Genomic DNA, 57671 nt, shown 5'->3' on the forward strand with positions numbered 1-57671 from the left:
CGTTGCCGAACCAGACGCCGGTCGTCAGGTTGTTGGTGAAGCCGACGAACAGTGCGTCGCGGAAGGACTGGGTGGTGCCGGACTTGCCGGCGGCCTGCCAGCCCTTGAGCTTGGCGTTCTTGCCCGTGCCGCGCTCCACCACGCCCACCATCATCTGGTTCATTTCCGAGACGATCTCGGGATCGAGCACGCGCGGCGGGTTGTCGTAGGTGTTCTCGTAGAGAACCTTGCCCTCCGCCGTCATCACCCGCTTGACGATGTGCGGCGTCGCCTTGAAGCCGCCGTTCATGAAGGGAGCATAGGCAGACGTGAGCTCTAGCAGGCTGACCTCTGAGGTCCCCAGCGCAATGGAGGCATTCGCCTGCAGCTCCGATTCGATGCCGAGACGATGGGCGAGCTTTGCCACCTGCGCCGGACCGACCTCCATGACGAGCTGGGCCGCAATGGTATTCAGCGAATTGGCAAGTGCATCGGCAAGCGACACCTCGCCGCGATATTTCTGATCGTAATTCTCCGGCGTCCACTTGCCGATGCGCACCGGCGCGTCGTTGCGGATCGACATGGGCGTGCGGCCGATCTCCATGGCGGCGGCATAGACGAAGGGCTTGAAGGCCGAGCCCGGCTGGCGCTTGGCCTTGACCGCACGGTCGAACTGGCTTTCGGCATAGTCCCGCCCGCCGACCAGCGCCCGGATGGCGCCCGTCGCATCCACGGACACGAGTGCTGCCTGCGATGCGCGCGATTTCGCGCCGCTCTCCTTCAGCATGTCGGAGAGGGTCTTTTCGGCCTTGGCTTCGAGATCGAGATCGAGCGTGGTTTCCACGACCAGATCCTGCTTGACGGCACCGACGAGACCGGGAAGCTGGTCCATGACCAGATCGGCGGCATAATATTGCGCGCCGGACCAGAAGCTCTTCGCCTTGGTCGGCGGCTGCGACATCGCGGTCTTCACCTCGTCGTCGGTGATCAGCCCCTCTTCGCGCATGGCGCCCAGCACCACCTGCGCCCGCTCCTCGGCCGCCTTCGGATCGCGCGCCGGCGACAGGCGCGACGGCGCCTTCAGGAGGCCGGCGAGAAGGGCGGCCTCGCCGAGGTTCACGTCACGCGCCGATTTGTTGAAATAACGCTGCGAGGCAGCCTCGACGCCGTAGGCATTCGAGCCGAAGAAGACGCGGTTGAGATACATCGCAAGGATCTGGTCCTTGGAATATTTCTGCTCCAGCCAGAAGGCGAGCAGCACTTCCTGCACCTTGCGCTCCAGCGTTCGCTCGGGCGACAGAAACAGGTTCTTCGCCAGCTGCTGCGTCAGCGTGGAGCCGCCCTGCACCATGCGGCCCGTGGTGACGTTGGTGATCATGGCGCGCGCCAGACCCAGCGGATCGACGCCGAAATGCGAATAGAAGCGCCGATCCTCGATGGCGAGGACCGCCTGGGGAATGAAGGGCGACATATCCTCGAGCGCGATCGCCTCGCCGCCGGTCGCCCCGCGATTGGCCAGCGTGTCGCCGTTGACCGCCAGGATCTTCACGTTCGGCGGACGCTCCGGAATGGTCCAGCTGGTCGCGTTCGGCATGCGCGAGCCGTAATAGAGCACGAGCCCGCCGACCCCCATGCCGCCCCAGATGCCGGCGACGATGCACCAGTACACGAAGGACCTGATGAAGCCGAACAGGCCGCCACCACCGCTGCCCCGCCTGCCGCCGCGCCCCTTCAGGGACCGGCGCGCGGGCTTGCCGCTGCTCTTCGACTTCACGGGTTTGGAGCCGGAGGATTTGGAAGCCGTTGGTCGTCCGCTCACGCGGTCACTCGCATCGACACGGAATCCCTCGTCGTCACCGCTCGAAAAGGACGGATCGATACGGGGACGTGAACGCGATTTGCCTGCCATACCGGGATGTGACCGCTCCGTGTGTGCGCTGAAGGAAAGGCGGCCGGCAAGCCGCCCAAGCCGTCGCAGGGTGCGGTGAACTGTAAATGCGGCGATTTAAGGGGGCGTTAACGACATGCTCCGGCACCCTCACGCGTGTTCGCGGCAACGAATGCATCGTTGCGGCAACGAACGGGGATGCGGCTCGCCTCCTGCCGCCGGAGCGTGCAAAATGGAACGAAACCCGGAATCACGCGTTCGTTACATGTCAAACAAGGGAACCCGTCATGAACAATATCATCTATATCGTCGGACTGGTCGTCGTCGTTCTCGCCGTCCTCTCGTTCTTCGGACTGCGCTGAGCCAGTATCGACCCGCCTGAAAGCCTCAAAGCCCCGCTCGTCGGGGCTTTTTGACGTCTACGCCACATCCGGTCCAAGCCGGCAAGGGTGAACGATTTCTTTCGAAGTCCGGTTTCCGTGACAGGGGTTTTGCCCTACAGCGCCGTGCGTCATACATGACGCACTCGGGTTCGCTGTAGAGCTTTATATCTGATGCATAATTCCTTAAATCGATTCCGATTTCAGGAATTATGCAGTAGGGTTTCGCACCAGAGCCGCCTGATGCGGCATGGACCGCGGTAGACCAGTGTGACAGCGACGACATTCCTTTTCATCGACCTTCCGCGCGGCGCGCGACCATGAAAACGCAGGAAGATCTGGCGATCGCCGTCCAGCGCATGCAGCAGCAATATGAGAGGGGCCGCATGGATCGCGACATCCTGCGGGGCTGGGTGCTCGGCCTTCCCTCCTATCCGCAGCCCCACGGCATGGCTATCGACGCCTTGAAAGCCTGGTTCACGATCCGGCAGAGCGACGTCACGCCGGAGATCCGCGCGCGCGATCTCGAGATGCTGGCAGCCGTTGCGGATGCCTCGGTCGCCCGGATACCGAGCGGAATGTGACATTCGCCTGTCTTGAAGGACGTGCGTTGCAGGATATGCTTTTCTCAGCGTTGCGGTGTAGAATGGGCAGAAATTGAGAATGGCGAGGACCGATGTCGAACGATAATGAACCGGAAATGGAGTATTCGGAGCTGTCCGGCGAGTTCACCGAAGACGGCGTGACCGTTCTGGTCGATATCTCGCGACCGGCCGGCACGAATCTCGACTGGCAGATGCTGGTGCTGACGCAGGAGGAGGACGTGACCGAGTGGGAAGACCCGTTCCCGACCGACCGCGAAGCCTTCGACGAGTTTCTCGCAACCGTTGCCCGCGAAGGCATCCGCTCCTTCTTCGGAGACGAAGAGCCGCCGACGCTTCAGTAGGCCTGCACATGGGACACTGACGGAACGGGAACGGCGTCGCTGCGGTTCCCGTTTTGACCAGTGCATTTCCGGTGAAGACCGGTTCACCGGAAATGCACTGGTCAGTTGTTTTTGCCGCATTGTCCGACGCCGAAGCGATCCCGCTTCGGCTGGAAATGCTCCAGACGTCAGCGGACCTCTTCCGCCACGAACCGCCCGACCCCGCAGGCCTCCCGCCAGAAATCGGCATCCTCGTAGAGCGTGGGGTCTGCGATGCCGGCGAGATGGAAGGCTTCGCGTCGCTCCACGCAGGTGCCGCACCGCCCGCAATGTACCTCCCCACCCTTGTAGCAGGACCATGTTCGCGCGAAGGGCGTGCCGTTTTCGGCACCGTCCGTGACGATGTCGGCTTTCGAGCGCTCCACATAGGGTGCGTAGAGCGTCACCGCGGCATAGCCGTCCAGCGCGTGGTTCTGCATGGTCTGGAACGACCGGATGAAATCGGGCCGGCAATCGGGGTAGATGAAGTGATCGCCGCCATGAACGGCGACGGCGACCGCATCCAGTTTCTGCGCGGCCGCAAGCCCGAAGGCGATCGTGAGCATGATGGCATTGCGGTTCGGCACCACCGTCGCCTTCATCGTCTCCTGCGCATAATGCCCGTCCGGCACCGCGATATCGTCCGTCAGCGCCGAACCGGTCAGATGCGCGCCGATCGGCCCGATGTCGATGAGATGATGGGGCACGCCTAGCCTTCCGGCCGCCTCGGCCGCGAAGTCCAGCTCCCGGCGATGGCGCTGGCCATAGTCGAAGGACAGGAGGCCGGCGAGATGATGGTCGCGCGCCACGTGATGGGCGAGCGTGACGGAGTCCAGTCCGCCGGAGCAGACGACGAGCGTTTTCATGGAGAGCGTTCCCTTGTTTTGACCGGGTGGGGCTGCGACCGGCATTGGACGTGGCGCAACCGCGCCGTCCTCGACAAGCGTACACTGCCGCATTTTTCCGCGGGGATAAAGTTCGCACGGCCTACCTTTTTCGCAGGCTTGCGCTTTTTTCAGGATGGCATTCCGGTCGACGAAACGATCCCGCTGCCATCGCCGTTCTCCTCACGCGGCACTGGTCATGCGGTCTCCGGCGATACGGTAGGAGATGGCTTCGGCGATGTGGATGCGGCCGACCGTCGGGCGGGCGTCGAGGTCGGCCAGCGTCCGGGCGACCTTGAGGACGCGGTGGTAGGCGCGTGCGGAAAACGTCATCCGTTCGGCCGCCTCGCGCAGGAGCTGGAGGCCGCCGGCATCGGGTTCGGCCAGCGTCTCGATCATCGATGTGGTGCAGCGCGCGTTCGAGGTAATCTTCGGCATGCCGAAGGCGATGAAGCGGTCGATCTGGAGCGCCCTTGCATTCGCCACGCGGGCCGCGACGACCGCGCTGGTTTCGGCGGTCGCCGGGCGGATGAGGTCGGCCGCAGACACTGCGGGAACATGGATGCGGATGTCGATCCGGTCCATCAGCGGGCCGGAGATGCGCGCCTGATAGTCGCCGGCGCAGCGCGGGCCCCGTGCGCAGCTATGCCCCGGCTCGCCCGCCATGCCGCAGCGGCACGGGTTCATGGCCGCGACCAGCTGGATGGCGGCGGGATAGCTGACGCGGTGATTGGCGCGCGCGATGATGCATTCGCCGGTTTCGAGCGGCTGACGCAGCGCGTCCAGCGCCTGCGGCGTGAACTCCGGGAACTCGTCGAGGAACAGCACGCCGTTATGGGCGAGCGAGGCCTCGCCCGGCCGGGCGCGAAGGCCACCGCCGACGAGGGCCGCCATGGTGGCGGAGTGATGCGGCGTGCGGAAGGGCCGGCGATCCGAGAGCTTGCCGCCCGGCAATTGTCCCGCGATCGAGTGGATCATCGAGACCTCCAAGAGCTCGCCCGGCGACAGCGGCGGCAGAATGGAGGGAAGGCGCGCGGCGAGCATCGATTTGCCAGAGCCGGGCGGGCCGACCATCAACAGATTGTGGTTTCCGGCCGCCGCCACTTCCAGCGCGCGCTTGGCGCTTTCCTGCCCCTTGATATCGGCGAGATCGGCCAAGTTGGCGGCCGTCGCACGGATGGCCGGCTCCGGCCGGGTGAGCACCTGCGTGCCGCGAAAATGGTTGGCGAGCGCGATGAGGCTGCGGGGTGCGAGAATGTCGATCTCGGCACCGGCCCAGGCGGCCTCCGGCCCGCTGTCGGCCGGGCAGATGAGGCCCTTGCCGATGGCGTTCGCGCCTATGGCGGCGGGCAGCGCGCCGGCAACGGCGGCGATCGTGCCGTCGAGGTTCAGTTCGCCGATGACGACGTAGTCTGCCAGCGCATCCGACGGAATGGCGCCGAGCGCCGCCATCAGCCCGAGCGCGATCGCAAGGTCGAAATGGCTGCCTTCCTTCGGCAGGTCGGCGGGCGCGAGATTGATCGTCACGCGTTTGGGCGGCAGGGACAGGCCGGAGGCGTGGAGGGCGGCGTGCACCCGTTCCCGGCTTTCGGCCACCGCCTTGTCCGGCAGGCCGACGATCTGCACACCGACCTTGCCGGGCGCGACCATGACCTGCACATCGACCGGAACGCCCTCGATGCCCTGGAACGCCACCGTGCTGACCCGTGCCACCATATTCCCGCCACTCCAACCGATACGCTTATGAGACTTTCCTCACATTACACGGCAGCTGGAATAAAACAAGAACATTGGCGGAACGATTACAATCGACCATGTCGGCAGGGTTGCAAACATCACAACCCGGCCGGTTTTTCAAGCGCGCTTGCGCTCGATCGCATCCCAAAGCAGGCTGGCGATATCGGCGCCGCCGAAGTTCCTGACCTCGCGGATGCCGGTCGGAGAGGTCACGTTGATCTCGGTCATGACGTCGCCGATGACGTCGATGCCCACGAGGAGAAAGCCGCGTTCGCGCAGAGCCGGGCCGATGCGGGCGCAGATCTCCCTCTCGCGTGCCGTCAGTTCGGTCGGCTCGGGCTTGCCGCCCGCATGCATGTTGGAACGGGCATCGTGCTCGGCCGGCACGCGGTTGATGGCACCGACAGGCTCGCCATCGACGAGGATGATGCGCTTGTCGCCCTTGCGCACGGCCGGCAGGTATTCCTGCGCGATGAAGGGCTCGCGGAACATCTGCCCGAACATTTCCAGCAGCGAGGACATGTTGCGGTCGTCGCGGGTGGAGTGGAACACACCGGCGCCGCCATTGCCGTAGAGCGGCTTCAGGATGATATCGCCCATTTCCTCGCGGAATTTGGCGATTTCGGCCGGGTCGCGGGTGATCAGCGTCTTCGGCATCAGGTCCGGAAATTCGGTAACGAAGATTTTTTCCGGCGAATTGCGCACCCAGGCGGGGTCGTTCACCACCAGCGTCTTCGGGTGGATGCGCTCCAGCAGATGCGTCGAGGTGATATAGGCCATGTCGAAGGGCGGATCCTGGCGCAGGAGCACCACGTCCATGGTGGAGAGATCCAGCCGCTCGGGTTCACCGAGCGTGAAATGATCGCCCTTCACGTCGCGCAGGGTCATGGCTTGCGCCGTGGCGTAAACCTGCCCGTCGCGCAGCGACAGCCGGTCCGGCGTATAGTGAAACAGCCTGTAGCCGCGGTTCTGCGCCTCGAGACTCATCGCAAAGGTCGAATCGCCCGCGATATTGATGGTGGAGACGTGGTCCATCTGAACCGCGACATTCCGGAGTGCCGTCCTGGTGGCTGCCATTGTCTTCCCTCGGTCAACGACCCGCCTTCATCGCAGGCGGGCCTCATCACGTAGGACGGGAAGAGCCCGAACGCAACGGCGGAACGCCGCGCAAACGGGCGAAAGTCACCGGGTCCCTCAGGCGGCGAGCGCCGCCTTGGGGGCTTCGCCGCGCAGCAGGTCGCGCAGGCGATAGGCCAGGACGACGGGTTCTGGGAATTTCTTGCGGCAGAAGGCGATCTTGCGGACATAGGTCTCGATGCGCCAGTTGGCCCAGGTGCCGCCGTTGAAGAAGCCGATGTCACCGGCGCGCAGCACCGTCTCGGTGCCGTCCTCGGCCGTCACATGCACCTCGCCTTCGAGGATGACGACCGTCTCGTCCCAGCCGAAATACCAGTTGAACTCGCCGGCCGTGCAGTCCCACATGGCGGTGACGGCGGCATCGTCGTGGCTGCGCGAATGCTCGGCGAGACGGGCGACCGGCGCACCTGCGACGATCCAGTCCGGATTGATCGGGGCCGGCAGCATGGGCAGGTCCATCGCGGGCGACGCGATCATCGCGTGCCTGCGGGCCGCCTGTTTCCCCTCCTGCTTCGATATGCCGAGCCTCGGCGCGAGCGGTGTCACCCGCACCGCAACCGCCATCAATTCCGCAAAAAGCATCTTCAGCGCCATGTCATCCCCTCGGGCATCGATCCTGTCCTGAAAGGGACATTAGCCAAGAGGCACAAAGACAGCATTGAAGGGATTGCTCGCATTTGAGCGATTGCAGACATTGCCACCATCCAACGACGCAACCGTCGTCAATTTGCCGCATGTCGATGGCCTAAAGATGCGGCATCATCCATTGATGATGCGGCATCATCACGAGGACCCTCCATGCATCACCGCGCCTTCGCCTCCCTCGCCCTTTCCGCCGCCTTGCTCACCGGAACCTTCGCCGTTCCACACGCAGCATTCGCGCAGGACGCGCCCTATGTCGACGATCGTTCGGATGGCGCAAAGCTCGTCCAGTCGCTCTACAATGCGATCGAGCGCAAGGAATATGCGCGCGCCTATGCCTATTTCGGCGACAAGCCGCCGGCCGGCGACTATGCGAGCTTCGTGCTGGGCTACAAAAACACGGTCGATGTCGAGGTAAAGACCGGCGTCGTGACGCAGGAGGGTGCAGCCGGCAGCCTCTACGCGCCGGTGCCCGTTGCCGTCCGCTCGGTGGACAAGGATGGGAAGGAGCGCGTCTTTGCCGGATGCTACGTGACGCGCATCGTCAACGCCGCCATTCAGGAGCCGCCGTTCACGCCGCTGCATATCGAGAGCGCGGAACTCGGCGAGGTGAAGACACCCTTTGCCGAGGCGGTCCCGAAGGTCTGCCATTCACCGTCGTAAGAGCAAATCCAGCAAAAGTGCGAAGCGGTTTTGCGTCCGGAGTTGCGTGAAAAGAGACCAGACCTTCCCGGATCAGGGGCCCGCGCGTCGGCGCTCCAGAAACTGACGGCGCTCGAACAGCACGACCACCACGAGCGCCATCAGGAAGGGGATGACGAGGTAGAACAGCCGGAAGATGACGAGGGCGGCCAGCACCGAGGCCGCATCGATTTCCGGCAAAGCCGCGATGAAGATCAGCTCGAGCACGCCGATGCCGCCCGGCGCGTGTGACAGGAGGGCGGCCGAGAACGAGGCGAGGAACACCCCGAGCACGACCATGTAGCCCGGATTTCCCGCCTCCGGCAGCGCGAAATAGATGATGGCGGCAGCCCCGATCAGCTCCACCGGGGCGATCAGCAATTGCCGTACCGCCAGCGTCGGCCGCGGATATTCCAGATGTAACCACCGCGTGTGGATGGGCCTGAAGCGGATGAGACTTCCCAGAAGATAAAGGCCGATCAGCACGAGGATGGCGATCGCCGTGGAAATCGAGGCTCCGAGCGGAATGACGGCGGAGAAGCGATCGACGATCTCCGGCTCGATCAGAAGCACGATCGCCGACAGCGTCAGCGTGCCCAGCACGAAGGTCAGCGAGCAGAAGGCGACGAGAACGCCGGTTTCGCTGACGCTCAACCCCCTCGACCCGTAGGCCCGGTAGCGCACGACGGCGCCCGAGAACACGGAGGCGCCGATGGTGTGCGACAGCGCATAGGCGGTGAACGAGCAGACGGTGATGAAGGTCAGCGACAGCCGCCGGCCGAGATGTTCGAGCGCCAGATGGTCGTAGGCCGCAAGCGCCGCATAGGCCACCAATGTGGCGCCGGCCGCCAGCAGCCAGCTCTTCAGCGGCACGGCCTCGAAGCTTGCCAGGAACTCGTCGAGCGAAAGCCCGCGCAGCTCGTGATAAAGCCCGTAAAGCGAAAACAGGATGGCCGCCAGCCCGACGGCCGGCCAGATCAGAGCGCGGATCGTCTTCATGCAGGTCTTTTTCGGTCCGGCGGAGGCAGTCTCGACGTCATACGGGTCATGAGACCATCGCCACCCGGCCGGGTCAAGGGCGTCCCGGCCGGCGGCGCCTTCACAATATCTTGAGATTTCAACGTGTCAGCGCCGCGTTTAGCGAGCGGCCGCCAGCGCGTCGAGGATGCGCACCCAGGAGCGGATGCCCTTGTGGAAGGACTGGAGGTCGTATTTCTCGTTGGGCGAGTGGATGCGGTCGTCGGACAGGCCGAAGCCGACCAGCAGCGATTCCATGCCGAGCATCTTCTGGAAATCGCCGACGATCGGAATAGAGCCGCCCATGCCGATGATGACGGCCGCCTTCGGCCATTCGTCCGACAGAGCCGATTTCGCCGTGTTGAGCAGCGACGAATCATACGGCAGCTGGATGGCCGGCGAGCCGCCATGCTCGTGGAACTCTACCGAGCAATCGGCCGGGATGTGCGCGCGGACGTAATCGCGGAAGGCCGTGCGGATGGCATCGGGGTCCTGCTGGCCGACGAGACGGAAGGAGATCTTTGCCGACGCCTTGGAGGCGATCACGGTCTTGAAACCCTCGCCCGTGTAGCCGCCGGTGATGCCGTTGACCTCCGCCGTCGGGCGGGCCCAGATGAGTTCGAGGACCGAGCGGCCCTCTTCGCCCGAGGGGACGGCAAGGCCGATCTCGCCCAGCATCTTCTCCGCCGTCTGGCCGAGTGTTTCCCATGCGGCCTTGATCTGCGTCGGCGTCTCCTCGACGCCGTCATAGAAGCCGTTAAGCGTCACGCGGCCGGTCTCGTCGTGAAGACCGGCGAGGATGCGCGACAGGATGTGGATCGGGTTGGCGGCAGCGCCGCCGAACATGCCGGAATGCAGGTCGCGATCGGCGGCGGTCACCACGACCTCCTCGCCCACGAGGCCGCGCAGGCCGGCGGAGATGGCGGGCGTCTCGCTGTCCCACATGCCGGTGTCGCAGACCAGCGCATAGTCGGCCTTGAGCTCCTTGGCATTGGCGGTCAGGAAGGGTTTCAGCGACGGCGAGCCGGACTCTTCCTCGCCCTCGAACAGCACGGTGACGCGGCACGGCAGGCTGCCATGGGTTTCCTTATAGGCGCGGCAGGCCTCGACGAAGGTCATCAGCTGCCCCTTGTCGTCGGACGTGCCGCGGCCGGTGATGACCTTGCGGCCAGGCGACAGCTCGCGCACGGACGGCGTAAAGGGGTCCGTCTCCCAGAGCGACAGCGGATCGACCGGCTGGACGTCGTAATGGCCGTAGAACAGCACGTGCGGCGCGTCGGTGGTGGCACCCTCATGATGCGCGACGACCATGGGATGACCGGGCGTATCGCGCACGGAGGCCGTGAAGCCGAGGCCCTGAAGGTCCGCCACCAGCCATTCCGCAGCCTTGCGGCAGGCGTCCTTATAGGCCGGATCGGTGGAGATGGAGGGGATGCGCACGAGGTCGAAGAGCCGTTCGAGGCTGGCGTCGAGATTGGTGTCCGCCTTGGCGAGAACGCCGGTGATATCGGTCATGGCAATGCTCCTTGATGTCGGCGCGACCCTACTCAAAAATTCCGGCTTGGGAAGACCCGGACATCATCTCGGGCATTCTGGCGGGCTTTCCGGCGCAGGCTCCGCATCCGGCCCCGGTCGCACCGAGGCGTCGGCTGGAGGCTGCGAAGCCATGGGCGCGGCATTGGCGATGGCCATGCGCATATATTCGAGCATCAGCTCGCGCTCGAAGCGGCGGAAGCCGGCAAACAGCGCGTCGTCAGCCGCCCGGGCAGCGAGCATGGCGTCACTCTTCAGAGCACGGCCGCGATCGGTGAGGAAGACCTGCTGGGCCCTTCGATCCGTCGGGTGGGGGCGGCGCGTGATCAGCGCATCCCGCTCCATGCGCGCCAATGTGTTGGCAATCGTCGCCTGCTCGGCATCCAGCCGGTCGAGCAACTGGCGCTGCGTCAGCCCGTCCTCGTTCCACAATTCGGCCAGCACCGGAAACTGCCCCGGCGCAAAGCCGAGCTTCCGGCCCCTCTCCTGCAGCTGGCGGGAGAAGCCTCGAGCCAGCAGGCTGGCGAGATAGGTGGCGGACTCCATGCGGTCGTAGGCCATAGCAATGGGTACGCCCGGGACAGGGCGGTGACAAGATGATGGCGAACACCGGAAATAGAAAAACCGCCATTGCTAGAACGAAAAAACCGCCATGGCGGAGGCGGGCCATGACGGTTTTTGATAATGGACAAAGGCCCGGAGAGGGGGGTTAGGCCTTTGTCCTTGCATCTGGGTTTGGCGGGGGACAGGCCTTGACCAGATGACGGCGCTTGTCGCTGCCGTTGCTTGAGATTTGTGGGTCCGAATGTGGCTTTTCAAGGGAAGCGCCGGAGAAGCCTGATTACAAATTGGTAAGGTTTGGAATGGGCCCTCATTTTTTTCTGAAGGCCCGCGTCATCAAACGGTGGGAGACCACGCGGACGGCGTCGCGCGGGCGGGTTGCCCGATGGACCTTTCGCGCCTGTCGCGCTATCCGTGTCTCCATGAAAAAAGGCGATCATCTCTTCCTCGTGGACGGCTCCGGCTTCATCTTCCGGGCCTTCCACGCCATTCCCCCGCTGAACCGCAAATCCGACGGCCTGCCCGTCAATGCGGTCTCGGGCTTCTGCAACATGCTGTGGAAGCTTCTGACCGACGCGCGCGATACCTCGGTCGGCGTCACGCCGACGCATTTCGCTGTCATCTTCGACTATTCCTCGAAGACCTTCCGCAACGATCTCTACGACAAGTACAAGGCCAACCGCACGGCCCCGCCGGAAGACCTGATCCCGCAATTCGGCCTGATCCGCCACGCGACGCGCGCCTTCAACCTGCCCTGCATCGAGATGGAGGGGTTCGAGGCCGACGACCTGATCGCCACCTATGCCCGCATGGCGGAGGAGGCCGGCGCCGACGTGACCATCGTGTCGTCCGACAAGGACCTGATGCAGCTGCTCACCCCTTGTGTCTCCATGTATGACAGCATGAAGGACAAGCAGATCGGCATTCCCGAGGTCATCGAGAAATGGGGCGTGCCACCCGCAAAGATGATCGACCTGCAGGCGCTGACCGGCGATTCCACCGACAACGTGCCCGGCATTCCCGGCATCGGCCCGAAGACGGCGGCGCAGCTTCTGGAAGAGTTCGGCGATCTCGACACGCTGCTGGCCCGCGCCGGCGAGATCAAACAGGTCAAGCGCCGCGAGAACATCCTCGCCAACGCCGATCTCGCCCGCCTGTCGCGCGAACTCGTGACGCTGAAGATCGACGTGCCGGTGGAGACCCCGCTCGACGCGCTCGACCTGCATCCGCAGGACGGGCCGAAGCTCGTGGCCTTCCTGAAGGCCATGGAATTCACCTCCCTCACCCGCCGCGTGGCTGCCGCCACCGATACGGATGCCGATGCGGTGGACGCGGCGCATATTCCCGTCGAAGGCGGCGCGCAGGCGCATGGGCCGGATCTCGACAAGGGTGACGCCTCAGGCACGGTCACAACACCCGCTGCACAAGGCTCTCCCGAAACCGCGGAAGAAGCGGCCAAGGTCCTGAGCCAGGCGCCGGTGCTGGCCGTCGAGACCGGCGCGACGCCGCAGGGCCTCGCGCGGTCCCGCGCCGAGGCCTTTGCCACCGCACCCATCGACCGCTCCACCTATGTCACGATCCGCGACATCGCGACGCTCGAAAGCTGGATCGCGGCCGCCCGCGAGGCCGGCCTCGTCGCCTTCGACACGGAAACCAATTCGCTGGATGCGATGCAGGCCGATCTCGTCGGCTTCTCGCTCGCCATCGCCGACAACAGCCGCGACGCCTCCGGCACCTCCATCAAGGCTGCCTATGTGCCGCTGCTCCACAAGAGCGGCGTCGGCGACCTCCTCGGCGGCGGGCTGGTGGAAAACCAGATCCCGGACGGACAGGCGATCGCCCTTCTGAAGACGCTGCTGGAAGACCCCGCCGTTCTCGTGGTCGCCCAGAACATGAAATACGATTATCTCGTCATGAAGCGGCAGGGCGTCGAGATCGCCCGCTTCGACGATACGATGCTGATGTCCTACGTGTCGGATGCCGGCGCCAACACCCATGGCATGGACGCCCTGTCGGAACGCTGGCTCGGTCACCAGCCAATCCCCTTCAAGGACGTGGCCGGCAGCGGCAAGTCGATGGTGACGTTCGACTATGTCGATATCAACAGGGCCACCACCTACGCGGCCGAGGATGCCGACGTGACGCTGCGGCTCTGGCATGTGCTCAAGCCCCGGCTTGCCGCCAAGAAGCTCGTGCGCGTCTACGAGCGGCTGGAGCGGCCGCTGGTGCCCGTGCTCGCGCGCATGGAGGAACGCGGCATCTCCATCGACCGGCAGATCCTGTCGCGGCTCTCCGGCGAGCTTGCACAGGGTGCGGCGCGGCTGGAGGCCGAGATCCACGAGTTGGCGGGCGAAAGCTTCAACATCGGCTCGCCCAAGCAGCTCGGCGACATCCTGTTTGGCAAGATGGGCCTGCCCGGCGCGTCGAAGACCAAGACCGGGCAATGGTCCACCTCGGCGCAGGTGCTGGAAGACCTCGCGCTTTCCGGCCACGACCTGCCGCGGCGCATCGTCGACTGGCGCCAGCTGACCAAGCTGAAGTCCACCTATACCGACGCCCTGCCCGGCTTCGTGCATCCGGAGACGCGGCGCGTCCACACATCCTATGCGCTGGCCGCCACCACCACGGGGCGCCTCTCCTCGTCGGAACCCAACCTGCAGAACATCCCGATCCGCACGACCGAAGGCCGAAAGATCCGCACGGCCTTCATCTCGACGCCGGGCCACAAGCTGATTTCGGCCGACTACAGCCAGATCGAGCTGCGCGTGCTCGCCCATGTCGCCGATATTCCCCAGCTCCGGCAGGCCTTTGCCGACGGGATCGACATCCATGCGATGACGGCGTCGGAAATGTTCGGCGTGCCGGTCGAGGGCATGCCGAGCGAGATCCGCCGGCGGGCGAAAGCCATCAATTTCGGCATCATCTACGGCATCTCCGCCTTCGGCCTCGCCAACCAGCTCTCCATCGAGCGCTCCGAGGCCGGCGACTACATCAAGCGCTATTTCGAACGCTTCCCCGGCATCCGCGACTATATGGACGCGACCAAGGCGTTTGCCCGCGAGAACGGTTACGTCGAAACCATCTTCGGCCGGCGGGCGCATTACCCCGACATCCGCTCCTCCAACCCGTCCGTGCGCGCCTTCAACGAGCGCGCCGCGATCAACGCCCCGATCCAGGGCTCGGCAGCCGACGTCATCCGCCGCGCCATGGTGCAGATGGAGCCCGCGCTCGAAGCGGCAAAGCTTTCCGACCGCTGCCGCATGCTCCTGCAGGTGCATGACGAACTGATCTTCGAGGTGGAAGACGCCGAGATCGACAAGGCCATCCCCCTGATCGTCTCCGTCATGGAAAACGCCACCCTGCCCGCCCTCGCCATGCGCGTGCCGCTCAAGGTCGATGCCCGCGCCGCCCATAATTGGGATGAGGCGCACTGAACCGTCCAGACCTCAGCCGCTTCGAGCAAGCGGAGACAGAGGAGAAACAGCGGCTGGGACGCGAGGTGGATGCGATCTGCAGCCGGAATCAAAGCAGACAGCACGGGCGCCCTTACAAGGGGTTTCCCTACGGCTATCAATGGCGGACCTCTTGCGCATCCCCGACATCATGACAACGACGGGTATCAGACCCAGCCGGAAAGATGTTGAAGCGTTCGGGATCTATCCATCTCAGGCCTGACGGCGTTTGCTCCTAAAACGCCTGCGGCCACTTCTGGGCCGTGTGGAGCACGGTCAATATCTCAATTCCGTTGCCCCCAACCCGATACGGAAGAATATACGAGATATCAGGAAGCACGAGTTCTCGCGTCCCTTTGATGCGTCCTGCACGCCCCATGGCAGGCTGCTCCGTCAGGGCTTCAGCCGCAGAGGTAATGCGAGACACGACGCGGGCGGCGGCAAGCGGATCATCTTTTTCGATATACGCGCCGATTTCATCGAGACGACGCAATGCACGTTGTGTCAAACGAAGCGTTCTTCCGCTCATGATGGGCGGGCAGATTTGACATATTTCCCGACGACGTTCGCCACGTCGGCGGCACTGGCGAAGTCACCACGATCAGCGTCTGCCACTCCAGCCTCGATTTCGGCAAGCTGCCATTCCTCACGGGCGATAAAGTCCTCGATCGCCTGCGCGGCCACGTAAGAGCGGGAGCGGTCAAGCTTTTCGGCCAGTTGGTCAAGCCTTGCAGCCGTTTCGTCCGGTACGCGCACAGTGAACGCAGTCATGGTTTAACCTTTCATTGGTTCACCGTGGTTATTGTTGAACCAGCATGGTTCGTCAAGATTTCCCTTTTTAGGCTCAGACTTGATTTATATCTTTGAATATATATTTCTTGGAGCAGGCAATGTCTTACGATGTGAAATTCCATCTCGACTTCGTTGCCGAGTGGAAGGCGCTGGACATGGGATTGAAAGAACGTGTTGGCGAGGTTTTGGATCACCTTGAAGACGACGGCCCGTTCCTGGGTCGGCCTGACGTGGATACGCTTTCGGGTTCCAGGCACGCCAATATGAAGGAGATCAGAGTGACGGTCGCAAAACAGGTGTGGCGTTTCGCCTTTGCCTTCGACCACAGCCAGGCTGCCATCGTCCTTTGCGGCGGGGAAAAGCAAGGCAGGAACCAGAAGCTCTTCTACAAACAGCTCATCAGCAAGGCTGACCCCCGTTTCGATTCGTGGCTGAAGGAGAAAAAAGATGCGCAATGACTGGAAGACGCTCCGCGCCGAGCTCCCCGAAGACGTTCGTTCGCGCCTCGACGAAAAGCGCGGCGCGCGGCGCTTGGGCAAGGCTCTGGCTGAGGTGCGAAAGGCAATGAACGCGACACAGCAGGACGTTGCGACGCGCGCCGCCATGACGCAGAACACCGTCTCGAAGATCGAGAACGCTGACGATGTCCTCGTTTCCTCGGTGATCCGCTACATGCATTCCATCGGTGGCGGTGTCGAGCTGGTCTTGAAGACGCCTGACGGCAAGGCGACGCGGGTCGACTTCGATCCCGAGATCTCTATCAAGCACTCCGCATAGCCGCACCGTACGTTTCCCGAAAATGCTCATTCCAGCCGCATTCCCGGACGCAAAACCGCTTCACCCTTTTCCCGAAATTGCTCAGATCGCCTGCGCGTCCTCACAGCGGAAGCAGCCGAAGAGGCGGGAGAGGCCTTGGCGGCCTTCGTTGGCGAGGTCGAAGCGGCGGCCGAAGAGGAGCCATTCGCTGCAGAGGCCCTTGATCATCCAGCGCATCGCCCGGGCGGCGCTGGAGGGCGTCCAGGCGCCGCTGAGGGCGCCGCGCGATGCGGCCTTGCCGAAGGCGTCTTCGAGAAACCGGGTGTGCTCGTCGTCGATTTCCTGCTGGCGTCCGAGCACCGGGGCGAGGTCGCTCGTGTAGTCACAGCGCAGGAGGATGGTGAGGATGCGTTGGCGCTGTTCGTCGGAGGCCATGACGTCCAGCCAGTCGCCGGCGACCGCTTCGATATGGGCGAGGATATCGATCCCGACATTTTCGATTTCGTCCCGCAGCAGGTCCTCGTCGGGCAGCGGGACCGCCTTGTAGAGTTCCAGAAAGATGTCGGCCTTGTTCTGGAAGTGCCAGTAGATGGCGCCGCGGGTCACACCCGCTGCCGAGGCGACATCCTCGAGCGTCGCGTTGGAAACGCCCTTTTCGAAGAACACGTGCTCCGCCGCATTCAGGATGCGGTTGCGCGTTTCCTCCGCTTTCGCCTTCGTCCGCCGCATGGTCTCGTGAACCTCCCACAGGGGTCGGCCCGCCTGACGGCGGGCCGGAACCGCGATCACTCGGCCGGTGTGGTGCCAGCGGTGTGGCCGGCGTCGTGGCCAGTACCGCGGCCAGCGGCCGGTGCGGTGGTAGTCTGCTCGTTCTTCTTACCGCGCTGGAAGATCTTCATGACGAAGACGAAGAAGACCGGCACGAAGAAGACCGCGAGGATGGTCGCCGAGATCATGCCGCCGAGAACCCCGGTGCCGATCGCGTTCTGGCTGGCGGCCGAAGCGCCGCTGGCGATCGCGAGCGGCACGACGCCGAGCGTGAAGGCGAGCGAGGTCATGAGGATCGGCCGGAAGCGCAGGTGCGCCGCCTCGATCGTCGCATCCATCAGCGACTTGCCGGCCTCCATCTGCTCCTTGGCGAACTCGATGATCAGGATCGCGTTCTTGGCCGACAGGCCCATGATCGTGATCAGGCCCACCTTGAAGTAGACGTCGTTGGAGAGGTCGCGCAACGTGATGGCGATGACCGCACCGATGATGCCAAGGGGGACGACGAGCATGACCGAAATCGGGATCGACCAGCTTTCGTAGAGCGCGGCGAGGCACAGGAAGATCAGGAGGCAGGAGAGCCCGATGAGAAGCGGAGCCTGCGATCCCGACTGAATTTCCTCGCGCGACTGGCCGGACCACTCATAGGCAAAGCCCGCCGGCAGTTCGCCCATCAGCCGTTCCATTTCCGCAATCGCCTCGCCCGAGGAATGGCCCGGCGTCGCCTGGCCCGAAATGCGGATCGACGGATAGCCGTTATAGCCGACGGTCTGGGCCGGGCCCATCTGCCACTCGATGGACGAGAAGGCAGACAGGGGCACCATGCCGCCATTGGTGTTGCGCACGTTGAGCGTGAGCAGGTCCGACGGCTTGGTGCGCTTGGTCACGTCGGCCTGCACGGTCACGCGCTGCAGACGGCCCGAATTCGGGAAGTCGTTGACGTAGGTGGAGCCGAGATTGGTCGAGATCGTGGCGTTGATATCGGCAAAGGCGACGCCGAAGGTGTTGGCCTTCTCGCGGTCCACGATCAGGTTCAGCTGGGCGACGTCCGGCAGGCCGTCCACGCGGACGCCGGCAAGGATCGGGCTCTGCCCGGCAAGGCCGAGCAGCTGGTCACGGGCGGCGGCGAGCGCCGTATCCCCCTGGCCGGCACGGTCCTGAAGGCGGAACTCGAAGCCGTTGCTGGTGCCGAGCCCCTGGATGGGCGGCGGCGACAGCGCAAAGGCGATCGCGTCGCGGATCTGGCTGAAGGCGATGGAGGCGCGCATGGCGATCGAGGCTGCCGAATCGTCGGCACCGCGATCCGCCCAGTCCTTGAGCGTGATGAAGGCGAGGGCCGCGTTCTGGCCGGAGCCCGAGAAGGAGAAGCCGTTGACGGCGATGATGCGATCGACAGCGCCTTCCTTGCCGAAGAAGCCTTCCACCTGCTGGATGACCTCGGTCGTCCGGTTGGCGGTGGCTTCCGAGGGAAGCTGCATGGAGACGATGATGTAGCCCTGGTCTTCGTTCGGCAGGAAGGCCGAGGGAAGGCGCATGAACAGGTAGCCCATGGCGGCGACGATCACGAGGTAGACGAGCATGAAGCGGCCCGACCGCTTGATCATCCAGGCGACCCAGCCGCTATAGCCGTGCGAGGTCTTGTCGAAGCCGCGGTTGAACATGCCGAAGAAGCCGCGCTTCTTCTGGTGCTGGCCCTTCGGGATCTGTTTCAGGAAGCTGCCGGCGAGCGCGGGGGTGAGCGACAGCGCCAGGAAGGCGGAGAACAGGATCGAGGTCACCATGGTCAGCGAGAACTGCTGGTAGATGACGCCGACCGAGCCGGGGAAGAAGGCCATGGGAATGAACACGGCGGAGAGAACCAGCGTGATGCCGATGACGGCGCCAGTGATCTGGCCCATCGCCTTGCGCGTCGCCTCCTTCGGCGTCAGCCCCTCTTCCGTCATGATGCGCTCGACGTTCTCGACCACGATGATGGCGTCGTCGACGAGAATGCCGATTGCCAGCACCATGGCGAACATGGTCAGCACGTTGATGGAGAAGCCCGCGGCATAGATGATGGCGCAGGTGCCGAGCAGCGCGACCGGCACGACGATGGTCGGGATGAGCGTGTAGCGGATGTTCTGCAGGAACAGGAACATCACGAGGAAGACGAGTGCGACGGCTTCGAGCAGCGTGTGCAGCACCTTTTCGATCGAGACCTCGACGAAGGGCGCGGTATTGTAGGGAATGGAATATTCGACGCCTGCGGGGAAGTACCCTTTCAGCTCTTCCATCCGCGCCTCGATCAGCGTCGCGGTGTTGAGCGCGTTGCCGGTCGGGGTGAGCTGGACGGCAATGGCGGCCGAAGGCTTGCCGTTGAGGCGGGTCGAGGTGTCGTAGCTCTGGCCACCGACCTCGAGCCGCGCGACGTCGCGCAGGCGCACGGCCGACCCGTCGGGATTGGCGCGCAGCACGATCGCGCCGAACTCTTCCGGCGAGGACAGCTGGCCCTTGACGAGAACGGGGGCTGAGACCTGCTGGGTGATCGGGTTCGGCTGGGCGCCGATGGAGCCGGCGGCGATCTGGGCGTTCTGCGCCTGGATGGCGCTGGTCACGTCGCCGGCCGTCAGGTTCAGGCCGACCATCTTGTCGGGGTCGATCCAGACGCGCATGGAGCGCTCGGAGGAGAACAGCTGCGCCTGTCCGACGCCCTCGATGCGCTGGACTTCGTTCAGCACGTTGCGGCTGAGATAGTCACCCAGACCGATGGCGTCCATCGAACCGTCGGTCGAGGTCAGCGAGATGATCAGGAGGAAGCCCGAGCCGGCTTCATCGACCTGGATGCCCTGCTGCGTGACCGCGTCCGGCAGCCGCGGTTCGACGCGGCGAACGCGGTTCTGCACGTCCACGGCCGCATCGCCCGGATCGGTGCCCGGCGCGAAGGTGACGTTGATGGAGACGGAGCCGGCAGCGTTCGACGTGGACTCGAAATACTGGAGACCGTCGATGCCGTTCAGCTCGTTCTCGATCAGCTGCGTCACGCCCTGATACGTCTCGGTAGAAGACGCACCGGGATAATTGGCGGAGATGCTGATCTGCGGCGGCGCGACGCTCGGATATTGCGCGATCGGCAGGAAGGGGATCGCGATGATCCCGGCGATCATGATGAAGAGGGCGACGACCCAGGCGAAAATGGGCCGGTCGATAAAGAAACTGGGCATGGACCGTCCTTAATTCGCTTGTGCAGGTGCCGCTTGTGCAGGCTTGGCGCCGCCTTCGGGAGCGGCAGGCTTTGCGTCGGCAGCGGGCTGGCCTGCCGGATCATTGCCGGCAGGCTCGCCTTCCGGCTTGGTCGTCGCAGGCGGTGCCGCTTCGCCTTCCGGCTTGGGCGGCTCGGGGTTCCAGTCGACGGCCTTCACCGGCGCGCCGGGGCCGACCTTCTGGAAGCCCTCGACGATGATCTTCTCGTCCGCCTTGAGGCCGCTTGAGATGACCCAGCGATCGCCGACGACGCGGCTCGTCATGACGGGGCGGATCTCGACCTTGCTCTCGCCGTTGACGACATAGACCAGCGCCTTGCCGGCGGTGTCGCGCTGGATGGCCTGCTGCGGCACGGCGATCGCATTGCGCTCGATGCCCTGCTGGATCTGGCCGCGGACATACATGCCGGGCAGGAGATCGCCGTTCGGATTGGCGAATTCGCCGCGCAGCGTGATCTGGCCGGTGGTTTCATCGACGGCCGCTTCCGAGAAGAGCAGACGGCCCTTTTCCGGATAGGGCGTGCCGTCGTCCAGCACCAGCTGAGCGGCCGCCTCGTTGGCATCGGTCATCAGCTGGCCGTCCTGCAGCGCCTTGCGCAGGCGGATGACGTCGGTCGCCGTCTGGGTGAAGTCGGCATAGACGGGGTCGAGCTGCTGGATGGTGGCGAGGTTTTCCGTGCCGCTCTGGCTGACCAGGGCGCCTTCGGTGATCAGCGCGCGGCCGATCCGGCCGCTGATCGGCGCGGTCACGTTGGTATATTCGAGGTTCAGACGGGCGGAAGCGACGCCGGCCTCGGCGATCGCCACATCCGCATCGGCCTGCGCCAGCAGCGCGACGGCATCGTCGAAGTTCTGCTGGGTCGCGACGTTCGAGCGGCGCAGCTGCTCCTGCCGATCCGACGTGTTGCGGGCCTGCGTCTGGGCGGCACGCGCCCGGGCGAGCGTCGCCTCGGCGCTATCGACCTGCACTTGGAAGGGCTTCGGATCGATGCGGTAGAGCACGTCGCCCTGCTGGACCGTGGTGCCCTGCTCGAACACGCGCTCGACCACGATGCCGGAGACGCGCGGGCGGACTTCCGCAGTGCGGGTCGCAGCGATTCGGCCCGGAAGCTCGTTGGTGATCGGCAGTTCCTCGGTCTTCGTCGTGACGACGGCGACTTCGGACGGCGGGGGCGCAGGCTGACCTTGCGCCTGGCTCTCCTCCTGCTGGCAGGCACTCAGAAAAGCCGCACTGATGACGACAGCGGCGAGCGTCAGACGATTGGTCCGCATAGATAGGTCCCACGAAAAAGACCGGCGAGCGCATGAGATCTCATGGCGTCGGCCGGAGGAAACGAAAATCAGACAGTTGCCCGAAGACGGATTCAAGGGCAGGTCGTGCGCTATACAAACACGAGTGTATGTTTTCGAGTCAAGCAGATCCTGCCGATGATGCAGCGCACAATTTTGTGATGACTTACCAAATCGACGCCTTGCCCTGACGTCAGACCCCGGTCGAACCGAAGCCGCCGGCGCCACGCACCGTTTCCGAAAAAGCGGTTGCCTCGACCACGCGGGCCTGCGTCACCGGCGCGATGACCATCTGGGCGATGCGCATGTCGCGGGTGATGGTGAAGGAATCAGCACCGTGGTTGATCAGCAACACCTTCACCTCGCCGCGATAATCGCTGTCGATCGTCCCCGGCGTGTTGAGGCAGGTAATGCCGTTCTTGAAGGCGAGACCCGAGCGCGGGCGAACCTGCCCCTCGAACCCGTCAGGGAGCTCGAAGACGAAGCCGGTCGGCACCAGCGCACGCTCGCCCGGCGCCAGGACCAGCGGTTCGTCCGCGGCCACGGCCGCACGCAGGTCCATGCCCGCGGCCCCATGCGTCTCATATGCCGGCAGCGCCAGCCCCTCTCCATGCGGGAGACGGACGAGGGCGAGGACGGGAATTTCGATGGAACCGGGGGTGTCCGTCATGCGCGGCGCCTTCACGAGAGAGGTTTAAACGGCGTCAATTGCATATCGGCCGTCATATCGCTAGATAAGCCCCAGAAAACAGGACATTCCCGATGGCTGAAACGCTTGCCGATGCGGTCTCCCGCCGCCGAACCTTTGCGATCATCGCGCACCCCGACGCGGGCAAGACCACGCTGACCGAAAAGCTGCTGCTGTTCGGCGGCGCGATCCAGCTGGCCGGCGAGGTCAAGGCGAAGAAGGACCGCATCCAGACGCGGTCCGACTGGATGAAGATCGAGCGGGAGCGCGGCATCTCGGTCGTCACCTCGGTGATGACGTTCGAATATGGCGGCAACGTCTTCAACATTCTCGATACGCCCGGCCACGAGGACTTCGCCGACGACACCTATCGGACGCTGACGGCGGTGGACGCCGCCGTGATGGTGATCGACGCCGCCAAGGGCATCGAGCCGCGAACGCTGAAGCTGTTCGAGGTCTGCCGCATGCGCGACATACCGATCATCACCTTCATCAACAAGATGGACCGGGAAAGCCGCGATCCGTTCGAGATCCTGGACGAGGTCGAGGAGAAGCTGGCGCTCGACACGGCGCCGATCACCTGGCCGATCGGCCGGTCGAAGACCTTCTGCGGCTCCTATTATCTCGCCGAAAACACGGTGCGCGGCGCCGATACGCAGGTCGAGGCGCTGAAGGTCAACGGCCCGCAGGCGGTCGCCGACCGGCTGCCGGAAAACGAACGCGCCGCCTTCATCGAGGAAACGGAGCTTGCCATCGAGGCCTGCCGGCCGTTCGACAGGCAGGCCTTCCTCGAAGGTCACATGACGCCCGTCTTCTTCGGCTCGGCGCTGCGCAATTACGGCGTGCGCGACCTCATCGATGCGCTGGGTGCCGTCGCACCGCCGCCGCGCGACCAGGTGGCCGACATCCGCACGGTCCATGCGAGCGAGGACAAGATGACGGCCTTCGTCTTCAAGATCCAGGCCAATATGGACCCGAACCACCGCGACCGCATCGCCTTCGCCCGCATCTGCTCGGGCAAGCTGGAGCGCGGCATGAAGGCGCGGCTCGCCCGCACCGGCAAGCAGCTCGGCCTCACCGCACCGCAATTCTTCTTCGCCTCGCAGCGCCAGCTGGCCGATACGGCCTATGCCGGCGACGTGGTCGGCATTCCCAACCACGGAACCCTGCGCATCGGCGACACGCTGACAGAAGGCGAGCAGCTGGTCTTCCAGGGCGTGCCGAACTTCTCGCCGGAAATCCTGCGCCGCGTGCGGCTGGAGGATGCCATGAAGGCGAAGAAGCTGAAGGAAGCGCTGCAACAGATGGCCGAGGAAGGCGTCGTGCAGCTGTTTTCGCCCGAAGACGGCTCACCGGCCATCGTCGGCGTCGTCGGGGCGCTGCAGCTCGACGTGTTGAAGGAGCGGCTGCAGGGCGAATACGGCCTGCCCGTCTCGTTCGAAATGGCCCGATTCTCGATCTGCCGCTGGGTCTCCGCCGACGAACCCGCCGAACTCGACCGCTTCATCACAGCCCGCCGCGGCGACATCGCCCGCGACCTCGACGGCGACCCGGTGTTCCTGGCGCAGGACGGCTTCTCGCTCAACTACGAGGCCGATCGCTGGAAGGCGATCAAGATGGTCGCGATCAAGGAATATCACGTCGCCAAGGCGGCGTGATATTCACCGGACGGCGGACAGACGCCTCCTCCCGCCAAACGTCATCCCGGCTCACGAGGCGTCATCCTCGGCCTTGTGCCGAGGATCTGCTGTCGTCCCCGCAAACACCACGGTCCTTCAGCTCGCGAGCCGTGCAGCAGATGCTCGGGACAAGCCCGAGCATGACGACGTCGAGCCTTCCCTCACGCCACCAAGTCCTTGAGGAAATCGTCGCACCAGCGCACCACGTCGTGCTCGTTCAGATAATCCATCATCTTGCCCCACCGCTCCTGCCGCTCGGGCAGCGGCATGGACAGCGCGCGTGCAATGGCGTTTGCCGTGCCTTCGATGTCGTAGGGGTTGACGAGCAGCGCGCTATCCAGCTCGCGGGCCGCCCCCGCAAAGCGCGACAGAACCAGCACGCCCGGGTTTTCCGGGTCCTGCGCGGCGACATATTCCTTGGCGACGAGGTTCATGCCGTCGCGCAGCGGCGTCACCAGGCCCACCTTCGCCATCCGGTAGAGACCGGCAAGGATCGGCCGTGAAATCGAGCGGTTGATATAGCGGATCGGCACCCAGTCGACCGTGCCGAGCGCGCCGTTGACGCGTCCCGCCTGTTCGGCGACCGTCCGCTGCATCGCCTCGTATTCCGGCACCTCGGAGCGGGATTTGGGCGTGACCTGCAAATAGGTCACCTTGCCCTGCTGGCCGGGATTGCCCTCGATGAAGCGCTCGAAGGCGTCGATGCGCTGGGTGATGCCCTTGGAATAGTCCAGCCGGTCCACACCGATGATCAGGTCGCGCCCCTCGATGCTGGCGGCGGCCTTGCGCACCATCACATGCGACGCGCTCTTTCGGGCAAAATTCGCAAACGCCGCGGTCTCGATGCCGATGCCATAGGTGCCGCCCTTGAAGATGCGGCCGTGGGCGCTGTAGCGGCCCGGCTTGATCTCGTTGCCGATGCCCTCGCGGCGGAGCCCGCCTGCAAAGTTCTCGAGGTCATGATCCGTCTGGAAGCCGATGAGGTCGTAATGCGACAGACCGCGCATGATCTCCTCATGCACCGGCATGGCGAAGAGCACGTCGGCGGGCGGCCAGGGGATGTGCAGGAAGAACCCGATGCGGTTCTTCACGCCCATCTGGCGCAGTTCGGCGGCCAGCGGAATCAGGTGATAGTCATGGATCCAGATGACGTCGTCCGGCTGCAGCATCGGCGCCAGGCGATGCGCGAAGAAGCGGTTCACGCGGAAATAGCCGGCCATTTCCTTGCGGCCGTATTCGGCGAGATCCAGCCGGTAATGGCAGATCGGCCAGAGCACGCGATTGGCAAAGCCGAAGTAATACTCCTCGACATCCTTGTCGGTCAGGTCGGTCAGGGCATAGGTGATCTTGCCCCGGTCCTTGAGGTCGAGCGCTTCCGGCTCCCGCGTCCCGCTGGATTTGCCGGACCAGCCCATCCAGATGCCGCCATGCTCCTCGAGCGCGGCCTGCAAAGCGACGGCAAGACCGCCGGCCGGGGCATCGCCCGATTTTTCCGGCACCGGCACCCGGTTGGACACGACGATAAGACGACTCAAGATTTCTTCCTTTCGAATGTCTGGCAGCAGACCAGCGGGCAAACCGCCCAGTCCGTGGGCAAGTCGGCCGGCATGCCCGCAGGCATATCGCCGATCACGCCTTGCCCGCGCGGGCCAGCGCCGTCAGGGCGCTGCGCACCGCTTCCGCCGAGCCGATCGTGGCCTGCGCCTGCGTCTCGGAACCGGGCTGCCCGACCCGCAGCGACATGCCGCCGGCGGCGTTCGCCACCTTGAACATGGCCTCGTCGGTCACGTCGTCGCCGATGGCCAGCGGCTTGCGCCCTTCGAAAGGCGGCTGCGACAGGAAGGTCATGACCGCGCCCCCCTTGCTCGCCGTGGAAGGGCGGAGTTCCACGACCATCTTGCCGAATTGCAGGCCCCAGTCGCCGCCGATGGCGACCGAAGCACGCCGCATGATGTGCTCGACATCGGCGCAGCGTTCCGGCGCCTGCCGATAGTGCAGCGCGACGGCCGCACCCTTGTCCTCGAACAGCACGCCGTCCCAGTCCTTCACCGTCTTTGCGAGGTCGTTCTTCAGCGTCACGAAGCCGGGCGTGATCTCCGGCCGTGTGATCGCGCCCGTCTGGTCGCGCAGTTCCGCCCCGTGCAGACCGGCGATCGGGAAGGTCGCGGGATCGAACAGCACATCGGCATAATGCAGCGCTCGGCCCGTGACGAGCGCGAGCGCACCGCCGAGACGGTGGGAGAGCGACATGAGCGTGGCGGGCAGGTCCGGGGGAACGACGATCGCGTCCGGCGTCTCCGCGAGATCGACCAGCGTGCCGTCGATATCGAGGAACAGCGCCCAGTCGTCGGGCGCTGCGGCAATGTGCCTGAACACGTCGGGGTACACGTCTGGCAGCGGCTCTTGCGCGCTGATCGTGACGTCCGGATCCGGTATGAAAAGGGTGTGGCTATCGTTTGGCATGGGGGTCTAGTTAGGTCGCCGCGTGCCCGCGACAACCCTTGGAGACGGTCGTGTCCGCTTAAGCGCCGGACTTTTCAACCAGCATGAGACGTCCGTCGGCCGCGATCTCAACCGCAAGTCCCTCATAGCCCGAGATCTTGAGATGCGTCGTGTCCATCGGGTGTTCATGCGTCGTGGTGACCACTGCGACATCGGCGCCCGCAGCTTCCCCGGCCTTGACGCCGGCGGGAACGTCCTCGAACACGAGGCAGTCGGCAGCATCGAAGCCGACGCGCTCGGCACCGAGCCGGTAGCAATCCGGTGCCGGCTTGCCCTGCGTCACGTCTTCCGCCGTCACCAGAAATTTCGGCGCGGTGATGCCGGCCTTGGCAAGGCGGGCTCTCGCCAGCGGCAGCGGAGAGGAGGTGACGATCGCCCAGCGATCGCTCGGCAGCGTCTTCAGGAATTCGAGCGCACCGGGGATCGGCTTGACGCCTTCGACATCGTCGATCTCGGCCTGCGTGATATAGGCTGCTTCCTTCGCCGGATCGACGCCAGGCAGGTTCAGCTGCGTGATCGTGTCGATGCCGCGCTTGCCATGCATGAAGGGCAGGAAGGTCGCAAGGTCCAGCCCGTGCGCCAGGGCCCACTTGCCCCAGACGCGCTCGGCCGCCGCGATGGAATTGAGGAGCGTGCCATCCATGTCGAACAGGAAGGCGGAAAAGGGCTTGCCGAGCGTGGGATGCGAAGAGGTGGTCTCGGTCGAAGAAGAAGCGGGAACAGGCGAAGCGGACGTGGGAGAAGACAAGGCAGGCATTCCTTTCGGTCTCGGATAGGACGCGGCCCGATGATGCCGGGCGTGGCGGGCCGCTTTGCAAGGTCTCCTCGGCTTAAGGATATCGCAGACAGAATGCAAACGGCGAACGCCCGAAGGGTTCGAATCGCCGTACGCGAGCCCCCTCTCACCGGCTTTCGACAGCAAGGCGCAGCCCTATTACCGCGCTGAACCGTCTCAATCTCCCGGCTTTCCCGGCAGATCCGTGACCGTGTCCAGCCATGGCATAGCGGAAGCGCACCAGATCTGGCGTTTCGGGGCGAGATCGCCGCGCTGGCGGATGTTGCCCCAGCGGATGCCGATCTCCCCGGCTTCGTCGCCCTCCCCCGTCGTGAAGATCGGGGAGCCGCAATCGGGACAGAACATCTGGAAACGGCGGTGCCCGTTATCGGCCGTTTTCACATAGGTCTTCGGCGCGCCCTTCGTCAGCGCGAAGCGGTCGCGCGGGACGGAGACGGTGACCCGGTAGGCCGTCCCCGTCAATATCTGACAATCGGTGCAGTGGCAGACCGAGACGGCATCGGGATCGATCTCCGCCTCGAAGGCGATCTGTCCGCAGTGGCATGCACCATCGATCTTCATGTCGGCCTCTTGTCCTTTGGGGTTAGAGCATCATTCCCCAAATCGGAACCGGTTTCAGCATAAAAATATGCGTTGCCGCGAGCGGGGATACCGACACAATGGCACAGCTGTATTATCAATGCCTTGCGAGAATTTTCGGCCTCATCCATCCCCGCTCTGTCCGTTGCATGCCATCATCCTTCCGTTCCGTCGCGGATACACCGGAAGGCGTTCCGGCGAGGCGGGGCCGGCTCCGGGAGGCAAGGGATCGACGCACGCCCTGCCGCTCGGGGTCCGCAGAAAATGGTTTCCCTCCGGGACGGCGGTTCCGGCGCAGCTCTGCGCCGGATCGGATGGGCCCGGACGTGCCTGTGCGGCACACAGCTTCGGTTCCGCCTTTCACGGTTTCGACCGCGCGAGGGCAAACCGGGGTCAGAGAGACCGGAGTTGCGGGCATAAACCGCCGAACGGGGCACCGGAAGGTGTCATACTAAAACTAACTTACGCGGCAACTTTCGGTGCCCCGTCCGATACCTCATCGTCAAGCCTCCGGCGTTTTCACGCGCGGGGTCGTCTTCACACGCCGGTGAAAAGCCAGGCGTGCTCCTTGGCATTGTTGAACTTCCAGGCCCGCGATGGCCCGGCCATGACGTTGAGATAGTAGAGGTCGTAGCCATGGATGGCGGCGACCGGGTGGTAGCCTTTGGGCACCAGCACGACATCGCCATTCTCCACCGCCATGGTCTCGTCCAGCGAGCGGTCGTCGGTATAGACGCGCTGCATGGCGAAGCCCTGCGACGGGTTGAGGCGGTGATAATAGGTTTCCTCGAGGAAGCTTTCGGCCGGCAGGTTGTCCTCGTCATGCTTGTGCGGCGGATAGGACGAGGTGTGGCCGCCCGGCGTGATGACCTCGACCACCAGCAGCGACTGCGCCGCCCCGTCATCCTCCGGCATGATATTGGTGACGTAGCGGGTGTTGGTGCCCTTGCCACGCGTCATCTGCGGGTGCCGCTCCGGCCGGATGACCTGCGCCTCGAACCCCTTGCCCCCCGGCGCCGAGCAGACGCCGAGCTCGAGATCCGTCGTCGCCGTCACCGTGTAAGTGGCGCCGCGGGGCACGTAGACCGAGAAAGGCGCGCCCTCGAACGGCGTCATCCGCTCACCCAGCTCGCCGAAATCCTCGCTATTCACCGTCACCCGCGCCTTGCCGGCGACGAGAACGAGGCAGACCTCCCGCTCGCCCGTTTCACCGGACGTCGCTTCCCCGGCAGCCAGCCGGTGCAGCGCAAAGCCGACATAGGTCCAGCCGGCGCTCTCCGGCGTGATGTCATGGACGAGACCGTGAGTGCCCTGCGGCTTGACGAGGAGGTTCGGCATAGTGATGTCCTATGATTGCACGAAGGATCGTGATGCGTGTGGAGACCGGCTCTGCCCCTCACCCTAACCCTCTCCCCGCTGGGCGGGGCGAGGGGACGTGCCCCAAGTCCCTTCGCCCCGCCAAGCGGGGAGAAGGTGCCGGCAGGCGGATGAGGGGCCATCGCCAACGTCAGATCAGCGCTGATCCAGCCCCGCCTCTTTCGCAAAGGCCTTGAGCGATTTGAACCCGAGCGACTGGTATTCGAAGGGAATGCGGATGGCGCTGTCCTGTTCCGCCTCGATCACCAGCCAGCCATCATAGCCATGCTCGGCAGCAATCTTCAGGACGGGCACGAAATCGACGCCGCCCTCCTCGTCGCCCGGCACGGTGAAGACGCCGCGGCGCACGCCTTCGAGGAAGGACAGGCCGTTCTCCTCCACATCCTTCCGGACTTCGCGGCGGACGTTTTTCGCGTGGATGTGGCGGACGCGGTGCATGTATTTGGCCGCGAGCTCCGCCGGGTCCGAGCCGCCGAACCAGGCGTGGCCGGTGTCGAGCAGCAGCTTGGTCGCCGGCCCCGTCGTCTCCATCAGCCGGTCGATCTCGGGCCCGGTCTGGACGATCGTGCCCATGTGGTGGTGGTAGACGAGATCGATGCCCTGATCGGCGCAATATTGCGCGATCGCCTCGATATCGGCGCCGAATTTTTCCCACTGGTCGTCGGGCAGCACCGGCTTGTCGGCCACCAGCGAGGTCGCATCATTGCCGTGGATGGCGTTCGACGTCTCGCAGACGATGCAGACCTTGCAGCCGTTGGCCTTGAGCAGATCGAGATGCGACTGGATCGCGCGTTTCTCGGTCTCGACGTCATGGGTCAGAAGATGGGTCGAGTGCCAGCCGGAGACGAAGACGAGGTCGTATTCGGCAAGCTTCGCCTTCAGCGCCTCAGGGTCTGTCGGCATCTTGTGTCCCTTCTCGATGCCGTCGAAGCCGATCTTCTGGCAATCGGACAGGCAGTCTTCGAGCGAGAGATGGGCGCCGATCGTCTGATCGTCGTCATTGCTCCAGGCGATCGGGTTGGTTCCGTAGCGGATCATGATCTTGTCTCTGTGAGGGGTGGAACGATGAAGATGGATCAGCCGACGCGCTGGGCGGCAAGCGCCCGCTCGTAAGCCCGGCGCGCCTCGCCGACGGCATCGCGCTCGGAGACCTCGGGCACCGCGACATCCCACCAGTGGCCACCGGCATCGGTGGTGATCAGCGGATCTGTGTCGATGACGATGACGGTCGTGCGGATTTCCCCGGCCGTTTCGACGAGCGCCGTTTCGAGTTCAGTGAGCGAGGCGACCTTGCGCGTCACCGCACCCATGGCGGCGGCGTGGGCCGCGAAATCGATCGTGGGCAGCTCGACGTGGTGGGTGTCGCGCAGCAGATTGTTGAAGTTCGCCCCGCCGGTCGCCATCTGCAGCCGGTTGATGCAGCCATAGCCGGCATTGTCGAGAAGCACGATGGTGATCTTGGCGCCGAGCATGATGGAGGAGGCGATCTCGGCGTTCAGCATCATGTAGCTACCGTCGCCGACCATCACGATGACATCGCTGTCAGGCTTTGCCAGCTTCACGCCAAGGCCACCGGCGATCTCGTAGCCCATGGTCGAGAAGCCGTATTCCATGTGGTAGCTGCCGGGCTTTTCCGCCCGCCAGAGCTTGTGCAGTTCGCCGGGAAGACCGCCCGCCGCGCAGACCAGCGTGGTGTCTCCCTTGCGAGCCCGCATCACCGCGCCGATGACCTGCGCATCGGAGGGAAGCGCCACATTGGTGGCGGCAAGCACTGTCTCGGCTGCCGCCTGCCATTCGCTCTTCAGCGTGCCGGCCTTGTCTCCCCAGGCGCTGTCCGCGTGATAGGATCCGAGGTCTGCCGACAGTTCGGCAAGCCCGGTTGCGGCATCGCAGACGAGAGGCAGGGATTCATGCTTGGCAGCGTCGAAGGACTGCACGTTGAGGCCGACGATCTTCAAGCCGTCATTCTTGAACAGCGACCAGGAGCCGGTGGTGAAATCCTGCAGGCGGGTGCCGACCGCGAGCACGAGATCCGCCTCTTCGGCCAGCGTATTGGCCGCCGATGTGCCGGTGACGCCGACCGAGCCCATGTTGAGCGGGTGGCTGTCGGGCAGCGAGGACTTGCCGGCCTGCGTCTCGACCACGGGGATGCCGTGCTTTTCGGCAAAGGCGGCCAGCGCCGCACTCGCCTCGCTATAGAGCACGCCGCCGCCGGCGATGATGATCGGCTTCTTCGCCGCGGCTATTGCCGTGGAAGCGGCCAGACGCTCTTGCGTATCGGGACGGGCTTTCCGCGGCAGCCAGACCTTTTCGGCAAAGAAGCTCTCGGGATAATCATAGGCCTCGGCCTGCACGTCCTGGCAGAGCGCCAGCGTCACCGGGCCGCAATCGGCGGGGTCGGTCAGCACCTGCATGGCGCGGCGCAGCGCCGGGATGATCTGCTCGGGCCGCGTGATGCGGTCGAAATAGCGCGAGACCGGGCGGAAGCAGTCGTTGACGGTCATGCTGCCGTCGCCGAAGTCCTCGATCTGCTGCAGCACCGGGTCCGGCCGGCGATTGGCGAAGACATCGCCGGGCAGGAGCAGAACCGGAAGCCGGTTGACATGGGCGAGTGCTGCCGACGTCACCATGTTCAGTGCGCCGGGGCCGATGGAGGTGGTGCAGGCCATGAAGCGGCGGCGGAAGCTCGCCTTGGCAAAGGCGATCGCCGCATTGGCCATGCCCTGTTCGTTCTGGGCGCGGTAGGTCGGCAGCGTGTCCTTGATGCCGTGCAACGCCTCGCCCATGCCGGCGACATTGCCGTGGCCGAAGATCGCGAAGACGCCGCCGAAGATCGGCACGGTCTCGCCGTCGATCACCGTCATCTGCCGCGTCATGAAGCGCGCCACGGCCTGCGCCATGGTCAGCCGCACGGTTCCGGCTTTCCCGGCGTTGTCCGATGCGATGGGGGCTTGCTGGTTCATGATCTCAAGGTCTCCTCACGCCGCAGGTTTTGCGCCTGCCTGTCCTTGCCGCCCGTCCGGACGGTGCTTGTCTTCATCGTCATCGGCCAGAACGGCCGCAACCGCTCAGGCCGCCTTGGTATCGGCGAGGCCGACCCAGAGATCGACCAGTTGCTTGAAACGCCGCGCCATGTCGTCGATCGCCGTGGCATCGTCGATCTCGCCCGCCAGCCAGCGGCGCGCGGCATCCACGAAGATCGTCCGTCCCACGGCAAAGCCGCGGACCTGACGCGAGGTGCGGGCGGCGGCAAAGCCGTCCTTCAGCGCCTCGTAGGAGGCTTCGAGACCGAGCAGAACCACACCGCGGCAAAGCGGATCGCGCGTCTCGATGACATCGTCGATGGCGCTCCAGGCGCTGCGGCTTGCCTGCGGCTCAAGCTTCCACCAGTCGGGCTTCAGCCCGGCGTCGTAAAGTTCGTTCAGCGCCCGCGGAATGGTCGTGTCGTCCAGCGTGCCATGCTTGCCGGCGATGATCTCGATCAGGATTTCGCGACCGACCTTGCGGGCCGCCTCGAAGGCGCTGCGCAGCTTGGCAATCTGGGTCGCCTTCATCTCGGCCGGATCGTCCGGATGGTAGAAGCTCAGCACCTTGATGCAATGGTCGACCGGCCAGTCGATGAGACGGCTGCCGAGATCCTGGCTGAACTCGAACTGCAGCGGGCGCGAACCCGGCAGCTCGATCGGCTTTGCCACCCAGAAATCCTTGAGCGCGCCGGCCGCGTACAGCGCGTCGCGACCGTATTTATCGTCGATCAGCATGCCGAAGCCCGGTCGGCCATCGGCGATCTTTGCCGCGGCCTTGACGGCGAGGACCTTGAAGGCGGGGATGCGGGCAAGCTTCTCCGTGTCGTCGCCGGCCATATCCTCCAGCTGGCTGCGGTGATCGATGGCAAGCGCCATCAGGCTCGGGATCTCGCGGCGGCGGGTGGTCGCCCAGTGCACGTGGTTGATCGCCTCGTCCTTGCGCAGCGCATGTTCCTTGCTGCCGTTCTCCAGAAAGAACTGAAGCTCCGTCCAGGTCGGAATTTCCGGCGCACAGAGCAGCCGCGAGACGGCGAAGGCGCCGCAGGCATTGGCCCAGGTCGCCGACGTCGCATGCGGCTCACCGGCCAGCCAGCCGCGCAGAAAGCCGGACATGAAGGCATCGCCCGCTCCCAGAACATTGTAGACCTCGATCGGGAAGCCTTTCCCGATGATGCCGTCTTCCAGATCGTTCGAAATCTCGCCGTCATAGACGATGCAGCCCATGGGGCCGCGCTTAAGCACGATCGTCGCTGTGGACTGCGCGCGAATGGTTTTCAGGGCGGCGAGAAGGTCGCTTTCGCCGGACGCGATCAGCACTTCCTCTTCCGTGCCGACGATCAGGTCGCAATCGGCAAGCACCGTCTTCAGATGCGCCGAGACATGGGCGGAAGCGATATAGCGGTTGTCGCCGGCGTCATGCCCGGCCAAGCCCCACAGGTTCGGCCGGTAGTCGATGTCGAAGGCGATCTTGACGCCGGCAGCCTTGGCAATGCGGATCGCCTTGCGCTGCGCAGCATCGGTATTCGGCCGGGAAAAATGCGTGCCCGAGACGAGGATCGCGCGGGAAGACCGAATGAACGCTTCGTCGATATCGTCTTCGCAGAGCGCGTTATCGGCACAGTTGTCGCGGTAGAACAGCAGCGGAAACGAGTGATCGTTTTCGACGGCGAGGATCGCAAGGGCGGTCAGACGCTCGGGGTCCGTGACGATGCCCTTCGTTTCCACGCCTTCGCGGGTCAGCTGCTCCACGATGAAACGGCCCATCTGCTCCTTGCCGACGCGGGTGAGCAGTGCCGACTTCAGCCCGAGCCTGGCGGTGCCGACCGCGATATTGGTGGGGCAGCCGCCGACGGACTTGGCAAAGCTTGCCACGTCCTCCAGCCGCGTTCCGATCTGCTGGCCGTAGAGATCGACCGAGGCGCGACCGATGGTGATGATGTCGAGCGGCCGTGCCGCATCCCTCTGGCTGATCCCGGTCAACGTTCCTATCCTCCCGACATGCGGCGTGTGGTCTTTTTCGTTTTCGAATGGAGCCCCATGAAACATAAATTCCGCCGCTCCGTCAATATAGAATTTTCATTCCATATCTGTAACAGCCATATTCGAAGCAAGGGGGCCACGACGTCGCTTTTCGGCAACGGCGACCGTCAGGGCCATGGCGAAGGCCATGCTGGCCGACAGCGAGCGAAAGCCCGCATGATCAGCCTCGACGATCTCGAACCAGACCTTGGAGGATTCGACCAGCGGCGAAAACGCGCTGTCGGTCAGCGACACCACCGGCACCTTGCGGTTTGCCAGAAGGCGGGCCTGATGGATGCTTTCGGACGTATAGGGCGAGAAGCTGACGGCGAAGGCTGCATCCCGCCGCCCGGCAAGTGCCAGAATATCGTCATCGATGCCGGCGGCCGTGCCGACCATCTGGTAGCGGATCTTCAGCTTGCCGAAGGCATAGGCCATGTAGCCGGAGATCGGATAGGACCGGCGCTTGGCGATGAGGAAGATGGTGTCGGCCTTGGCCAGGATATCGACCGCCTGCTCGAAGGCTACGGGATCGACCGAGCCGGCGATATTGTCGAGCGAGCGGTGGGCGGCGGCGACGAAACCGTTGAAGATCGCGCCGCTTTCCAGCCGGCTGTGACCATTGTCACCCAGCGCGCGCAGGCGCTCCTCATAGCCCGGATTGCGCTCCCGCAGCCGGGCCCGAAAGATCTGCTGCAGGCTCGAAAAACCCTCGAAGCCGAAATGCTGGGCGAAGCGAACGAGCGTCGAGGGCTGCACGTCGGCAGCGGCAGCGATGCTTGCGGCCGTGCCGAAGGCGATCTCGTCGGGCTGATCGAGCGCATAGGCCGCCACCTGGCGCAGGCGCTTGGGCAGTTGCGCCTTGCGCTCCAGAATGACCGCCTTCAGCGCATCGAAATCCTGCGGCACGGCGGCGAGCGTCGCGGCTGCGTCCTCCTCACCTTCGACATCCCGCGCGCTCTCGGCATCCGGCATCATGCAGTCATCCTCGTGTCCCGCGCTCCCATCGTAACGCATCGGGATCGTAACGCCTCGGAGACGAGAATGATAGAACACCCGTTCCAAATGCCGACTGTCGCCCAAAGAGCACAGACGAATGTTAACGCATTTTTACCATCTTCCGCCGGAAGATCGCCAAGGCTTATGGTTAACGACGTCCAGGCATCCGATTCGCGACCGCCGATCGATCCGGCACAGACATCTGGCCCGGCACATACATCTGGCAAGGAGTTTCAGCAGCATGTGCCGATGGGCAGCCTATCGCGGAGAGCCGATCTATCTGGAGGACCTCGTGTCCTCGCCGGCGCATTCGCTGATCGAGCAGTCGCACTGCGCCACGCGGGCAAAGACCGCCACCAACGGCGACGGGTTCGGCATCGCCTGGTACGGCGACCATCCCGAGCCCGGCCGCTACCGCGACATCCTGCCGGCCTGGTCGGACTGCAATCTGAAGAGCATCGCCCGCCAGATCCGCTCGCCCCTGTTTCTCGCCCATGTCCGGGCCGCGACCGGCGGCGGCACGCGCCGCGACAATTGCCACCCCTTCGTCCATGGCCGTTGGTCGTTCATGCACAACGGCCAGATCGGCGGCTTCGAGCATCTACGCCGGCCGATGGAGGCCATGCTGGACGATGCGCTCTACACGGCGCGCACCGGCACGACCGACAGCGAGTTGCTGTTCCTGATGGCCTTGCAGTTCGGCCTCGACCGCGACCCCTTGGGCGCGATGGCGGAGACACTGTCCTTCGTCGAGCGGTTGGCGGAGCATATGAAGCACGAGGTTCTGGTGCGGTTCACCGCTGCCTTTTCCGACGGGATCGACCTCTATGCCGTGCGCTATGCGTCCGACCGGTTCGCGCCCACGCTCTACGCCGCGCCGATGGGGCCGCAGGGCGGATACTGCCTCGTCTCCGAACCGCTCAACGACGACGACGATGCCTGGGTGGAGATCCCCGAGGGAACGGCCGTCGTGCTTGGCGAGAACGGCATCGACATGCGGATCTTCCACCTCGATCCGGAGATCGAGGCGAAGCGGGCGCTCCGCTAGTCCAATCTCGAGGCGATCAGGCCCGCGAGCCTTTCGGCGACCATGTCCTTGTCGAGTTCCGGCCAGCTTTCCTCGCTGTCGCGTCCGATGACGGTGACGCGGTTGCGCGTGCCCCCCATGACGCCGCCCTCGACGCCGCTACCGGCGGAAACATCGTTCGCAACGATGAAATCGGCGCCCTTGCGGGCGAGCTTCAAGCGGCCGTTATCAACCGTATCATCCGTTTCCGCCGCAAAGCCGACGACGAGGCGCGGGCGCTGCGGATGATGACCGACCGTCTTCAGGATATCCGGGTTCTCCGTCAGCTGCAGCGGCGGCGGGCCCTCGCCCGGCACCTTCTTGATCTTGGCCCCGGAGACATCGGCGACCCGCCAGTCGGCCACCGCTGCGACCATCACGGCGATATCGGCGGGCAAGGCGGCCAGTACCGCATCCCGCATTTCCACCGCCGTCTGCACGCGAACGACCGTGACGCCCTTGGGATCGGCCAGCGTCACCGGGCCGGAGACGAGCGTGACCTCCGCCCCGAGACGCGAAAGCGCCGCCGCGATGGCGTGGCCCTGCCGGCCGGAAGAGCGGTTGGCGATGTAGCGCACCGGGTCGATCGGCTCGTGGGTCGGGCCCGAGGTGACGATGGCACGGCGTCCGGAGAGCGGGCCGCTCGGCCCCGATGTCGGCCGTGTTGCCGAAAGGCGCGCTTCCACGGCGGCGACGATCTCGAGCGGCTCGGCCATGCGGCCCTCGCCGCGCTCGCCGCTCTCCGCCATTTCGCCAAGGCCCGGACCGACGAAGGCGATGCCGTCGCCGGCAAGGGTTTGGCGATTGCGGCGGGTGGCGGGATGCGACCACATCTTCGGGTTCATGGCGGGTGCCAGAAGCACCGGCCGGTCGGTGGCGAGCAGAATGGTGGAGGCGAGATCGTCCGTCAGCCCCTGCGCCATCTTCGCCATGATGTTGGCGGTCGCCGGCGCGACCAGAACGAGATCGCATTCCCGCGCCAGGCGGATATGCCCGACATCCTGCTCGTCCTCGCGGGAGAAAAGCTCGGTAAAGACCTTGTCGGCCGCCAACGCACCCACGGCAAGCGGGGTGATGAAGGCCTGCGCGCCTGCCGTCATGACCGGGCGGACGCTTGCGCCACGCTCCCTGAGCCGGCGGATCAGGTCGAGGCTCTTATAGGCCGCGATGCCGCCGGAGATGATGAGGAGAATGCGCTTGCCGGACAGGCTGTCGGGCAATTTCTCGGGCTGGGACTGGGATACAGGCATGAAACCACCGCTGCGGCATGATCGATGCACGACCCTAGCCCATGCGACGCGGAACCGGAATGCAGCGGTGGCGAATTCCCGATCGACGCGGCACGGCGATTTACGACTTCAGCAAGGTGCTCATCGTGTGCACCAGCGCCTCGCGCTCATAGGGCTTTCGCACCACCGGCACATCGGCAAAGCCGCTGGGGATGGGCGACATGTTGCCGTAGCCGGTGGCAAACAGGAACGGAATATCCCGGCGCGTCAGCTCGGCTGCGACTTCGATGGAGGTGCCGGTGCCGAGGTTGACGTCGAGGATCGCCACGTCCGGCTTGAAGGTGGCAAGCTTGGCCAGCGCCTCGTCGGCCGAGGCCGCCGTCAGGACCTTCTGGATGCCATGATCGGACAGCATGCCCTCGACATCCATGGCGATCAGCATCTGGTCTTCCACGAGCAGCACGCGGAGGTCCGGATCGAGATCGGCACCCGCTGTGGACGCATCCGGTCCGGCCGCAATGCTGCGGTCCTCGCCCTGATCCGACAGGGAAACGTGCTTGGCCGGCAGCATGAAATCCGCCTCCACCCCGCCGGGGGCGTAGGTCACGGTGCTGCGGCCGTCGAGATCGAAGGGAACGCTGCGGTCGATCAGCGCGCTGCCGAAGCCGGTGCGTGTGGGCGGGAGGACGGCCGGGCCGCCGCTTTCGCGCCAGGCGATCTCGCAATCGCCGGCCTGCGTCAGGCGCCAGCTGACCGACAGAGCGCCCCCCGGCCGGGACAGGGCGCCGTACTTGGCCGCATTGGTCGACAGCTCGTGCAGCACCAGCGCCATGACGGAGAAGGCGCGCGAGTTGAGCAGCACGGGCGGTCCCGTGAGGTCGATGGCATTGGCCGTGTTGCGATAGGGGCTCAGCTCCGCATCGAGCAGATCCGACAGCATGCCGCCGCCATCGCCGCGCACGACCTGATCATGGGCGAAGGAGAGCGCCTGAATGCGGCCCTTCAGGGAGGTCACGTATTCGGTGAGACTGCGGCCGTCGCCGACCGGCTGGCTGACGAGCGACTTGATCAGAGCGAGAATGTTCTTGACCCGGTGGTTCAACTCCTCGTTCAGCATGCGCTGGCGCACGTCGGCGCGACTGCGCTCCTCGGCCATCAACTCGCTGTGTCGCAGGCCGATTTCCACGAGGGCCGCGCGTGTCACCTCGGCGATCTCGCGATCGCCTTCCGTCCAGGGCTGGGCCTGGAGCTGCACGGTTTCCTTCCAGATCGCAAAGCTCTTGCGCGGGGTCAGGCGCTCGCCCAAGGGGCCGCTCTCATAGGACTTGTTGGGGTCGCCGCCCCAGTTCAGCGTCTGTACGAATTCCTTGCGGAAGAAGAACAAATAGTCGCGATGCAGCTGGGTCAGCGGCACGGCCAGCACGCCCGCGGCCTGCTCGCGGAAGGTCTCGGCCTCCGGCAGGCGCTGCGCCATGGCATGCGTCGCCCAGACCTGGCCGGCAACGACGGACCCCATGAGCCGAAGGATCGCCGGCACAGCGCTGGCCGGCGGCGCCGACCCGAAGGTCGTCCACGTCCCGTTCATCCAGAGCCCGATGCCGTCACAGGCCATGAGCGAGGTGAAGTGCGAGAGATGATCGCGCAGCAGCTCGCCCATGTCGGCGTGGTGCGAGGCCATGCGCAGGAAGCGATCGAGCGAGGCGCGGGCGCGGTTGGTGGTGACGAGCTTCTGCTTCTGCTTCAGCGCATGCAGATGGAGGGAGAAGAACTCGCCGAACATTTCGGCCGCCACGCGCTGCGCCATGGGCAGGATTCGCGGCTGGTAGTGATGGCAGGCGATGAGGCCCCAAAGCTTGCCATCGACGATGATGGAGATCGACATGGAGGCGGCGACGCCCATGTTGCGCAGATACTCGCAATGGATCGGTGAGACGCTGCGCAGATGCGCGAGCGACATGTCGAGCGCTTCGCCGGAGACGTCGATTTCCGGAACCAGCGGAATACGGGTGCCGCTGGCGTCGCCGATGATGCGGATGGTGTTCTGCAGGTAAAGCGTGCGCGCCTGCTGCGGAATATCGCTTGCCGGGAAATACTGCCCGAGGAAGCTTTCAAGATCGCCGCGCTTGGCTTCGGTCACCACCTTGCCGGCACCGTCCTGCTCGAACGCGTAGATCATCACACGGTCGTAGCCGAGCATGCCGCGGATGAGGCGGGCCGACTGGCGCAGGAGCTGATCGACGTCGTCGATATCGGTGATGCGGCCGATCAGCGTGCGCGCCAGCTGCAACGGCTGCCCGTCCGTCGCCGGCTCGAACTCGATGATGACGGTGGCCTTGTTGAGATGGATGGAAACGTCGTAAGCGCCGTTCGCAAGCGTCAGGGCCGACAGCAGCGCCGGTCGGCTACCGTCGCGCAGGGCCGCCACGGCATTGCGCAGGGTATGCGTCGCCTCGTAGCCGATCAGCGCTTCCAGCGGCTGGCCGTTGACCTCGCCCTCCAGACCCAGAACATCCGGCGCATTGGCGGAATGGCGCAGCACCATGCCGGCACGCGCGTCGCAGGCGAGCAGGCAGCCATGCGACTGGATGCTGCCGGGGATATGGATCGGCTCGCGGTCGCAATTGGTCAGGTCGATCGGCTCGCCCGGCTTCACCATGCGGCCTGCCGCCGGCGTGTTCTGGACAGTCGTCAGATCATTCGGCAGCATGGAAAGCTCTCCGGAAGGCCGTTTCCGCGACCGTGAACGTGGCTCTGGAGGCGCTTGCAACGCGATCGATCTCGATGGCGTCGTCCGATTCCAGGAGGTGCAGGAAGCGCGACCAACGGTCGCTCTTTTCCGCCTGTGCCGCAAGATGGCGAGCACCGAAGTCTGCCCGCAGCCCCAGTGCCTGGGCGCGGCGGTAGAGAAGCCGGGCACCCAGCGCCGAACCCTCGAGCACATAGAGCATGCCGAGCATGTCCTCCCGTGCACCACCGATCGGCGGCACGGGCACCGCCTCGTCGGGGTGGATGTCGAGATCGGCGAGATCGGCCCGGATGAGCGCGCCGAAAGCCTGCTCCGACCAGAGGGAGAGATCGTCCGGCCAGATCCGTCCGGCGAGCATCGCCTCGACGGGAATGCGGAAGGCGCTCATGCCACGCAGATATGTCTTGTAGGAGGACAGACTGTCGAAAGCGCCGATCATGTCATCGAGCGCCGCGTGGGCATCAGCAGTGCTCTCGCGGAGAAAGACTCGGCGCGACCGGTCGGGCATAGAGGAATTCCGGAAGTTCAATAAAAAGATCAGACAGGGTGAAAGTATCGGAATGGCGTTCGGTTCCATCCCGAACGAGATTTTCTTGCAGAAGCCCTGCCTTAAGGCGCCGAGAGGGCAACGGCCGGCTGAAGGCGCGACGCGTTATGCGCCGGGAGATAGCCAAACACAAGACCGGTGACAAAGGCACTGGCAAAGGCCAGGAGAACCGGCCCGGCGGAGAAACTGACGGGCACGCCGAAGGCCTGCGCGATCGCCCCGATCGACAGGCCGAGACCGACGCCGATGAGGCCGCCCAGCGCCGAGACCACCAGCGCCTCGACGATGAACTGGGTGAGGATATCGCGGCCACGCGCGCCGGTCGCCATGCGGATGCCGATCTCCCGCGTGCGTTCGGTCACGCTGACCAGCATGATGTTCATGACGCCGATGCCGCCGACCAGCAGCGAGATCGCAGCGATCGAGCCGAGAAACACTTTCAGGATATTGGAGGTCTCGGTGAAGGTCTCCCGGATGGCGGCGAGATTGGCGATCTGGGTATCCTGGCGCTGGTGGCGCTCGTCGAGCAGGGCCTGGATCTGGTCCTGCGTGATGTTGATGGCGCTGTCGTCCTTCACCTGCACGGTGATGGAGCGGACGTTGCGGGCGCCGAAAAGACGGAGATTGCCGGTCGAGAGTGGCACCAGCACCGTATCGTCCTGATCGTTGCCGCCGGCGGTCGCGCCCTTGGCCGCCATGATGCCGATGACCTGAAAAGGGATGTTCTTGATGAGGATGTACTGCCCGAGCGGATCGGCGCCATCGGGAAACAGCGTATCGGCGACCGTCTTGCCCAGCACGGCGACGGCGGCATAGCTCTGCATATCGGCCGGCGCGATGAAGGCGCCTTCGGCGAGCGCCCAGGTCTTTGCCTCGGGAAACTGCGGCACCGTGCCGTTGACCGTCGTCTGCGTGTCCAGATTGCCGGCGCGAACGGTCAGCGAACTCGACATTTCCGGCACGGCAAACGAGATGTTCGGCAGCTCCAGGATCGCATCCGCATCGGCCGGCACGAGCGAGACGATGCTGCCGCCCTCCCCGCCGCGGAAGTTCGCCATATTGGGCCGGATGACGAGCAGGTCCGAGCCCATGGCGGCGATGCGGCTCAGAACCTGATCCTGCGCGCCTGTGCCGATGGCGAGCATGGCGACGACGGAGCTAACGCCGATGACGATGCCGAGAAGCGTCAGCACCGTGCGGAAGAAGTTCGCCCGAAGCGCCCGGAACGACATGCGCACGGCTTCCGCCACATCGGAAAACAAGGCGGCGTTGCCGGCCTGGGTCGCAAAGACGCGGGACGCGGGGCGAACAGGCCGCGTGATGCGGCGCGGCAGGCGATCGGCGACGATCAGGCCATCGCGGATCTCGATGACGCGGTCGGCCGATTCGGCGAGATCGGGCGCATGGGTGATGATGATGACGGTATGGCCGTCCTCGTTCATGCGCCGCAACGTCGCCATGACGTCCTTGCCGCTCTGGCTGTCGAGCGCGCCGGTAGGCTCGTCGGCCAGAATGATCTGGCCGCCGTTCATGAGGGCGCGGGCGATGGAGACGCGCTGCTGCTGGCCGCCCGAAAGCTGGCTCGGCAGGTGGTCCATGCGATCCCCGAGCCGCAGCGCCTCCAGAAGCTCGCGTGACCGCGCCTCGCGCAGTTTCGCGGAGACACCGGCATAGATCGCAGGGATCTCGACGTTTTCGCGCGCCGTCGACGTCGCCACGAGGTTGTAGCTCTGGAACACGAAGCCGAACATCTGGCGGCGGCGCTCTGCCAGCTGGTCGGCATCAAAACCCGCGACGTCCTCGCCATCCAGATGGTAGGCACCGCCCGTCGGCTGGTCGAGGCAGCCGAGAATGTTCATCAACGTCGACTTGCCGGACCCGGACTGGCCGACGATCGCGACGAATTCACCCGGCTCGATGTCGAGCGAGACGCCGCGCAGGGCGTCCACGGGAACATCGCCAGTCATGAAGGTCTTGCGGATGTCCTTGAGCGAGATCAGGGGGGTCATGGCGATTGACCTCAGAACATCGGCGGCGGTCCGCCGCGTGTCCGGGTTGCAGCGCGCTGGGCATTGGAGGCGCGGCCGTCCGTGCCGGAGCCGACCACGACCTTGTCGCCTTCGGAGAGGCCGCTGCGGATCTCCACGCGGACCCGGTTGCGGATGCCGGGCTCGACCGTGCGCACCTCTTGGCCGCCATCGCCCGACACGACGGCAACTTCCGACCGCTTGCCGCCCTCGCGCAGGCGCAGCGCTGCGACCGGGATGGTCAGCACCTTGGTTGCCCGGGACTGCACGAAGAAGACCTGCGCCGTCATGTTCATCATCAGGCGGCGATCGGGATTGGGCACGTCGAAGAGGGCGTAATAGAGGACGACGTTGTTTTCGGTCGAGGGGGTCGGCTTGATCTGCCGGAGCGTGCCGGCATAGCGCTCGCCCGGCTGGCCGAGAAGCGTGAAGTATGCCTCCATGCCGATCGTCAGCTTGCCGATATCGGCCTCCGAGACCTCGGCCTCGACCGTCATCGTATCGAGATCCGCCACCGTGACGATGGTGGGCGCCGACTGGTTGGCGTTCAACGTCTGGCCTTCCTTGGCGACGACCTCGACGATGGTGCCGGCGAGCGGCGCGTAGATCTTGGTATAGCCAAGGCTGATGCGCGCATCCTTGAGCGTCGCCTGCTGTTTGCGGACCTGCGCTTCAAGGGCGGCGACATTAGCCTCGGCCGTGGCGAGGGCCGCGACCGCCTCGTCGAGGGCGGACTGGGCGGCGCTGTTGCCGGCAACGAGGCTGCGCTGGCGGGTGAGATTGGCGGCGGCCAGCACCACCTGCGCCTTCTTGTCGGTCATCTGGGCATCGAGATTGGCAAGCTCGGCCTCGGCGATCTCGATCTGGGTCTCGATGGAGGCGCTGTCGATCTCGGCGATCAGCTGGCCCTGCGTCACCATATCGCCGACATCGACCTTGAGGCTTTTCAGCTGGCCCGACACCTGCGCACCGACATCCACATCGCGGATGGGGCTGAGGAGCCCGGAGGCGGTGACGCTGTTTTCGATATCGCCGCGCGTAACGGCTTCAGTCACCACGGCTTGCGTGACGCCGGCCGCATTGTAGGTCTTCCACCCGTACCAGCCACCGATGCCGAGGATCGCCAGCAGCCCTGCGAGCAGGAAAACGCGGCCCTTGCGACGACGCGGCTTTGCCTTCGCTGTCGGAGCTTGCGGCGGTGTCTTCTCCGGCTGCCCCTGTGGCAGGCTTTCGGGCGAGCGGGGCTCGACGATCTTGGGATAGGCTTCCGCCATTCAGGCCGGTCTCCGGAACATGTCTTCACTCCCCAGTTAAGCCGTGACTGCGGTGAATTGAAGTCGTGCCGGATTACATCTCTGTCATGTCGGCGAATTCCGCGTTCCCGGACATGCCCTTGCAACGCGGGAATATCCGGAAACGTCGTATCGTCAGAGGATCTTGATGACGATGATGGCCAGCAGCGCGGCAATCACCCAGAGGGCGGCGCGGCCGGAGCGGGTGTGGCGGGCTTCGGCACGACCGATGGCTTCCGCCGTCTGCGCATCGAATTTCAGGCCGTGCTCGGCCATTTCGGTCAGATCGCGCGAGAAGCGTTCGGTCTTGGCGACGATCTCCGGGGCGGCTTCCGCAAGGCGCAAAGCGGCATGCAAGCCGTCCTTGAGGTCAGTCACCACGCGTTTCGGGCCCAGATTGTCGCGAATCCAAGCGCCGACCACGGGTTCGGAGGCCTTCCACATGTTGAAGCGCGGGTTGAGCGAGCGGGACACACCCTCGACGACGACCATCGTCTTTTGCAGCATCACCAGCTCGGGGCGCGTCTCCATGTCGAAGAGTTCGGTGACCTCGAACAGAAGGGTGAGAAGCTTTGCCATGGAGATGGTTTCTGCCGGCTGGCCGTGGATCGGCTCGCCGATGGCGCGGATGGCCTGGGCGAAACTCGCGACATCGTGATGCGAGGGCACGTAACCGGCCTCGAAATGCACGTCCGCCACGCGGCGGTAATCGCGGGTGATGAAGCCGAAGAGAATTTCGGCCAGGAACCGCCGCTCCTTCTTGCCAAGGCGCCCGACGATGCCGAAATCGACGGCGACGATCATGCCCGCGGGATCGACCAGCAAATTGCCCTGGTGCATGTCGGCATGGAAGAAGCCATCGCGCAGCGTGTGGCGGAGGAAGGACTGGATCAGCGTTTCCGCCAGCTTGTTGAGGTCGTGGCCGGCGGCGCGCAGCGCGTCCACATCGGCCATGCGGGTGCCGTCGATCCACTCCATGGTGACGACGTCGCGGCCCGTGCGCTCCCAATCGACGCGGGGCACGCGAAAGCCTTCGTCGTTGGCGGTGTTCTCGGCGATTTCGGAGAGGGCTGCGGCTTCGAGCCGCAGATCCATCTCGACCTTGGTCGTCTGCTCCAGCGTCTTCGTCACCTCCACCGGGCGCAGGCGCCGCGTGTGGGGCAGGAAGCGCTCCTGCAGGCGGGCGACGAGATACATGGCTTCGAGATCATGGGCGAAGCGCTGGCGGATGCCGGGCCGGATTACCTTGATCGCGACCTTTTCCTCCCGCCCGTCGCGTATCACCCAGCCCGGATGGACCTGCGCGATGGAGGCGGCGGCGATCGGATCGTCGATGCGGCTGTAGAGATCCGCGACCGACCGGCCGAGTGACCCCTCGACGGCGGCATAGGCCTCGGTGACCGGGAAGGTCGCCATGCGATCCTGAAGAAAGGCGAGGTCGGCCGCGAATTCCGCGCCCACCACATCCGGACGGGTGGCGAGGAACTGCCCGATCTTCACATAGGACGGCCCGAGCCGGCCGATGGCCCGCGACAGGCGGTCGCTGCGCTCCTCGAACTGGGCGCGGCGGCGCTCCACAAGGCCCGCGAGCTTCTGGGCGAACCGGGCGAAGGGCGGCAGGTTCTCCGGCGGTATGGCCGTGACGACGCCCTCGCGCACGAGAACCCAGCCGATCCTGACGATGCGGAGGTAGGTGGCGGGCGTGCTCATCGGTGCCGGGTGCTCCCCTGGAGACACGGCGGGAACAGGAGGCTGATCATGTGCTTCAGATCTTCCATCCGGAATGCAGCGCCGCGATGCCGCCGGTATAATTGGTGTAGGTGACGCGCGAGAAGCCGGCCTTCTCGATCATGCGGGCGAAATCCTTCTGGTCGGGGAACTTGCGGATGGATTCGACCAGATACTGATAGGGTTCGGCCTCGCCGGTGATCATCTTGCCGAAGCGCGGAATGGCGTTGAACGACCAGGCGTCATAGACCTTGTCGAGGAGGGGCATCTCGACGTCGGAGAATTCGAGCACCAGCAGACGGCCGCCGCGCTTCAGCACGCGATAGGCCTCCGACAGCGCGACATCGATGCGCGGCACGTTGCGGATGCCGAAGGCGATCGTATAGGCATCGAAACGACCATCCTCGAACGGCAGGCTTTCGGCATTGGCCTCGACGAATTCGAGATTGCCGGACAAGCCTTTCTTGCGCGCGCGCTCGGCACCGACGCCGAGCATGGAGCCGTTGATGTCGAGCACGGTCGCCTGCGCCAACCGGTCCGACGCCTCGACGATGCGGAAGGCGATGTCGCCCGTGCCGCCGGCGACGTCGAGAACCCTGTAGTCGGCGCTGCGACGGGGATGGAGTGCTGCCACCATCGCATCCTTCCAGGCCCGGTGCAGGCCCATCGACATCACGTCGTTCATGATGTCGTAGCGCTTGGCGACTTTATGAAACACATCGTTGACGAGGCCCTGCTTCTCGCCTTCGTTCACGCGGCGGAAGCCGTAAGACGTCTCCATGCCGCCCTCGGCGGAAACCCGTTCGTCCGTCATACCGTCAATCCCTTGTCCATTCCAAAGCCGAGAGCCGGACCTCGGCAACGACCAAACGCCGTCATGCTGGGCCGTCGTATTTTTCCGTCAACCGGCACATAGGACGTTTGCGTCCGTCCTGCCAGCCACCGACATAGCAAGACCATAGCGAATCCGATCCGGCGACGCTATCTCTTGCGGGACGCCCGCCGACGCGCCTGCCTTGAGAAAAGGACTGTCCATGCCCGAACTGCCCGAGGTCGAAACGGTCCGTCGCGGCCTTGCGCCCGTGATGGAGGGCGCGCTGATCACCCGTGCGGAGGTGCGCCGGGCGGACCTGCGTTTTCCGTTTCCGCCCGATTTCGCCCACCGCATCGAGAACCGGCGGATTCTCGCTCTGTCGCGCCGGGCAAAATATCTCTTGATCGAACTCGACAATGACGACGTCGTCATCGCGCATCTCGGCATGTCCGGCTCGTTCCGCGTGGTCGAGGCGGCGTCCACGGATGGCGACACGCCGGGTGACTTTCATCATCCCCGCGGCAAGGACGAGCGGCACGACCATGTCGTCTTTCATCTTCTCTCGGACCGCGGGCCCGTGCAGGTGATCTACAACGATCCGCGCCGGTTCGGCTTCATGGACATCGGACCGCGCGAGACGCTGGCGGCCCATGCCTTCTTCCGCCAACTCGGCGAGGAGCCGACCGGCAACCGGCTCGATGCCGCCTATCTCGCCGGCCGCTTTGTCGGCAAGGCGCAGCCGTTGAAATCGACGCTGCTCGACCAGCGGGTCATTGCCGGGCTCGGCAATATCTATGTCTGCGAGGCCCTCTGGCGGGCGCGACTGTCGCCGCTGAAAGCCTCGGGAAAGCTGGTGGACGCCAAGGGGCGGCCGCGCGCGCCGCTGGTCGTGCTGACGGAGGCGATCCGCGCCGTCATTGCCGACGCGATCGCAGCCGGCGGGTCGTCGTTGCGCGACCATATCCAGACCGACGGCTCGCTCGGCTACTTCCAGCACACCTTCGCCGTCTACGACCGGGAGGGCAAACCCTGTGCACGACCGGGCTGCGGCGGCACCATTGCCCGGATCACGCAGGCGGGACGCTCGACATTCCACTGCGCTTCGTGTCAGGTGTAGCGGCAACCTCGCATATCCGCTGTCGATGCCGCTTGAAATAGCGCGTTGACGAAATGGGCGTTTGCGTCTATACGGCGCCCACAGTTTGGGAAGCCACGTTGCAGGTTTCTCGCTATTGCCTCCGAAGAGCTTGGATGACAGGTCGCAGTGACCCGACACGGCGAGGCGGAGGTGCTTGTCAGAATCTGAAGAGAGAAACCCATGGCCAATACAACTTCGGCGAAAAAAGCGACCCGCAAGATCGCCCGTCGCACCGAGATCAACAAGTCGCGCCGCTCGCGCGTTCGCAACTTCCTCCGCAAGGTCGAAGAAGCCATCGCTTCCGGCGACCAGACCGTTGCCCAGGAAGCCCTGCGCGTTGCACAGCCCGAGCTGATGCGCGCTGCCAGCAAGGGCGTCGTGCATGCCAACACGGCATCGCGCAAGGTTTCGCGCCTGGCCAGCCGCGTCAACGCACTGTCGGCTTGAAGCTTCATCATTTCATCTATTGAGAGAGCGGCCCGGTCATCGACCGGGCCCTTTCGATTCGTACGCCGGCTTTTTCGGCCGATCGTGCCCCATGACGACTTCATGTCATGCGTATGAACAAATATTCCCCACATTAACAACAGCTTGCGAAGGTTTGTGACAGGCCGGCCTCATATTGGCCGCCGCCTTTGCAGGGAATCTGAGTCAAGCGATTTTTTATTTTTCTTGCTTTTTGGGGCGGCCTTGGAGCCTTCAAAAACAAAGCCTTTGATTCGACTGCGATTCTCAAAAGGCGGCTTCGGGCAGTTGCAAAACGCTGCCTGAGAGTCAACGGGCAAGGCCTCGCGACCCGTAAAAATGGCGATTGATCTTGGGTCATGATCCTGCCTAAATGCTTTCAGCAAGAGACGTGGGACAGCGAGTTTTCGATGTCGGCAGCAGACCCTGACAAGGGCCCGTTAAGCCTCCGCAACTCTTGAACTGGGGTGGACATCACAATTTTCCATCAGCTTAAAGCTTGCCTCACCCTGTCCGGTTCGCCGTACGGGAACGAGAAACTGCATCTTAAGGTTGAGGGCAATATTGAACCTCGGACGGCCCTTCCAGGCCGTTGGCCGGCTGCGACAGCCGTGGTGGGAGATCACGCCCGGCGGATGCGCCGGAGGAAAGTGCTGATGCAGGACGCCTCGAACCTTCACATGTTTCGAGAAAAGATTGCAGCAGTCGAGACGGCAGCGATGTCTGGCATGGCGGAAACGACATGCGGCGCGCTGGAACGGTCCCACGGCAAGCGGGGACCTGGATGGCGGAAGGTCGAACAGGCCGATGCCGGACGGGTTTGACGGGGGACCTGAGCGAGCGGGAAACGAGGGTCCCGGCCGTTCGAACGAGACCATGGTGATGCCGCGTTTCCGCGGCACATCCGACAACAGACTGCCGGCGACGATAGCCGGCATCGGGACAGACATTGGAAGGCGGCACATGCTTGGAAATTCGGTGACCTCGGGGCGCACATTCGCTGGCGGCGAACATGCTCGGCCGATCAAGAGCGGGCAGATCGAACAGACGACAGGAGAGCAGGCCATTATGACCCAGAGCGCACTTTTCGATCGGGTCAGCGCTCTTCTCAAGGCCCAGGTCGGGCCTGACGTCTTTGCAAGCTGGTTCGGCCGGCTGAAGCTGCACTCGATGTCCAAGAGCGTCGTGCGCCTCTCCGTGCCCACCACCTTTCTCAAATCCTGGATCAACAACCGTTACCTCGACCAGATCACCACGCTCTTTCAGCAGGAAGACGCCGAGATCCTCAAGGTCGAGATCGTGGTGCGCAGCGCCATGCGCGGCACCCGTGCGCCGATCGAAGCCGACATCACCGTCGGCGATGCCGCGACATCCGCGCCGGCCGCCGCCACCGCTCGCAGAAACGCTGCACAGAGCCTTGGACACCATGCGACGGCAGCCCTGCCGGCTGCCGCAAAGCTTCCCGTCGCCACGCCGCTCTTCGGTTCGCCGCTCGATCCGCGCTACAGCTTTGCAAGCTTCGTCGAGGGCTCTTCCAACCGCGTCGCACTCGCGGCCGCCAAGACGATCGCGGAAGCCGGTGCGGGTGCCGTGCGGTTCAATCCGCTCTTCATCCACTCGTCCGTCGGCCTCGGCAAGACGCACCTTCTGCAGGCCATCGCCATCGCTGCGATCCAGAGCCCGCGCGCCTCGCGCGTCGTCTATCTCACGGCCGAATATTTCATGTGGCGCTTTGCCACCGCCATCCGCGACAACGACGCCCTGTCGCTGAAGGAGACGCTGCGCAATATCGACCTGCTCGTCATCGACGACATGCAGTTCCTGCAGGGCAAGTCGATCCAGCACGAGTTCTGCCATCTGCTCAACATGCTGCTCGACAGCGCCAAGCAGGTCGTCGTCGCGGCCGACCGTGCGCCGTGGGAGCTGGAATCGCTCGATCCGCGCGTCCGCTCGCGCCTGCAGGGCGGCGTCGCCATCGAGATGGACGGCCCGGATTACGAGATGCGTCTGGAAATCCTGAAGCGCCGCCTGGATGTGGCGCGCGAGGAAGACCCGTCGCTCAACATTCCCGCCGATATTCTGAGCCACGTCGCCCGCAGCATCACCGCCAGCGGCCGTGAGCTGGAAGGCGCGTTCAACCAGCTCCTGTTCCGCATGTCCTTCGAGCCGCAGCTCTCGATCGAGCGCGTCGACGAACTGCTCGGCCACCTCGTCAATGCCGGCGAGCCGCGCCGCGTGCGGATCGAGGACATCCAGCGCGTCGTCGCCAAGCATTACAACGTCTCGCGCCAGGAACTGGTCTCCAACCGGCGCACCCGCGTCATCGTCAAGCCGCGCCAGATCGCCATGTATCTGGCCAAGACGCTGACGCCCCGCTCCTTCCCGGAAATCGGCCGCCGTTTTGGCGGACGCGATCACACGACGGTGCTGCATGCGGTGCGCAAGATCGAGGACCTGATTTCGGGCGATACCAAGCTCAGCCACGAGATCGAGCTTCTGAAGCGCCTGATCAACGAATAGGCCGCCTTTCGCGGCAGCACTTCAAGGCGCCGGAGCGATCCGGCGCCTTTTCTCGTTGTCCGGAGAGGCTTTTCAGAGATCCCGCGCGATGATGTCGTAGAGCGCGCGGATGCCCTGCGCCTCGCCGCCGACCGGGGCATGCGGACGCTCAGTCGGGTTCCAGCCATAGACGTCGAGATGGACCCAGCCGCTCGTGTCGGCCACGAAACGCTTGAGAAACAAAGCGGCGGTGATCGCGCCGGCCATGCCGCCGGAGGGGGCGTTGGTGAGGTCGGCGATGCGGGTCGTCACATCTTTTTCGTATCCCTTGAACAGCGGCAGCCGCCAGAGCGGATCATGGGTGGAGACGCTGGCGCGAGACAGGTCTGCGGCGAGCGCCTCGTCATCGGTGAAGAACGGCGGCAGATCGGGACCGAGCGCGACACGTGCAGCGCCGGTGAGCGTCGCCATGTCGATCAGCAAATCGCTCTTGCTTTCGCTGGCATAGGCGAGCGCATCGGCGAGGATCAGCCGCCCTTCCGCATCCGTATTGTCGATCTGCACGGTCAGACCCTTGCGGGACCGGTAGATATCACCCGGGCGGAAAGCATTGCCGGCTATGGAGTTCTCGACGACCGGAACCAGCACGCGCAGCGAGACGTCGAGACCGGCATCCATGATCATCAAGGCGAGACCCATGACGTTGGCGGCACCGCCCATATCCTTCTTCATCAGCAGCATGGAGGCGGCCGGCTTGATATCGAGGCCGCCGGTGTCGAAGCAGACGCCCTTGCCGACGAGGGTGATCCGTTTGGCGCCCGAGCCCCAGCGCATCTCCAGAAGGCGCGGCGCCTGCTCGGCCGCCCGGCCGACCGTGTGGATCAGCGGGAAATTCTGCTTGAGCAGGTCCTCGCCGAGGATCGTCGTCACCGTCGCGCCGTAATGCCTGCCGAGCGCCTGGAAGGCCGCTTCCAGCGCGTCCGGCCCGAGATCGTTGGTGGGTGTGTTGATGAGGTCGCGGACGAGCGTGATGCCTGCCACGGTGCGCTCGAGCGCGGCGCGGTCGATGCCATCGTCGAGATGGAGCAGCGGACGTTCGCCCGTTTTCGGCTTGTAGCGGTCGAACCGATAGGCGCCGAGCGCAAAGCCTAGGGCCGCCTGTTCGGCGGGCAGGCTCTCGGAGACGATCCGCCAGCGACCAGGCGGCAGGGAGCGGGCGAGCTTGCCGGTGGCAAACGGTGCATCGAGCGGCTGGGTGCCGAGACCGAAGAGGGCGCCGCCGAGCCCATCTGCCGCACCGGCGCCGCCGGGGCTGGACGGCACGAGGAGGAGCGCGCCGCTCTCGGCGGTAAAGCCGGCCTGCCGCGCCCAGTTCCGCAGGAAGGGATCGAGCGTCTCGTTCAGGAGATCGCCGGGCGTCAGAGCATAAACCGGCAAGGACGATCCCGAGGACGTCGACCCCTCCCCCGGCGTGAAGGGTGACGGACGGTGATCAAGGGAAAAGGGCGGCATGGGATCTCCTGAAGGCAAGGAACGGCAGCGGCTTCCGGCCATCTTGCGCCGATGGGGGCGGGTCGGCCGGATGACGTGATTAACACTCTGTTAGGGTTAACAGATTATTGATGATCGCACGATTTGCGCCGTGAAAGTTGATGCGTGCCGGTGCTTCCCCCTTCTGTCCGGGAGCTTTGCCATGGTGGCACCACGTTACCAGCCTCATCCGCGGCGCGCGTTCCGCGCATCCGTCCATCTGTCCCTGTCCGCTATCATCATTTCAGGCCTTCTCGCCGGCTGCGCCTCCCCGCGCAAGGAACTCACCACCGGTTCGATCCCAACGACCGCCTCGGCCGGTTCGGCTTCCATGAATGCCGGGCAGTTGAACGCCGCCGCGCAGAGCCTGGGGAAAGCCTATGAGAAGAACCCTAAGGATCGCACGGTCGGCCTGAACTACGCCAATGTGCTGCGCATGACCGGGCGCAACGATCAGGCCCTTGCCGTCATGCAGCAGGTGGCGATCCAGTATCCCGCAGACCGGGAAGTGCTGGCCGCCTACGGCAAGTCGCAGGCGGCGGCCGGCCAGCTCGACCAGGCGCTTGTGACCGTCGGCCGCGCGCAGACGCCCGACCGGCCGGACTGGAAACTGAAATCGGCGGAAGGTGCCATTCTCGACCAGCTCGGCCGTTCGCCGGAAGCCCGCCAGCGCTACCGCGAGGCTCTGGACATCCAGCCGAACGAGCCGTCCGTCCTGTCCAATCTCGGCATGTCCTATCTCCTGTCGAAGGACCTGAAGACGGCGGAGACCTATCTGCGCAAGGCGAGCGAACAGCCGGGCGCCGACAGCGGCGTCCGCCAGAACCTGGCGCTCGCTATCGGCCTGCAGGGCCGCTTTGCCGAAGCCGAGGCCATCGCCCGCCAGGAGCTGTCGCCCCAGCAGGCCGAGGCGAACGTCGCCTATCTCCGCTCGATCCTGTCGCAGCAGAACGCCTGGCAGAAGCTTACGAAAGACGGCAAGCCGGCCAAGGCGACGGATACCGGAACGAACTGAGCCTTTTCAACGCAAATGCCCCGCATCCTGGCTGGATGCGGGGCATTTCTCGTTTGGAGCATCGGCCGGGGAAACCCCCGTCTACATGCGATCGGCCACCTGAATACCGGCGGGGCCGAGGATGACGGCGATCAGGACCGGCAGGAAGAACAGGATCATCGGAACGGTCAGCTTCGGCGGCAGGGCGGCAGCCTTCTTCTCCGCCTGGTTCATGCGCTGGTCGCGGCTTTCCTGCGCCAGAACACGCAGCGCCTGGGCGATCGGCGTTCCGTAGCGATCCGCCTGGATCAGCGCCTGCGTCACCGCCTTCACATCTTCGATGCCGGTTCGCAGGCCGAGATTTTCGAGCGCGATGCGGCGATCGGGCAGGAAGGACAGTTCGGCCGTCGTCAGCACCATCTCCTCGGCAAGGGCCGGCGACTGCCCGGCGATCTCGTCGGCGACGCGGCGCATGCCGAGTTCCATGGAGATACCGGATTCCACGCAGATGAGCAGAAGGTCCAGCGCATCGGGCCAGGCGCGGCGGATGGAGGACTGCCGCTTGCCGATCGCATTGCTGATGATGATGTTGGGCAGGTAGAAGCCGACATAAGCCGCCACGATGACGCCGAAAAGGCGCATCGTAAACGGCCTGTCGGCAAAGGCGCCGATGCCGAAGACATAGATGGCAGCCAGACCGAGGAAGATGAACGGCAGGACGAAGCGCGCGAAGAGGAAGATGTTGAGCGCGTTCTGCGACCGGTAGCCGGCCATCTTCAGCCGGTTGACGGTCTTGTCGTCCACCAGCGCCTTGCGCAGGTTCAACCGCTCGACGACCTGCAGCACGGAGGTGTTGTTCTTCGCCCGCAGCGACGCGCGTCCGATGATCTCGTTGTTCAGCCGCGCCCGTTCGCGCGCGCGGATCTGCTCGCGCTCGGACGCGACGGACTTCATGCGCTTCTGCAGATTGTCGCCTTCGAGGAAGGGGGCTGCCAGCGTGTAGATCGTGGCCATGACGGCGATGGAGACGAGGACCGCCACGATGGTCGCCGGGGTTAACAAGTCCAGCATGACGCCAAATCCCTACATATCGAAGTTGATCATCTGCCGCATGACGAAGATGCCCATGCTCATCCAGATGGCGGAAATCCCCATGATCAGGTGACCGCGCGGATCGGTGAACAGCACCATTATGTAGTCGGGCGAACTGAGGTAGACGAGCAGCGTGACGATGAAGGGCAGCGCCCCGATGATGCAGGCCGATGCCTTGGCTTCCATCGACAGGGCCTGGACCTTCGCCTTCATCTTGCGGCGCTCGCGCAGCACCTTGGCAAGGTTGCTCAAGGCTTCCGACAGATTGCCGCCCGCCTGCCCCTGGATGGTGATGACGACCGAGAAGAAGTTGACCTCCTGCAGCGGCACCGTCTGGATCATCCGCGTGCAGGCCTCCGGCACGGTCATGCCAACGCCCTGCGCATCGATGACCCGGCGGAACTCGGTTTTTACCGGCTCCTGCCCGTCGCTGGCGATAAGGCGAATCGCGTCGCTGAGCGGCAGGCCCGACTTGATGGAGCGCACCATAACCTCGAGCGAATTGGGAAACTCCTCGATGAATTTCTTGCAGCGCCGGTTGACCAGGAAGCCGACGATCCAACGGGGCAGACCGAGCGAGGCGAAGATCATGATGCCCAAGGCGATCAGGAACGACCCACCGACGATCAGCGCCACGAGAAACGCGACGAAGCCGAGAATGCCGCTGAAGACGTAGAACTGCGTGATCGAGATCGACAGGCCTGCCTGGGTCAGGCGCACCTTGATGGGTGGCTTGGCGCGCGCCGATTTTTCCTTCTGCTTCTTCTGCAGGTCTTTCAGCGAGTCCTGAACCGATTTCCGGCGCTTGGAAAGCTCGTTCATGCGGTCGCGGGCGGCCTTGATGTTGACCCGGTCCGTCTCGGCGGCCTTGATCTTGCGAAAGCGGGCATTCGCATTCTTTTCGTCCTGAATGCGCGAGAACAGGAAGCCGTAGCCGAGGCCCGCCGTCGAGATGGCGGCGAGAACGGCGATGGCGATGATCAAGGGATCGAGACCGAACATCGCCCTACTCCTTGTTCATGGTGTCGAGCGTGGCAGCGAGACGCTTGTCCTCGTTGAAATAGCGGGCGCGATCCCAGAAATGCGGGCGGCCGATGCCCGAACCCTTGTGACGGCCGACGATCTTGCCGACGGCGTCCTCGCCCTCGATGTCGTAGCGCATCAGGTCCTGCGTGATGATGACGTCGCCTTCCATGCCGACCACTTCGGTGATGTGGGTGATGCGGCGCGAGCCGTCGCGCAGGCGGGCGGCCTGGATGATGATGTCGATCGAGCCTGAGATGATCTCGCGCACGGTCTTGGCAGGCAGCGTGTAGCCGCCCATGGCGATCATCGATTCCATGCGGGCGAGGCATTCGCGCGGCGTGTTGGCGTGGATCGTGCCCATGGAACCGTCATGGCCGGTGTTCATGGCCTGCAGGAGGTCGAACACTTCGGCACCGCGGACTTCGCCGACGATGATGCGTTCGGGCCGCATGCGCAGGCAGTTCTTGATGAGATCGCGCATGGTGATCTCGCCTTCGCCCTCGATATTGGGCGGGCGGGTTTCGAGACGCACGACGTGCGGCTGCTGCAGCTGGAGTTCGGCCGTGTCTTCGCAGGTGATGACGCGTTCGTTGGCATCGATATAGGCGGTCAGGCAATTGAGGAGCGTCGTCTTGCCCGAGCCCGTTCCGCCGGAGATGACGACGTTGCAGCGGACCCGGCCGATGATCTGGAGCAGGACGGCGCCTTCCGGCGTGATCGCCCCGAAGCGCACGAGCTGGTCGAGCTTCAGCTTGTCCTTCTTGAACTTGCGGATCGTCAGCGCGGCGCCATCGATGGCGAGCGGCGGCGCGATGACGTTGACGCGCGAGCCGTCCGGCAGGCGCGCGTCGCAGATGGGCGAGCTTTCATCGACGCGCCGGCCGACCTGGGACACGATGCGCTGGCAGATCGACAGGAGCTGGGCATTGTCGCGGAAGCGGACGTCGCTCTCGATCGTCTTGCCATCGACTTCGATGAAGGTCTGCCCGGCGCCGTTGACCATGATGTCGGCGATGTCGTCGCGGGCCAAGAGCGGCTCCAGCGGCCCGTAGCCGAGAACGTCGTTGCAGATATCCTCGAGCAGTTCCTCCTGCTCGGAGATCGACATGGCGAAGTTCTTGATCGTGATGATATCGTTGACGATATCGCGGATCTCTTCGCGCGCGCTTTCCCCATCGAGCTTGGCGAGCTGCGACAGGTCGATCGTATCGATCAGCGCCGAGAAGACCTGCGCCTTGGTGTCGTAATAGTCTTCCGTGCGGGGTGCGCGCTTGCGCGCTGCCGGTGGTGCCGGCTGGCGAACGAGGGCCGCCGCATCGCGGGTGCTTTCCGCAATCAGAGGAGCCGTGGGCCGCTCCATCACGGCCACGGCAGGCGAGGCCATAACAGGCGGCGGACTGGCTATCCGGCCGGTGCTATCGTTTCCGCGTTTACCAAACATGGCTGTCCACCTGATCCCGTCTCATCGTCGCGTTCCCTCCCCGGCTCAACTGCGGCCGAGAAGACCGAGCACCATGCCGAGACCCGCCTTCTTGGGCTTCTTGGCCGTCACTCGGCCCGTCAGCAGATGTGCCAGCTGGGAGAAGATTTCGGCTGTCGGGGCCTTCTTGTCGGTCTCGCCGATCATGCGCCCGCTGTTTGCCGCCGTGCCGAACAGTGCCGCATCGAAGGGAATGATCGCCGCCGCCTCGATTTCCAGCGACTCGCAGAAGTCGGCGACGGAAATCTCGGGGCGCTTCGGCATGCCGACCTGGTTGAGAACGAGATGCGGCGCCTTGTCGTTGGGGCGCAGCTTGCGGATGCTGTCGAACAGGTTCTTGGCGTTGCGAAGATTGGCAAGGTCGGGAACGGCGGTGATGACGAGCTCGTCCGCCTCGCCGACGATGTTGCGCGTCCACTCGTTCCACGTATGCGGCACGTCGAGGACGGAGACCGGCGCATTGCGCTGGAGGATTTCGGCCAGCGCCTGAAAGGCGTTTCCGTCGAAATCATAGGCGCGGTCGAGCATGGACGGGGCGGCCAGCAGCGAGAGATGCTCGGAGCATTTTGTCAGAAGCCGGTCGAGGAAGACCTCGTCGAGGCGTTCCGGCGAGAAGACGGCCTCGGCCACGCC

General features: G+C 64.7%; 47 protein-coding genes and 1 pseudogene (2 of these 48 only partly in view). 13 read left to right on the plus strand and 35 right to left on the minus strand.

Annotation, left to right across the window (positions count from 1 at the left end; genetic code table 11):
• Nucleotides 1-1888: the 5' portion of a transglycosylase domain-containing protein gene (locus tag C8J33_RS11800; RefSeq protein ID WP_132664316.1), read on the minus strand. Its footprint begins 386 nt before the window's first position; 1888 of the gene's 2274 nt are visible here — the first part of the coding sequence; it begins with the start codon at nucleotides 1886-1888; its stop codon lies beyond the left edge, outside the window.
• A gap of 679 nt (nucleotides 1889-2567) precedes the next feature.
• On the opposite strand from C8J33_RS11800, the gene C8J33_RS11810 reads away from it, so the two are divergent.
• Both C8J33_RS11810 and C8J33_RS11815 read left to right on the plus strand, forming a co-directional pair.
• Nucleotides 2568-2831, plus strand: a complete 264-nt coding sequence (locus C8J33_RS11810; protein ID WP_110800466.1) for a hypothetical protein — start codon at nucleotides 2568-2570, stop codon at nucleotides 2829-2831.
• A gap of 92 nt (nucleotides 2832-2923) precedes the next feature.
• Nucleotides 2924-3193 (plus strand): hypothetical protein, encoded by a 270-nt coding sequence (locus C8J33_RS11815; protein ID WP_110727608.1) that lies wholly within the window; start codon nucleotides 2924-2926, stop codon nucleotides 3191-3193.
• A gap of 167 nt (nucleotides 3194-3360) precedes the next feature.
• Here C8J33_RS11815 and queC read toward each other — a convergent pair whose 3' ends face one another.
• From queC to C8J33_RS11835, 4 genes are all read right to left on the minus strand, one after another.
• Nucleotides 3361-4077 (minus strand): 7-cyano-7-deazaguanine synthase QueC, encoded by a 717-nt coding sequence (gene queC, locus C8J33_RS11820; RefSeq protein WP_132664318.1) that lies wholly within the window; start codon nucleotides 4075-4077, stop codon nucleotides 3361-3363.
• A gap of 201 nt (nucleotides 4078-4278) precedes the next feature.
• Nucleotides 4279-5811 (minus strand): YifB family Mg chelatase-like AAA ATPase, encoded by a 1533-nt coding sequence (locus tag C8J33_RS11825; RefSeq protein WP_132445475.1) that lies wholly within the window; start codon nucleotides 5809-5811, stop codon nucleotides 4279-4281.
• A 138-nt stretch (nucleotides 5812-5949) separates the two neighbouring features.
• A complete protein-coding gene (gene gshB / locus C8J33_RS11830) occupies nucleotides 5950-6909 on the minus strand; it encodes a glutathione synthase (RefSeq protein WP_132664319.1) in 960 nt (319 codons plus the stop codon).
• Nucleotides 6910-7026: 117 nt separating this feature from the next.
• Complete coding sequence (locus C8J33_RS11835) at nucleotides 7027-7563, minus strand: cupin domain-containing protein (protein ID WP_132664320.1); 537 nt, start codon at nucleotides 7561-7563, stop codon at nucleotides 7027-7029.
• A gap of 204 nt (nucleotides 7564-7767) precedes the next feature.
• On the opposite strand from C8J33_RS11835, the gene C8J33_RS11840 reads away from it, so the two are divergent.
• Complete coding sequence (locus tag C8J33_RS11840; RefSeq protein ID WP_132664321.1) at nucleotides 7768-8274, plus strand: hypothetical protein; 507 nt, start codon at nucleotides 7768-7770, stop codon at nucleotides 8272-8274.
• Nucleotides 8275-8346: 72 nt separating this feature from the next.
• Here C8J33_RS11840 and C8J33_RS11845 read toward each other — a convergent pair whose 3' ends face one another.
• From C8J33_RS11845 to C8J33_RS11855, 3 genes and pseudogenes are all read right to left on the minus strand, one after another.
• Nucleotides 8347-9291 carry a lysylphosphatidylglycerol synthase domain-containing protein gene (locus tag C8J33_RS11845; RefSeq protein WP_132664322.1) on the minus strand — a complete coding sequence of 315 codons (945 nt, stop codon included), beginning with the start codon at nucleotides 9289-9291 and terminating at the stop codon, nucleotides 8347-8349.
• A 138-nt stretch (nucleotides 9292-9429) separates the two neighbouring features.
• Complete coding sequence (locus tag C8J33_RS11850) at nucleotides 9430-10824, minus strand: dipeptidase (protein WP_132664323.1); 1395 nt, start codon at nucleotides 10822-10824, stop codon at nucleotides 9430-9432.
• Nucleotides 10825-10980: 156 nt separating this feature from the next.
• A pseudogene (locus tag C8J33_RS11855) lies at nucleotides 10981-11403 on the minus strand (MarR family winged helix-turn-helix transcriptional regulator); the annotation flags it as partial.
• A gap of 422 nt (nucleotides 11404-11825) precedes the next feature.
• Here C8J33_RS11855 and polA point away from each other — a divergent pair.
• Nucleotides 11826-14837 carry a DNA polymerase I gene (gene polA, locus C8J33_RS11860; protein ID WP_132664325.1) on the plus strand — a complete coding sequence of 1004 codons (3012 nt, stop codon included), beginning with the start codon at nucleotides 11826-11828 and terminating at the stop codon, nucleotides 14835-14837.
• Nucleotides 14838-15090: 253 nt separating this feature from the next.
• Here polA and C8J33_RS11865 read toward each other — a convergent pair whose 3' ends face one another.
• Complete coding sequence (locus C8J33_RS11865) at nucleotides 15091-15384, minus strand: type II toxin-antitoxin system RelE/ParE family toxin (protein WP_132664326.1); 294 nt, start codon at nucleotides 15382-15384, stop codon at nucleotides 15091-15093.
• The gene (locus tag C8J33_RS11870) at nucleotides 15381-15626 is read right to left on the minus strand and encodes a CopG family ribbon-helix-helix protein (protein ID WP_132445459.1); all 246 of its coding nucleotides are present in this window, start codon (nucleotides 15624-15626) and stop codon (nucleotides 15381-15383) included. The genes C8J33_RS11865 and C8J33_RS11870 overlap by 4 nt, the downstream gene beginning before the upstream one ends.
• 119 nt (nucleotides 15627-15745) lie before the next feature.
• On the opposite strand from C8J33_RS11870, the gene C8J33_RS11875 reads away from it, so the two are divergent.
• Nucleotides 15746-16105 (plus strand): type II toxin-antitoxin system RelE/ParE family toxin, encoded by a 360-nt coding sequence (locus tag C8J33_RS11875; protein WP_132664327.1) that lies wholly within the window; start codon nucleotides 15746-15748, stop codon nucleotides 16103-16105.
• Nucleotides 16095-16424, plus strand: a complete 330-nt coding sequence (locus tag C8J33_RS11880; protein ID WP_132664328.1) for a helix-turn-helix domain-containing protein — start codon at nucleotides 16095-16097, stop codon at nucleotides 16422-16424. Before C8J33_RS11875 ends, C8J33_RS11880 begins: the two co-directional genes overlap by 11 nt.
• Before the next feature lie 81 nt (nucleotides 16425-16505).
• On the opposite strand, the gene C8J33_RS11885 is transcribed toward C8J33_RS11880, so the two are convergent.
• The 4 genes from C8J33_RS11885 to dut form a co-directional block, all read right to left on the minus strand.
• Nucleotides 16506-17132, minus strand: coding sequence for a TetR family transcriptional regulator (locus C8J33_RS11885; protein ID WP_110800481.1), 627 nt, complete (start codon nucleotides 17130-17132; stop codon nucleotides 16506-16508).
• A gap of 56 nt (nucleotides 17133-17188) precedes the next feature.
• A complete protein-coding gene (locus tag C8J33_RS11890; RefSeq protein ID WP_132664329.1) occupies nucleotides 17189-20371 on the minus strand; it encodes an efflux RND transporter permease subunit in 3183 nt (1060 codons plus the stop codon).
• 9 nt (nucleotides 20372-20380) lie between these two features.
• On the minus strand, nucleotides 20381-21682 hold the full coding sequence (locus C8J33_RS11895) for an efflux RND transporter periplasmic adaptor subunit (protein WP_132664330.1): 1302 nt from the start codon (nucleotides 21680-21682) through the stop codon (nucleotides 20381-20383).
• 211 nt (nucleotides 21683-21893) lie between these two features.
• Entirely contained in the window at nucleotides 21894-22370 is a 477-nt protein-coding gene (gene dut, locus C8J33_RS11900; RefSeq protein ID WP_132664331.1) for a dUTP diphosphatase, read from the minus strand.
• Between the two features lie 92 nt (nucleotides 22371-22462).
• On the opposite strand from dut, the gene C8J33_RS11905 reads away from it, so the two are divergent.
• Complete coding sequence (locus C8J33_RS11905) at nucleotides 22463-24046, plus strand: peptide chain release factor 3 (protein ID WP_110800484.1); 1584 nt, start codon at nucleotides 22463-22465, stop codon at nucleotides 24044-24046.
• Nucleotides 24047-24228: 182 nt separating this feature from the next.
• Here the strand turns inward: C8J33_RS11905 and otsA are convergent, their stop codons facing one another.
• The 9 genes from otsA to C8J33_RS11950 form a co-directional block, all read right to left on the minus strand.
• Nucleotides 24229-25602 carry an alpha,alpha-trehalose-phosphate synthase (UDP-forming) gene (otsA, locus tag C8J33_RS11910; RefSeq protein ID WP_132445441.1) on the minus strand — a complete coding sequence of 458 codons (1374 nt, stop codon included), beginning with the start codon at nucleotides 25600-25602 and terminating at the stop codon, nucleotides 24229-24231.
• A 94-nt stretch (nucleotides 25603-25696) separates the two neighbouring features.
• A complete protein-coding gene (gene otsB, locus C8J33_RS11915; protein WP_245507115.1) occupies nucleotides 25697-26443 on the minus strand; it encodes a trehalose-phosphatase in 747 nt (248 codons plus the stop codon).
• Between the two features lie 145 nt (nucleotides 26444-26588).
• On the minus strand, nucleotides 26589-27212 hold the full coding sequence (locus tag C8J33_RS11920) for an HAD-IA family hydrolase (RefSeq protein WP_245420066.1): 624 nt from the start codon (nucleotides 27210-27212) through the stop codon (nucleotides 26589-26591).
• A 309-nt stretch (nucleotides 27213-27521) separates the two neighbouring features.
• Nucleotides 27522-27926 carry a GFA family protein gene (locus tag C8J33_RS11925; protein WP_132664333.1) on the minus strand — a complete coding sequence of 135 codons (405 nt, stop codon included), beginning with the start codon at nucleotides 27924-27926 and terminating at the stop codon, nucleotides 27522-27524.
• 555 nt (nucleotides 27927-28481) lie between these two features.
• Complete coding sequence (gene iolB / locus C8J33_RS11930; RefSeq protein WP_132664334.1) at nucleotides 28482-29282, minus strand: 5-deoxy-glucuronate isomerase; 801 nt, start codon at nucleotides 29280-29282, stop codon at nucleotides 28482-28484.
• Between the two features lie 174 nt (nucleotides 29283-29456).
• A complete protein-coding gene (iolE, locus tag C8J33_RS11935) occupies nucleotides 29457-30359 on the minus strand; it encodes a myo-inosose-2 dehydratase (RefSeq protein WP_132664335.1) in 903 nt (300 codons plus the stop codon).
• A gap of 38 nt (nucleotides 30360-30397) precedes the next feature.
• On the minus strand, nucleotides 30398-32284 hold the full coding sequence (gene iolD, locus C8J33_RS11940; RefSeq protein WP_132664336.1) for a 3D-(3,5/4)-trihydroxycyclohexane-1,2-dione acylhydrolase (decyclizing): 1887 nt from the start codon (nucleotides 32282-32284) through the stop codon (nucleotides 30398-30400).
• Between the two features lie 105 nt (nucleotides 32285-32389).
• A complete protein-coding gene (locus tag C8J33_RS11945) occupies nucleotides 32390-34318 on the minus strand; it encodes a bifunctional 5-dehydro-2-deoxygluconokinase/5-dehydro-2-deoxyphosphogluconate aldolase (RefSeq protein ID WP_245507160.1) in 1929 nt (642 codons plus the stop codon).
• A gap of 105 nt (nucleotides 34319-34423) precedes the next feature.
• The gene (locus C8J33_RS11950) at nucleotides 34424-35341 is read right to left on the minus strand and encodes a MurR/RpiR family transcriptional regulator (RefSeq protein ID WP_110800638.1); all 918 of its coding nucleotides are present in this window, start codon (nucleotides 35339-35341) and stop codon (nucleotides 34424-34426) included.
• A 265-nt stretch (nucleotides 35342-35606) separates the two neighbouring features.
• On the opposite strand from C8J33_RS11950, the gene C8J33_RS11955 reads away from it, so the two are divergent.
• Complete coding sequence (locus tag C8J33_RS11955) at nucleotides 35607-36413, plus strand: class II glutamine amidotransferase (protein ID WP_132664338.1); 807 nt, start codon at nucleotides 35607-35609, stop codon at nucleotides 36411-36413.
• Here C8J33_RS11955 and coaBC read toward each other — a convergent pair.
• The 7 genes from coaBC to ubiE all read right to left on the minus strand — a co-directional run bounded on the left by coaBC (nucleotide 36410) and on the right by ubiE (nucleotide 46814).
• Entirely contained in the window at nucleotides 36410-37681 is a 1272-nt protein-coding gene (coaBC, locus tag C8J33_RS11960; RefSeq protein WP_132664339.1) for a bifunctional phosphopantothenoylcysteine decarboxylase/phosphopantothenate--cysteine ligase CoaBC, read from the minus strand. The genes C8J33_RS11955 and coaBC overlap by 4 nt on opposite strands.
• A 100-nt stretch (nucleotides 37682-37781) precedes the next feature.
• Entirely contained in the window at nucleotides 37782-40316 is a 2535-nt protein-coding gene (locus C8J33_RS11965) for an HWE histidine kinase domain-containing protein (RefSeq protein ID WP_132664545.1), read from the minus strand.
• A gap of 37 nt (nucleotides 40317-40353) precedes the next feature.
• On the minus strand, nucleotides 40354-40914 hold the full coding sequence (locus C8J33_RS11970) for a biliverdin-producing heme oxygenase (RefSeq protein ID WP_132664340.1): 561 nt from the start codon (nucleotides 40912-40914) through the stop codon (nucleotides 40354-40356).
• Between the two features lie 101 nt (nucleotides 40915-41015).
• The gene (locus C8J33_RS11975; RefSeq protein ID WP_132664341.1) at nucleotides 41016-42962 is read right to left on the minus strand and encodes a MacB family efflux pump subunit; all 1947 of its coding nucleotides are present in this window, start codon (nucleotides 42960-42962) and stop codon (nucleotides 41016-41018) included.
• Nucleotides 42963-42973: 11 nt separating this feature from the next.
• Nucleotides 42974-44254, minus strand: coding sequence for an efflux RND transporter periplasmic adaptor subunit (locus C8J33_RS11980; RefSeq protein WP_132664342.1), 1281 nt, complete (start codon nucleotides 44252-44254; stop codon nucleotides 42974-42976).
• 153 nt (nucleotides 44255-44407) lie between these two features.
• The gene (gene ubiB, locus C8J33_RS11985; RefSeq protein WP_132664343.1) at nucleotides 44408-45982 is read right to left on the minus strand and encodes a 2-polyprenylphenol 6-hydroxylase; all 1575 of its coding nucleotides are present in this window, start codon (nucleotides 45980-45982) and stop codon (nucleotides 44408-44410) included.
• A gap of 55 nt (nucleotides 45983-46037) precedes the next feature.
• Nucleotides 46038-46814: a bifunctional demethylmenaquinone methyltransferase/2-methoxy-6-polyprenyl-1,4-benzoquinol methylase UbiE gene (gene ubiE, locus C8J33_RS11990; protein WP_132664344.1), complete on the minus strand. Its 777-nt coding sequence runs from the start codon at nucleotides 46812-46814 to the stop codon at nucleotides 46038-46040.
• A 220-nt stretch (nucleotides 46815-47034) separates the two neighbouring features.
• Here ubiE and mutM point away from each other — a divergent pair, with 220 nt between their 5' ends.
• The 4 genes from mutM (at nucleotide 47035) to dnaA (ending at nucleotide 50937) form a co-directional block, all read left to right on the plus strand.
• Complete coding sequence (mutM, locus tag C8J33_RS11995) at nucleotides 47035-47931, plus strand: bifunctional DNA-formamidopyrimidine glycosylase/DNA-(apurinic or apyrimidinic site) lyase (protein ID WP_132664345.1); 897 nt, start codon at nucleotides 47035-47037, stop codon at nucleotides 47929-47931.
• A gap of 201 nt (nucleotides 47932-48132) precedes the next feature.
• Complete coding sequence (gene rpsT, locus C8J33_RS12000) at nucleotides 48133-48399, plus strand: 30S ribosomal protein S20 (RefSeq protein ID WP_092931296.1); 267 nt, start codon at nucleotides 48133-48135, stop codon at nucleotides 48397-48399.
• A 485-nt stretch (nucleotides 48400-48884) separates the two neighbouring features.
• Nucleotides 48885-49241: a hypothetical protein gene (locus C8J33_RS12005; RefSeq protein WP_132664346.1), complete on the plus strand. Its 357-nt coding sequence runs from the start codon at nucleotides 48885-48887 to the stop codon at nucleotides 49239-49241.
• A 244-nt stretch (nucleotides 49242-49485) separates the two neighbouring features.
• Nucleotides 49486-50937 carry a chromosomal replication initiator protein DnaA gene (gene dnaA / locus C8J33_RS12010; RefSeq protein WP_245507161.1) on the plus strand — a complete coding sequence of 484 codons (1452 nt, stop codon included), beginning with the start codon at nucleotides 49486-49488 and terminating at the stop codon, nucleotides 50935-50937.
• Nucleotides 50938-51009: 72 nt separating this feature from the next.
• On the opposite strand, the gene C8J33_RS12015 is transcribed toward dnaA, so the two are convergent.
• Complete coding sequence (locus tag C8J33_RS12015) at nucleotides 51010-52428, minus strand: leucyl aminopeptidase family protein (RefSeq protein WP_132664348.1); 1419 nt, start codon at nucleotides 52426-52428, stop codon at nucleotides 51010-51012.
• A gap of 181 nt (nucleotides 52429-52609) precedes the next feature.
• Between C8J33_RS12015 and C8J33_RS12020 the strand changes: the two genes are divergently transcribed.
• A complete protein-coding gene (locus C8J33_RS12020) occupies nucleotides 52610-53461 on the plus strand; it encodes a tetratricopeptide repeat protein (protein WP_132664349.1) in 852 nt (283 codons plus the stop codon).
• Between the two features lie 81 nt (nucleotides 53462-53542).
• Here C8J33_RS12020 and C8J33_RS12025 read toward each other — a convergent pair whose 3' ends face one another.
• The 4 genes in view from C8J33_RS12025 to C8J33_RS12040 are tightly spaced (at most 45 nt apart) and all read right to left on the minus strand, a layout consistent with a single transcriptional unit that may run on beyond the window.
• Complete coding sequence (locus C8J33_RS12025) at nucleotides 53543-54511, minus strand: type II secretion system F family protein (RefSeq protein WP_110800501.1); 969 nt, start codon at nucleotides 54509-54511, stop codon at nucleotides 53543-53545.
• Between the two features lie 12 nt (nucleotides 54512-54523).
• Entirely contained in the window at nucleotides 54524-55534 is a 1011-nt protein-coding gene (locus C8J33_RS12030; protein WP_110800502.1) for a type II secretion system F family protein, read from the minus strand.
• A gap of 4 nt (nucleotides 55535-55538) precedes the next feature.
• Nucleotides 55539-56999, minus strand: coding sequence for a CpaF family protein (locus C8J33_RS12035; RefSeq protein ID WP_110800503.1), 1461 nt, complete (start codon nucleotides 56997-56999; stop codon nucleotides 55539-55541).
• 45 nt (nucleotides 57000-57044) lie between these two features.
• Nucleotides 57045-57671: the end of an AAA family ATPase gene (locus C8J33_RS12040; protein ID WP_132664350.1), read on the minus strand. Its footprint extends 663 nt past the window's final position; the window shows 627 of its 1290 coding nt (coding positions 664-1290); its start codon lies off the right edge, out of view — the gene reads right to left on this strand; the stop codon is at nucleotides 57045-57047.

Source organism: Rhizobium sp. PP-CC-3G-465, from assembly GCF_004343445.1.
Taxonomy (GTDB): Bacteria; Pseudomonadota; Alphaproteobacteria; order Rhizobiales; family Rhizobiaceae; genus Ferranicluibacter; species Ferranicluibacter rubi.

What these genes read in the sequence shown, in the direction of transcription:
- C8J33_RS11810 (WP_110800466.1), top strand. Translation starts at nt 2,568, where the DNA reads ATGAAAACGCAGGAAGATCTGGCGATCGCCGTCCAGCGCATGCAGCAG.
- C8J33_RS11815 (WP_110727608.1), top strand. Translation starts at nt 2,924, where the DNA reads ATGTCGAACGATAATGAACCGGAAATGGAGTATTCGGAGCTGTCCGGC.
- queC (WP_132664318.1), bottom strand. Translation starts at nt 4,077, where the DNA reads ATGAAAACGCTCGTCGTCTGCTCCGGCGGACTGGACTCCGTCACGCTC.
- C8J33_RS11825 (WP_132445475.1), bottom strand. Translation starts at nt 5,811, where the DNA reads ATGGTGGCACGGGTCAGCACGGTGGCGTTCCAGGGCATCGAGGGCGTT.
- gshB (WP_132664319.1), bottom strand. Translation starts at nt 6,909, where the DNA reads ATGGCAGCCACCAGGACGGCACTCCGGAATGTCGCGGTTCAGATGGAC.
- C8J33_RS11835 (WP_132664320.1), bottom strand. Translation starts at nt 7,563, where the DNA reads ATGGCGCTGAAGATGCTTTTTGCGGAATTGATGGCGGTTGCGGTGCGG.
- C8J33_RS11840 (WP_132664321.1), top strand. Translation starts at nt 7,768, where the DNA reads ATGCATCACCGCGCCTTCGCCTCCCTCGCCCTTTCCGCCGCCTTGCTC.
- C8J33_RS11845 (WP_132664322.1), bottom strand. Translation starts at nt 9,291, where the DNA reads ATGAAGACGATCCGCGCTCTGATCTGGCCGGCCGTCGGGCTGGCGGCC.
- C8J33_RS11850 (WP_132664323.1), bottom strand. Translation starts at nt 10,824, where the DNA reads ATGACCGATATCACCGGCGTTCTCGCCAAGGCGGACACCAATCTCGAC.
- polA (WP_132664325.1), top strand. Translation starts at nt 11,826, where the DNA reads ATGAAAAAAGGCGATCATCTCTTCCTCGTGGACGGCTCCGGCTTCATC.
- C8J33_RS11865 (WP_132664326.1), bottom strand. Translation starts at nt 15,384, where the DNA reads ATGAGCGGAAGAACGCTTCGTTTGACACAACGTGCATTGCGTCGTCTC.
- C8J33_RS11870 (WP_132445459.1), bottom strand. Translation starts at nt 15,626, where the DNA reads ATGACTGCGTTCACTGTGCGCGTACCGGACGAAACGGCTGCAAGGCTT.
- C8J33_RS11875 (WP_132664327.1), top strand. Translation starts at nt 15,746, where the DNA reads ATGTCTTACGATGTGAAATTCCATCTCGACTTCGTTGCCGAGTGGAAG.
- C8J33_RS11880 (WP_132664328.1), top strand. Translation starts at nt 16,095, where the DNA reads ATGCGCAATGACTGGAAGACGCTCCGCGCCGAGCTCCCCGAAGACGTT.
- C8J33_RS11885 (WP_110800481.1), bottom strand. Translation starts at nt 17,132, where the DNA reads ATGCGGCGGACGAAGGCGAAAGCGGAGGAAACGCGCAACCGCATCCTG.
- C8J33_RS11890 (WP_132664329.1), bottom strand. Translation starts at nt 20,371, where the DNA reads ATGCCCAGTTTCTTTATCGACCGGCCCATTTTCGCCTGGGTCGTCGCC.
- C8J33_RS11895 (WP_132664330.1), bottom strand. Translation starts at nt 21,682, where the DNA reads ATGCGGACCAATCGTCTGACGCTCGCCGCTGTCGTCATCAGTGCGGCT.
- dut (WP_132664331.1), bottom strand. Translation starts at nt 22,370, where the DNA reads ATGACGGACACCCCCGGTTCCATCGAAATTCCCGTCCTCGCCCTCGTC.
- C8J33_RS11905 (WP_110800484.1), top strand. Translation starts at nt 22,463, where the DNA reads ATGGCTGAAACGCTTGCCGATGCGGTCTCCCGCCGCCGAACCTTTGCG.
- C8J33_RS11920 (WP_245420066.1), bottom strand. Translation starts at nt 27,212, where the DNA reads ATGGATGGCACGCTCCTCAATTCCATCGCGGCGGCCGAGCGCGTCTGG.
- C8J33_RS11925 (WP_132664333.1), bottom strand. Translation starts at nt 27,926, where the DNA reads ATGAAGATCGATGGTGCATGCCACTGCGGACAGATCGCCTTCGAGGCG.
- iolB (WP_132664334.1), bottom strand. Translation starts at nt 29,282, where the DNA reads ATGCCGAACCTCCTCGTCAAGCCGCAGGGCACTCACGGTCTCGTCCAT.
- iolE (WP_132664335.1), bottom strand. Translation starts at nt 30,359, where the DNA reads ATGATCCGCTACGGAACCAACCCGATCGCCTGGAGCAATGACGACGAT.
- iolD (WP_132664336.1), bottom strand. Translation starts at nt 32,284, where the DNA reads ATGAACCAGCAAGCCCCCATCGCATCGGACAACGCCGGGAAAGCCGGA.
- C8J33_RS11950 (WP_110800638.1), bottom strand. Translation starts at nt 35,341, where the DNA reads ATGCCGGATGCCGAGAGCGCGCGGGATGTCGAAGGTGAGGAGGACGCA.
- C8J33_RS11955 (WP_132664338.1), top strand. Translation starts at nt 35,607, where the DNA reads ATGTGCCGATGGGCAGCCTATCGCGGAGAGCCGATCTATCTGGAGGAC.
- coaBC (WP_132664339.1), bottom strand. Translation starts at nt 37,681, where the DNA reads ATGCCTGTATCCCAGTCCCAGCCCGAGAAATTGCCCGACAGCCTGTCC.
- C8J33_RS11965 (WP_132664545.1), bottom strand. Translation starts at nt 40,316, where the DNA reads ATGGTGAAGCCGGGCGAGCCGATCGACCTGACCAATTGCGACCGCGAG.
- C8J33_RS11970 (WP_132664340.1), bottom strand. Translation starts at nt 40,914, where the DNA reads ATGCCCGACCGGTCGCGCCGAGTCTTTCTCCGCGAGAGCACTGCTGAT.
- C8J33_RS11975 (WP_132664341.1), bottom strand. Translation starts at nt 42,962, where the DNA reads ATGACCCCCCTGATCTCGCTCAAGGACATCCGCAAGACCTTCATGACT.
- C8J33_RS11980 (WP_132664342.1), bottom strand. Translation starts at nt 44,254, where the DNA reads ATGGCGGAAGCCTATCCCAAGATCGTCGAGCCCCGCTCGCCCGAAAGC.
- ubiB (WP_132664343.1), bottom strand. Translation starts at nt 45,982, where the DNA reads ATGAGCACGCCCGCCACCTACCTCCGCATCGTCAGGATCGGCTGGGTT.
- ubiE (WP_132664344.1), bottom strand. Translation starts at nt 46,814, where the DNA reads ATGACGGACGAACGGGTTTCCGCCGAGGGCGGCATGGAGACGTCTTAC.
- mutM (WP_132664345.1), top strand. Translation starts at nt 47,035, where the DNA reads ATGCCCGAACTGCCCGAGGTCGAAACGGTCCGTCGCGGCCTTGCGCCC.
- rpsT (WP_092931296.1), top strand. Translation starts at nt 48,133, where the DNA reads ATGGCCAATACAACTTCGGCGAAAAAAGCGACCCGCAAGATCGCCCGT.
- dnaA (WP_245507161.1), top strand. Translation starts at nt 49,486, where the DNA reads ATGACCCAGAGCGCACTTTTCGATCGGGTCAGCGCTCTTCTCAAGGCC.
- C8J33_RS12015 (WP_132664348.1), bottom strand. Translation starts at nt 52,428, where the DNA reads ATGCCGCCCTTTTCCCTTGATCACCGTCCGTCACCCTTCACGCCGGGG.
- C8J33_RS12020 (WP_132664349.1), top strand. Translation starts at nt 52,610, where the DNA reads ATGGTGGCACCACGTTACCAGCCTCATCCGCGGCGCGCGTTCCGCGCA.
- C8J33_RS12025 (WP_110800501.1), bottom strand. Translation starts at nt 54,511, where the DNA reads ATGCTGGACTTGTTAACCCCGGCGACCATCGTGGCGGTCCTCGTCTCC.
- C8J33_RS12030 (WP_110800502.1), bottom strand. Translation starts at nt 55,534, where the DNA reads ATGTTCGGTCTCGATCCCTTGATCATCGCCATCGCCGTTCTCGCCGCC.
- C8J33_RS12035 (WP_110800503.1), bottom strand. Translation starts at nt 56,999, where the DNA reads ATGTTTGGTAAACGCGGAAACGATAGCACCGGCCGGATAGCCAGTCCG.